Genomic DNA, 55,868 nt, shown 5'->3' on the forward strand with positions numbered 1-55,868 from the left:
GCTCATCCACGGTTGTAGCCGCAGGGGTGTCGGGCGACTTCGCCAAGCCTCGAATCGGATGGCCGTCCGGTTCGAGGCTCAGTCGCTTCCATCGCACAAAGTCTCCTCCGTGCAGATACAAGGGGTGTTCCAGGGAACGCCAACGCCTCACTCCGCTGGAACCCCCCTCATCCGTCTCGGCGCTATCGCGCCGATCCACCTTCTCCCGCAGGGGGAGAAGGAAGAAAGGCACCCCAATCATTTGGAGTATCGTCACGATTGCTGCACTATATCAGTGCATAACGGGGAAAGGTGTTTGGGAGAGACGGGCGTTTGAAGGAATCCAGGATGCAGAAACCGGAACGGCAGCAGCGCCTGTTCGGCCTGTCGACGCCGCTGCGGTCGGCTGTCATTCCGCCGCTGTCGGCGGCCCGCTGGCTGCTGGTGCTGATCGTCGCCGCCGGCGTCTATTTCTTCCATGGTTTCCTGTTCCCGGTGCTGGCCGCGCTCGTCATCGCCTTCGCCAGCTGGCCGCTTTACCAGCGGCTGCTGACCGGCGTCGGTGGCAACCGCACCATCGCCGCCACTCTGGCCATCCTGTTCATCCTCGCCTTCCTGGTGATACCGATCGGGCTTGCCGGCACCTACGCCATCAACGAGGTGCGCGAGTGGGTCGGCTGGGCGATCGAGACCAATCGGCATGGTGCCGTGACGCCGCACTGGATCGCGACGATGCCTGTCATAGGCGACTGGCTGAACGAGCAATGGACCACCAATTTTGGTCATCCCGGCGGCATTGGTGAACTGATCCAGCTGATCAGCGGCGCAAACATAGGCAGCATCTATCGCGGCGCGCTCGCCGCAGGCGGCAGTGCCTTTGGGTTGCTTCTGACACTGCTGTTCATGATGATCGCCCTGTTCTTCGCCTATCGTGACGGCGAGCATTTTGCCGGTCAGGTCGATCGCCTGGGAGAACGCATCCTGCCGACGCGATGGGAGCGGATTTCGCGCGTCGTCCCGGCGACCATTTCCTCGACTGTGACCGGCATGACCGTCATCGCCATAGGCGAGGGGTTGGTGCTGGGCATCGCCTACTGGCTGGCCGGCGTGCCGTCGCCGGTGACGCTTGGCGCCCTGACCGGCGTCATGGCGCTCATCCCCGGCGGGGCGCCTTTGTCCTTCACCCTTGTCTCGATCTATCTCGCCGCCAGCGGCTCGCCCATGGCCGGTCTGGCGCTGTTCCTGTGGGGCGCGGTCGAACTGTTCATCGTCGACAAGACACTGCGCCCGAAGCTCGTCGGCGGGCCGATAAAGCTGCCCTTCCTGCCGACCTTTTTCGGTCTGATCGGCGGCGTCAAGACGATGGGGTTCCTCGGCCTGTTCATCGGCCCGGTGCTGATGGCGCTGCTGGTCGCCATCTGGCGCGAGTGGCTGCGAGAGGTGGAACTGGTCGACGAGTTGACCGCCGACTCGGCGGCCGAGATCGAAGGCGGGCCGCCGCAAATCGAAATCCTGCCGGAACCCGGCGTGGCGAAGAAGGCCAGCGCTTGATCCCGAAACGCAACTTGCGCTGGGCCCATCAATTACAGGTTAGACCGGATGGTGCACCGCAAGGTCACCCCGCTGCCTACGGCCGTCATGCAGTTGCCAGAGCGAATGGGCGACCAGCGTGACGATAAGGATCGCGCCACCGATCAGACTGTTGCGGGTCGGTGTCTCGGCAAAGATCATCCACACCCAGACCGGCGCCAGCACGGTTTCGAGCAGATAGAACATCGCCACTTCCGGCCCCGAAATGTATTTCGGCCCGGCGGCGAGGCAGAAGAACGAGATCGGCATGATGACGGCGCCGTTGAAGATGATCCACCAGGGCGCGTTCACGTGAAAGCCTTCGCCTGACACCATGAGGGCGGCGAGCGCCATCGGCAGAAGCACGCCGACGAGTGAGGTGAAGCCCATGTCCTTGCCGCTGGCGCGCGAGATGGTGATGGCGACCGCGATGAAGAAGGCCGAGCACAGCGCCATGAAATCACCGAACAGCTTGCCGGTGCCGACCGAGCCGCCGACGATGACCAGCACGCCCAGGATCATGATCAGCATCGCCGCGATGGTCACCAGCCGAGGTCTTTCCCGCAGGAATATCCAGGACAATAGCCCTGCGAATACAGTGTTGAAGGCCAGGATGAACACCAGGTCGGCGGTCGAGGTGTGATAGACGGCGGTGACGAAGCTGATCCCTGTCAGCCCATACAAGGTCGCCACGATCATGCCGGCCCAGCCGGGGATGAGCGGCGGGGCATTTCGGCTGAGTGCCCGCCAGACCGACCAGATGATCATCGCCGCGACGAATGTGGTGCTGGTGCGCAGCAGCATGATGGTCCATGCGCCGCCATCGGCGAGGCGGATCAGTGGTATGTCGACGGTCAGCGTCAGCCCGCCGATGGCGGTTATCAAGAGACCCTTCTGGTGATCGCGGTGCGGGGACATGCAGCAACTTTCGCAATGAGATGCAGGCCGAGGGCTGACCGTTGCAATGGCGCACTCTCCCCAGCCGACCGGCTGAAAGACCAGCATCCCTGCCTTGAAGTTGTTTAAGCGTGGATCGTGGAAAAACTCAGCGTGAAACCGCTTCGTTGGTGTAGCGTTCCCAGCCCTTGGGGCCGAGATGCTCCTGCGGCATGAAGCGCATCTTATAATTCATCTTGCGCGAGCCGTTGACCCAGTAGCCGAGGTAGACATGGGGCAGGCCCATCGCCCTGGCGCGGGCGATGTGATCGAGGATCATGAACGTGCCGAGCGAACGCTCCTCGAAATCGGGATTGAAGTAGGAATAGACCATCGATAGGCCGTCGGCCATTTTGTCGGTGAGCGCCACCGCGATGAGTTCACCCTGACCCTTGCCGGTGATGAAGGTGTCGGGCCCACGTCGCCGGTATTCGATCACCTTGGTGTCGACATGGGTATCCTCGACCATCATGGCATAGTCGAGCACCGTCATGTCGGACATGCCGCCGCGACGGTGGCGGGCATCGAGATAGCTGCGGAACAGCGAATATTGTTCGGTCGACGGCTCGGCATTGTGCATGGCGCCGACGAGGTCGGAATTGTGCTGCAGCACGCGCTTCATGTTGCGGCTGGCGGTGAATTCCTGGGCGAGGATGCGCACCGAAACGCAGGCGCGGCAGGTCTCGCAGGCCGGCCGGTAGGCGATGTTCTGCGAGCGCCGGAAGCCGCCTTGCGTCAAGAGGTCGTTCATCTCCGACGCCTTGTCGCCAACCAGATGGGTGAACACCTTGCGCTCGAACTGGCCGTCGAGATAGGGGCACGGCGACGGCGCTGTCAGGAAGAACTGCGGCGACTGGGTCGGATGCTGCGTCATTTAAGTCTTGGAAACACTCCTTCGAGTCGCTCTACCTTTGGCGCGGAAAGCGAAAAATTCAACAGGATTGTGAAGATGCGGGCATGCGAACGCCTTCACATTTGCGCCGACAAGGCGGAAGCGCTCCCGAAAACGCCTTCAGCGGCCGGTGCGGCTGACCACCGTGCCGAGCAAAAGGTCGTGCAGCGTGCGCTTGCGGTCGGAGAACAAGGTCACCAGCAGAACCAGCGGCGACAGGATGACGTTGCCCGCCCAGAACAGCACGGAATGGACGACCGCGGTCAGCCCGTCGATCGGCCGCCCGTCAAGACGATCGAGGCGGATACCCATCATCTTCATGCCGGTGGTCGCCTGGTCGGCGCTGCCCAGCGTGTTCCAGATGTAGAGAATGGCGACGGCCGGCACGAGGACGCCGAACAGCATCCAGCCGAGACCGAGGGTCAAAAGCCCGAGGAAGAACACCAGTATGGCAAAAGGAATGGTGAGCAGGGCGACGATGATGTAGTCGACCACGAAGGCCAGCATGCGCCTTGTGCGCACGCCTTCATAGGCCCTGACATCGTCAAGCCGGGTGTTGATGATTTCGCCGTCGAGAACGCGCGCGTTCATGTCATTTCCTCGTAACAGGGCCCGACATAGGGTGCGGGCCGCTCGTAAATGAAATGGTAAAGGCCTGTGTCGGAATCAAGGTCGGGGTTCTCGCCCGGGCGCAAGGCAAGAGCGACGCGAGACACAATCCGAATCGGTTGAATTTGCCGTGCGGATAGCATTAGCTTGCTGCGGCGCAACAAAAGCGCTCAAGGGCAGAGGGACGGGGCACTATGGACTATGACATGCTGGTCATCGGCAGCGGCCCCTCCGGCCGCCGCGCCGCGGTGCAGTCGGCCAAGCTCGGCAAATCGGTGCTGGTGGTCGACCGCGGCCGGCGTCTTGGCGGCGTCTCCGTGCACACCGGCACGATTCCCTCGAAGACGCTGCGCGAAACCGTGCTCAATCTCTCAGGCTGGCGCGAGCGCGGTTTTTATGGACGCGGCTATCGGGTCAAGCAGGACATTTCCGTCGGCGACCTCATCGAGCGCCTGCACAAGACGCTCGACCACGAGGTTGAGGTGCTACAGCACCAGTTCATGCGCAATACCGTCAAGAGCGCACGCGCCTCGGTAAAATTTCTCGGCCCCAACAAGGTCAGCCTGACATCGGACAATGGCGACTACAGCGAAGTCGGATTCGCCAATGCGCTGATCGCGGTCGGCACCAGGCCGCACCGGCCGCGCGATGTGCCTTTCGACAAGACCCGCATCTTCGACAGCGACGAGATGCTGGAACTCGACCACTTGCCGCGCACGCTGACGGTTATCGGAGGCGGTGTCATCGGCGTCGAATACGCCACGATCTTTTCCGCGCTCGACGTGCCGGTGACGCTGGTCGAGCCGCGCAATTCCATCCTCGATTTCGTCGACCGCGAGATCGTCGACGATTTCATCCACCAGATGCGCGATCGCGGCATGACGATAAGGCTTGGCAGCGCGGTGAAGGAAATCCGCTCCAAGCCCGAGGCGGCCGAGGTGGAACTGGCCGATGGCCGCACCATCCGCTCGGAGGTCGTGCTCTACGCTGCTGGCCGCACCGGCAATGTCGGCAGCCTGGGTCTCGACGTGGTCGGCATCGAGGCTGACTCCCGAGGCCGCATCAAGGTCGATCCGCAGACCTTCCAGACCAGCGTCCCCAACATCTACGCCGCCGGCGACGTCATCGGCTTTCCGAGCCTCGCCTCGACCTCGATGGAGCAGGGCCGGGTGGCCGCCTGCCACGCTTTCGGCGTGACCCTGCCGCCGCCGCCGGAAACGTTCCCCTATGGCATCTATGCGGTGCCGGAGATCTCGACCGTCGGTCAGTCCGAGGAACAGGTGCGTGAAAGTGGGGCCGCCTATGAGGTCGGCGTCGCGCGTTTCCGCGAGACCTCGCGCGGCCACATCATGGGCGTCAACACCGGCTTCCTCAAGCTGTTGTTCTCGATCGAAACACGCCGCCTGCTCGGCGCGCACATTGTCGGCGAGGGCGCCACCGAGCTCATCCATATCGGCCAGGCCGTCATCAATCTCGGCGGCACCGTCGACTTCTTCGTCAACAACACCTTCAACTATCCGACGCTGGCGGAAGCCTACAAGATCGCCGGGCTTGATGCCTGGAACAGGATGGGGCGGTAGGGCTCTGGCGCTCCTGACGATTGCCGGAGCGCGGGCACGGGTCGCGGCCTGTGATTGGGCCTACGCCACGGCAGCCGGCCCCACCATCCATTGCCTGACGATGGCGGCGTCCGGATCGCCGATTTCATGGCCCGAGGGAATGATCCGGGCGTCGATCTCGGCGCCGTGCCGGCTGAGCAGCGTCACCAGCGCCGGCGCGAAGGGCCCGTAGGTTTCGTCGGTGGCACCGGCGATGATCAGCGTCCTTGTTCCCGCCAGGTCCGTCGCGGGCACATGGTCGAGCACGGGCATAGGCCGCAACAGCGCCGCTCGGCGGACGATGCCTGGATGTAGCAGCATCAGGCTGGAAACCAGATTGGCGCCGTTCGAATAGCCGAGAAAAGTTGCGTGATCGAGATTAAGCCCATGGCGGCTGGTGGCCTCGCTCGCGAATGTCGCGAAAGCCGCCGTTTCGGCAAGGATGCTCTTCTGTTCGAAGCGCGTCGGGTCTATCCGCTCGAACCAGCGGAAACCGTCTTCCTGGGGGATGCGGCCTCGCGCCGCGACCAGCGTGGCGGTGGGCGCGATCCGTCTTGCCAGCGGCACCGAAGTGGTCTCGTCGACACCCGACCCATGCAGCAGGAACAGGCACTGACGGCTGTCTCTGCCAGCGCCCAGGAGGCGGTAGGCAAAGGCCATATCCGTGACCAGGGGGGCGTTTTCGATGCCGTCGCCGATCATCCCGCATCCTCTTGATTATATGAGGTTCCGCTCAATTTGCCGGCTTCAAAACGCAATATTTTCATGCTCCGCGAAAGTTGATTGAACCGGGCGCATTCCGGCCCGTTTATGCGCCGATATACTCCGCGTGGGAGGAATCGAAGCGGTGCGCCGGGGGTCGCATTGCTGGACATGAACAACCAGCTTTGAGGCCTTTTGTCGATGACTACTCCTGTTTTGTCGGATCGCAATTTGCGTATCCCTGAACGCGATACGCGTATCTCGGATCGCGATACGCGTATCGATGTGCTGCGCGCGCTGGCCCTGATCATCATTTTCATCGACCATGTGCCCGGCACGGCTTTCGAAACCCTGACCTACAAGAATTTCGGTTTCTCGGACGCGGCGGAGGCTTTCGTGCTGATTTCCGGCATCTCTGTCGCGCTTGCCTACGGCACGAAGTTCCGGCCGGGTGACCGGCTTCTGGCCACGTTGAAGATGTGGCGGCGCGCAGGCGTGCTCTACGTCGCCCACATCGTCACCACGATGGTGGTGATCGGTTTGTTCTGCGCCGTGGCGGTGTTCACCAGGCGCCCGGAGCTGCTGAAGCTGATCAACATCGAACCATTGATGAAAAACACGCCGGAAGTGCTGGTCGGCATCGTCACGCTCGGCCATCAGCTTGGCTACAACAACATCCTGCCGGTCTATGCCGCGCTGCTTTTGATGGCTCCGGCCTTCGTCCTGCTCATCAGCTACCGGCCTGCCGCGGCACTTGCCGCGTCCGGTGCGCTGTGGCTGATTGCCGGCATCTGGCAGATCGCTCCGCCCAACTATCCCGAACCCGGCTTCTGGTTCCTGAACCCGCTGTCCTGGCAGTTCCTGTTCAATATCGGCCTTGCCGCCATGCTGCATGTCAGGCGCGGCGGCGTCATTCCGGTCAACCGTTGGCTGGTCGGCGCGGCCGCGGCCTATGTGGCGACGGCGCTGGTCTGGGTGCACAGCCCACTTTGGGGGCAGATAACGTGGTTCAAGCTTCCCGTGGTGATCGGTGGCTTCGACAAGACCTTCCTGTCGCTGCCGCGGCTGTTGCATATACTGGCGGTCAGCTACCTCATCGTCGCCTTGCCGGCACTGTCGAACCTGTTCCGCACCAGCCACGACCACCCACTGGCGATACTGGGAAAACGGTCGCTGCCGGTCTTCATCGCCGGCACGGTGATCGCCATGGTCGCGCAGGTGATGAAACTGATCAATCCGGGCGGGCTTGCCTATGACACCCTGCTGCTTTCGGCCGGCATCGCCATGCAGTTCGCGCTCGCCTTCTATCTCGAATGGCTGTCGACCATCGGCGGCTCGGGCAAGGTCCGCACGTCGCAAAAAGATGTCACGCCGGTGCGTGCGTCTTTCGGCATCTCGGCGGTGGCGAGGGCCAATCGTTGAGTGGCGGGTGGGTCAGCCGCGTGGAGGAGCCGACGAGGCCCTCACGATCAGCTCGACCGGCAGTTGCCTGCGATTTGTCGTGCCGTCGTTTTCCAGGATCGCCTTGACGGCGAGACGGCCGATTTCGGCAATCGGTTGGGCGACGGTGGTCAATGGCGGCTCGGACACCGCAGCTTCCGGAACGCCATCGAACCCGACGATCGAAATATCGTCGGGGACCTTCAGTTTGCGCGCGCTCAGCCATTCGAGCGCCACCAAAGCCATCCTGTCCGACATTGCCAGGATCGCCGTGGGCGGTTCGGCGACGCCGAAGATCGCCTCGAGTGCCGCGATCGTGCTGGTCGCATCGTTGGCGGTCTCGTAGACGGGCACTTTGGATGTGTCGACGCCAACCCGCGACAGCTCCTGGAAATAGCCGGTGAGCCGGTCTCGCGTCCCCGCATAAACCGCGGTCTGCACCTGCTCGGGGGAAACGGGGCCTGTCCTGCCGTCGACAAACTGTAGCGCCAGCACGGCAAAGCGGCGGTGCCCGAGGCCGGTGAGATGGCGCGCCGCCATGGCCGCGCCGGCGACATTGTCGATGCCGATTGTCGCGACCGACCCATCCTCGGAAGCGAGGTCGAGCGCCACGAAAGGCAATTTGCGCTCGCGTGCCAACTGCACCAGGCGTGAGCCGCCTTCGATACAAAAGACGATGAAGCCGTCGACCAGGGCGCTCTGGATGTTCCAGGCAAGCTGCTCGTTGTTGGCGGCCGAGACCAGCGAGATGCCGGCGCCTGTCGCGTCGCAAGCCTGCGAGATGCCCGCCATCATGACGCGTGCGAAGGGATCGTCGAAGAAGTAGGAGAGGGGTTCGGCCGTGGCGACGCCAATGGCGTTGACCTTGCCCGCGCGCAACAGGCGGCCCTTGGGGTCCGGTCCGCCATAGCCCATCGCCTCGGCCGCCGCCTTGACCCGTTCGCGGACTTCCTCGCGCACGATCTCGGGGCGGCTGAAGACATTGGATGCGGTGCCGTGCGAAACACCGGCGGCCTTGGCGATGTCGGCCAGCCGGACGGGTCTTCGATTGCCTACGGTGAGTGACGCCATTGTGCGTGCCTCCTGACATGCATTTAGCACGTTCCCGATCTGCATCTAGCACTTTCGTTGGATCGATTCAAATTTGCTTGACCGAAGATGCATGAAGACTTATGTTTGAATCGGTCCAAGTCGCAGATTTGTGCTGCTGAATGTCAAGGGGAGGTGCGCTATGCATCCCGTCAATTATCTGTTCGAGGACATCTATCGCAACCACTGGAGCATCGGGCCGGGCGCCAACGGCTCCAGGCTCCGGGGCAGGGCCGGACCATGGATTCGCGACCTTCGCTTCCTTGTAGAGCGCAGGCGAAAATGATCGGCGTTTCTTTGCTTACCGATTGGATCGATTCAATTCCGTGGAGAAAGACCATGCACCCCATCAAACATCTGTTCGAGGACATCTATCGCAACTACTGGGGCATCACGCCGGCCGCGGAGCGGCCGAAGATGCGGCGCCTGACGAAGCCGGCCGCGCGCAATCGCGATCTTTGGCTTCGTACCGAACGTCTCAGGGATTGATGCCTGCGTAGTTGGCCTAGGAACGCGGGCGTACGAGGGCGGAAATCGCTATCCCCAGCCAGCCGGCGATGAGCAGTGTGCCTCCGATCGGCGCCGACATCGGAAACAGTCTCGATCCGAGGAAATCGCGGGCGAGGAGATCGCCCGCGAAAAGCAGGAGCCCGACAAGCAGGACGAGGCTTGCGACGCGCAGGCAGCGATTCGCGCCCATGAGGCCGACGGCGACGAAGACCGGCGCGTGCATCAAGAGGAACGACGCGGCCGTGCCGGTGAAGGCGCCGCCGCGGTGCGCGGCCGCTGCCGACAGCGCCACGCCTGCCGCTCCGACGAGACCGCCGGCAAACACGAGGAGACGGCTGGCGGTTGGTTCGGCGGCATTCATGTCGGCCAGCTCCCTCTAACGCTCTCAGGACTCACTTGCTTCCAGCGCCATATGCCGTGTGCGCCGCGACTGGACAATCCAGTTGTAGACGGCGCCGCCGGCCATCAGTGCCGATGTCCCGAGGAACACCGCCCGCATGCCGAAATGACCGCCGACGAAGCCGCCGGTCAATGGTCCCGCAACCTGCCCGACATACTGCGCCGAGATCGCCAGGCCAAGCACATTGCCGCCGACGCCGTCTGGGATGTTGTGTCGGATGACGCTGGTGATGCAAGGCAGCAAGCCGCCGAGCGCCAGACCCATCAGGAAGCGCAACCCGATCAGTTGCCAGCCATCGGTGACGAAGGCTTGCGGAATGAGCAGCAGGGCTGAGACGGCCAGCGCTCCGACGACGACGTTCCAGTGGCCGACGCGGTCAGCGAGCTTGCCGAGCCAGGACGCCGACAGGATGGTGCCCAGCGCCGCCGCCGACATCACCACGCCGGCGACCATCGTCACCCGGCTCGGATCCTCGATGAGCTGCTGCACATAGACGGTGATGATCGGCTCGATCGACATGTTGGCGAAGGCCAGCAGCATGCCGGTTATCAGCATGGCCACGACCGGGCGCTTGTCCAGAATCCGTGACCAGCCGCTTTTCGACCTGGCTGCCGATCCCGCCTTTACCGGCTTCAGGCGCGGTGTCTCCTTGATGAGGAAGGTCGTTGCCAGGAAGGCAAGGAAGATGACGCCTCCGGACAGAAGGAAGGTGGCGCGAATACCGATCACTGGCGGCAGCGTACCGCCAAGCAGGGGGCCGACCAGCGAGCCCGCCGTTATTCCTGCCGACAGCACGCCCAGCGCCCAGCCGGAACGGTCCTTGGGCGTCTGCATGGCCACCAGTATGGTCGACCCCGAGGAATAGCCGCCGGCAAAGCCGATCAGCAGGCGCAGCAGCACCAATTGCCAGACCGTCTCGACCATGCCGGTCAGCGACATGCAGATCGCCATGCCGAAGCTGGCGCGCACCAGCATCACCTTGCGGCCATAGCGATCGCCCAGCCGCCCCCACAATGGCGCGACCAAGGCCGCGGCGAAGAAGGTGGCGCCATAGGCGACGCCGGACCATTGCACGATGGCGGCATGACCCTGCGCGCCGAGCTGTTCCACATAAAGCGGCAGGAAGGGCAACAACAGGGTCATGGCGATGAGCGTGCTGAACGAGCCAGCGAAACAGACGGCGAGATTGCGCCGCCAGTGGATGTTGTAACCGCTCTGTTGCGTGTCTTCCTGTGTCATGTCCTGCCTGCTCGATATCAGCGCTTGTTGCGGATACCATTTTGGGATACCAAACTGGTATCCGTCATGAACTCCAACCCAGCTGCTGTCAATGCGGCTTCGGAACAAGGAAGCGCTATGTCGCAGATGCAGAATGTCGAACGGCAGTTGCGCGAGATGATCCTGGGGCTCGAGATCGGTCCAGGCGAGAAATTGACCGAGCGTTGGATCGAAGGCCGCTTCGGCGCCTCGCGCACGCCGGTCAGGGCAGCACTTCTGCGGCTGGAAACCGAGGGGCTGGTGGGCAGGGATGGCCGCGGCTGGACGGTATCGCCTATCAACCTTGCCGAGCTCGAGCAGATCGCGGTCTATCGCGAAGCAGTCGAGGTCGCGGCTGTCCGACTGACATGCATGCATGCCGAAAGCAGCGCCATCGACGTCATCGAGGCGATGCTCGATTCCTGCGACGACAATACGCCGCGCGAGGAGTGGCATCGTGTCGGCATGGATTTTCACATCGAGCTGGCGCGCCTGTCGGGCAACGAATTTCTGTTCAGGGCCGTGCGCGATGCCATGACGCGCCTGTCGCGCGCTCGCTGGCTGGAAGTGCGTGACGAAGCGGCCCTTGGTCGCGCCTGGGCCGAACACCGAGCCATTCTGGCCGCGGCACGCCTTGGCGATGCCGATCAGGCAGCCCGCCTGCTTTCTGCCCACATCGTCGGCAGCCGCGACCGGCTTGTGACGTCGCTCGCCAACGACCGACGCGGCCTTCGCGCCAGGGGATTTGCCGTCGTGGCTGCTTAGCACCGCTATAGGGCAGGGCGCTCGCCGGCAAAAACAGGCGACGCCTCACGCCAAGCCCACTTTCGGTCTCGCTTCACGGACGCCGATGGCGTAAGAGCGGCGATGGAAAACAACCGATTTGAAACACCCGTGACCGTCAAGTCCGTCACGGCGGGAAGCACTCAGCTCTTGCGAACGGCCCGCGAGGCATCCGAATACCTCCTCAACAGCTGGCCCGGCAAGCGCAGTCCCAAGCATCGCGCGGCGCTGCAGGCATGCCACGATGCGCTGGCCGGCGACAAGCCGGCCATGAACGCGCGGCGTGCCTTTATCGCCGCGGCGCGCGAAGTGGACGTTTTTGTCAGCGACAAGGCTCCTGCCTGACGCAGAGCCATTGGCTGGATTGAGGCAAGGCCCGCATATGCGGGCCTTTTGCCGTCATTCCGCCGTTTCGTTTTCGATCTCTGCCTCGGGCTTGGAACGTTCGCGCGCGGCAACCTTGGCCGCCAGCTTTTCGGCCTTCTTCGCCGCCTTCTGCCGGTCGCGTTCCTTGCGTTCCTGATCGTAGTTTGGTGCTCGCGCCATATCGGCTCCTTTTGACCTGCCTTGCGGCTCTGATCCTGCCTAGGAGCATTAGCCGTCAAACACAACAGCTGAAACGACAGTGCGCGTGCACGGCCCCGGAGATCCGTGGGGGCTTGCCAGATCGGCGCCATAATGATGTAGGAAACGCGGGGCGCCAGCGTATTTGAGAGCTGCCCGTTTGTTTTGACCAAGTGAATCATGGCCACAATTGCGCGGACGTCGGCACGGGTTTTCTACTATGCGCGAAACGTCGTGCGCGATGTCATTCCACAAGCCCTGTTCCGCCTCAGGCTGGCTGCTCGCCTCGAACAGGCCATGCTTTCCGACGAGGCGGCGCGGCGGCGGCTGAATGACTACAACAAGCTGCAGGATGGTTTCGCGCCAAGCGCCAATGCGGTGCACATCAGCAAACTGCCCTTCACGCCGACCATGTACTATTACGACCTGAAGGAATTCGCCCGCTATTTCGATCCCGGATTGCTCATCGACGTCGAATTCGGCGACGTCAGGGACGTACCGAAGGTGCCGACGATCGTCAAGGATCGGCCGATCCGTGATGACGACCAGAACGCGGTCATCATGAAGCTCGACAAGTTCCGCCACTTCCAGATGCCGGCTGACGCCACCTCGTTCGCCGACAAGTTGCCTATGGTGGTCTGGCGTGGTGATCTCAACAATCCGATCAGGACACGGTTTCTGCAAGCGGTGCGCGACCTGCCGTTCTGCGATGCCGGCTCGCATAAGCCGAACGCACCGGCCGAATACGCCAAGCCCTTTCTCAGCATCAGCCAGCACCAGCGCTACCGCTACATCGTCTCGCTCGAGGGCAATGACGTGGCGACCAACCTCAAATGGATCTTGAACTCGAAGTCGCTTTGCCTGATGCCGCCACCGACATACGAGACATGGTTCGCGGAGCGGCAACTCGAGGCCAATGTCCACTATGTGCCGCTCGATCCGGATTTTGCCGATCTCGGCGAAAAGGTGCGCTATTTCGAACGGCATCCGGCGCAGGCCGAGCGCATCATCGCCGCAGCCAACGCCTATTGCCGGAAATTCTCCAATGAGCGGGACGAGCAGGCGATCTCCCTGCTCGTGCTCTACAAATATTTCGTGCTCAGCGGCCAGATCGAACCCGGTCCCGAACTGTGGCGCTTCATCCAGGGCTAGCGCCTCCGCCTGGTGGTTAGATCACGCTACGGTCGAGAACCATGTCGGCGGGGCCGAAGCGATCCTTTGCCGTCAGTTGCTGGTGCCAATAGGGGTAGAGCACGGGCGGCCGGCTGACCGCGTCGAGGCGCTGGCGTTCCTCAGGGCTGAGCGCCAGGCTTGCGGCAGCGAGATTGTCCTTGAGCTGGGCATCGTTGCGGGCGCCGATCACCAGCGAGGAGACGGCGGGGCGGCCGAGCAGCCAGGCCAGCGCCACCTGAGCGGCCGATACGCCGCGAGCCTTGCCGATCTCGACCAGCACATCGACGATCCGCCAGAGCCGGTCCTCGTCGCGGATCGGCGGCTCGGACCAGCCAGCGAGTTGCCGTGCGGTCGGGCTGTCGCGGTGGTATTTGCCGGACAGCAGGCCGCCGGCGAGCGGGCTCCAGACCAGCACGCCCAGTCCCTGGTCGACCGAGATCGGCAGCAGTTCATATTCCGCCTCTCGCGCCTCCAGCGTGTAGTGGATTTGCTGGGTGACGAAGCGCTGCTGGTGGCGGCTGTCGCTGATCGAGAGCGCCTTCATCACCTGCCAGCCGGACCAGTTGGAGCAGCCGATATAGCGCACCTTGCCCTGGTTGACCAAAGTGTCGAGCGCCGCGACCGTTTCCTCGACCGGGGTAAGCCCGTCCCACTGGTGGACGAAATAGATGTCGATGACGTCGGTCCTCAGCCGCTTCAGGCTCTTCTCGCATTCGCGGATCAGATGGTGGCGCGACAGGCCTTCGTCGTTCGGTCCGCTGCCGATCCGCATGCGCGCCTTGGAGGCGATGAGCACGTCGTTCCTGCGCTTGCCGCCGAGCGCTTCGCCGATGATCTCCTCCGACAGGCCGTTCGAATAGACATTGGCGGTGTCGATGAGGTTGATGCCGGCGTCGATGCACATGTCGATCATGCGCCTGGCTTCGGCAAGATCGCTGTTGCCGACCGCGGCGAAAGGCCCGGTGCCGCCGAAGGTCATGGTGCCCAAAGTCAGTGTCGAAACCTTAAGGCCCGAACGGCCAAGGGTGCGGTATTCCATGTCAGTCCTCGCGATTGTGTTGAATGGCGGCGGGGCCAAGGGGGAGCCCGGAATGCGACCGTGGATTTGTAGGACAATTCGGGCGGCTTGTCGCCATGGCATGGTGATGGATCGATTGGACAGAGCAGACGCTCCGGCGGCATATATCGCGCCCGAGCTGCAATAAAACCGTCACTGCCGGTCTATATTGAAGTCGGCTCAGGTGTTTCCCTTTCCAGGCTGCTGGCCAGCAATTTGGGCGCCGTACGGGAACCGACAGGGCTTGCAAGCGGAGCAGTGCAAATGACTGAGCTAAGACAGAATTCTCCCGCCAAGGACTGGCTCGAAGCCGAGCTCGCCGACACGCTCGACGAAGACTATGAGCTCGAAATGTCGGAGCCGGCGCTGTCGATGGAGATCGCCAAGATCTACAAGAACGCGCATCCGCCTTCGATCGACCGCATGCAATATTTTCGCGACCTGATCACGCTGCAGTCCGAATTGATCAAGCTGCAGTCCTGGGTCGCCTACCACAAGAAGAAGCTGGTGGTGATTTTCGAGGGCCGCGACTCCGCCGGCAAGGGCGGCGTCATCAAGCGCATAACACAGCGGCTCAACCCGCGCATCTGCCGCGTCGTTGCGCTGCCGGCGCCGACCGAACGCGAGAAGTCGCAATGGTACTTCCAGCGCTATGTTCCGCATCTGCCGGCAGGCGGCGAGATCGTGCTGTTCGACCGCTCCTGGTACAACCGCTCCGGAGTCGAGCGGGTGATGGGCTTTGCCGATGCGGGCCAGGTCGAGGAATTTTTCCGCGACGTCCCCGAGTTCGAGCGGATGCTGGTGCGCTCGGGCATCACAGTGGTCAAATACTGGTTCTCGATCACCGACGAGGAGCAGCAGATGCGCTTCCTGATGCGCATCCATGACCCGATGAAGCAGTGGAAACTGTCGCCGATGGATCTGCAATCGCGCGTGCGCTGGGAGCAGTACACCAAGGCCAAGGAAGAGACCTTCGCCCGCACCAATATTCCCGAGGCGCCCTGGTTCATCGTCGAGGGCAATGACAAGAAGCGGGCGCGGCTGAACTGCATCGATCATCTGCTCAAGCAGATGCCGTATGAAGAGGTCCCGCACGAGGAGATCACGCTGCCGGAACGCGTCTTCAATCCCGAATACGAGCGCCAGACGCTGCCGCGCGAGCTTTACGTGCCGGAGAAGTATTGAGCGCCTTTTCATTCTCCCCGTGTCACGGGAAGGTGAGGAGTGGTCTGCGCAGCAGACGAAAAGCCAACTGCTTGGCTTTTCGAACAACGAACGCCGAAGGGCGGCGCTGGCGTTGATGAATTTATTGCCATCGGACGCTCTAACCTCCAAACGTCGGCGCCGCCACTCATTGCCCTGCCGGGCATTTATCGCCGTGGAACGGGGAGAAAGTGGCTAACCCCGCTTGATCACCACATGCGTGGCAAGCGCCGTCGCCACCTGCTCGGTGCATTGATAGCCGAGCTTCAACATATCCAGGCCGGCGAAGAGGTGCTCGCCCTTGCCAAGCAGCACCGGCGAGATTGCCAGATGCATCTCGTCGATCAAGCTCTCCTGCAGATATTGCCGGATTGTGGCGACGCCGCCACCGATCCGCACATCCTTGCCGCCAGCCGCCGCCTTCGCCTGCTCGAGCGCCGAATGGATGCCGTCGGTCACAAAATAAAAGGTCGTCCCGCCTTCCATCGTGATGGGTGCCCGCGCGTGGTGCGTCAGCACGAAAGTCGGCACGTGGTAGGGAGGGTTGTCGCCCCACCAGCCTTTCCAGTTGTCGTCAGGCCATTCGCCGCGGATCGGCCCGAACATGTTGCGGCCGAGAATCCAAGCGCCGACATTTTCGAAACTGCGCTCCGCGAACCCATCGTTTACATCGGCGGTGCCGCCATCTTTTCCGAGCACCATCTTGCGGAAGGTGCGGGTGTCGACAAACCACTTGTGCAAGGATTCCCCGCCGATGCCGAGCGGATTTTGCAGATCTTGATCGGGACCGGCGCCATAGCCGTCGAGCGATAGGGTGAATGCGTTGACACGCAGCTTGGACATGAAAGCCTCCTCGATAACCAGTTGTATTTTGCAATCGGTTGTTGTTTAGCAAACCGGTTGCGAATTGCAAGCGCTATTTTCTAAGGCGAAAAGACACATACCCGGATCTCGCCGCCAAGCGGTGTCCCCTATTGTTTCGTGATGATCGGTTCGGATGACAACCGGCCGCTGGGACGGCCGCCGATCGCCCAACCATGAAATGGATCAGAAGCATCCTCTGGAGGCGTCCGCCATACCTTCGGGCGAGGTGCGGCTGCCGGCCGCCTCCGGCCGTGCGGCTATCATAGCCGCGGCTGCCGGTTTTTGTCTGCTGGAATTCGAAAGAACCGCCGACCGGTCGACAGACTGGTGACGTCTACTGAAAGGCTTTGCCGGGGAGGCCGGTCTACCCCTTCAGCATTTCGGCCACTTCGGGCGCGAAATAGGTCAGGATGCCGTCACAGCCGGCGCGCTTGAAGGCGAGCAGCGATTCCAGCATCGCCTTCTCGCCGTCGATCCAGCCATTGGCGCCCGCCGCCTTGATCATCGAATATTCGCCCGACACCTGGTAGGCGAAGGTCGGCATCTGGAACTCGTCCTTCAGCCGGCGGATGATGTCGAGATAGGGCAGGCCGGGCTTGACCATCAGCATGTCGGCGCCCTCGGCAATGTCCTGTTCGGCCTCGCGCACCGCCTCGTCCGAATTGGCGTGGTCGATATAATAGGTCTTCTTGTCGCCCTTGAGCAGGCCGGCGGTGCCGACCGCCTCGCGATAGGGGCCGTAGAAGGCCGAGGCGAACTTCGTCGCATAGGACATGATCGCGACGTCCTGAAAGCCGTTGGCATCGAGCGCGTCGCGGATGGCGCCGATGCGGCCGTCCATCATGTCGGATGGCGCGATGATGTCGGCGCCGGCCGCTGCCTGGATGACGGCCGCCGCCGCGACCTGTTCGACCGTTTCGTCGTTGACGATGATGCCGTCGCGCAGGATGCCGTCATGGCCGTGACTAGTGAACGGGTCGAGCGCGGCGTCGGTGATGATGCCGATCCCGGGCACCGCGTCCTTGATCGCACGGGTGGCGCGGTTGATGATGTTTTCCGGATCGAGAATGTGCGAGCCGGTCTGGTCGCGCAGGGCCAGTTCGACATTGGGGAAGGTGGCGAGTGCCGGAATGCCGAGCTTGGCCGCGCGTTCGGCCTCCTTGACGGCAAGATCGACCGACAGGCGGAAGACACCCGGCATGGCGGCGATCGGCTCGCGTACGTTCCTGCCCTCGACAACGAAGATCGGCCAGATCAGGTCGTCGACCGAAAGCCGGTTCTCCTGTACCAGGCGGCGCGACCAGTCGGCCTTGCGCATGCGGCGCAGACGGCGGCTGCCGGTCACGTCGTCGACGCTGCGCGCGCCGGCTGGCTTTGTCGGGGTGAATTTGTTCATGGCCAATACTCCGGATCAGCGGGTTTTACCACGAGCCCTTGCCGCTGACCAATGCGACACGATTGTGCCAGGCCGAAGTCGCCAATCTCCGCCTTGTAGGCCGATGCTCGGCAAAGCAGAGATGGGCGCGTCCCGCCATATCTATCCGGTCAGGGCTGGCCATTACCCGAAAGAATCTGCGCAGCGCCTCCGATTGCCACGCGGAACGCCTCGTCGAAGCTGACGCCACGCACCTGCCAGCGATAGGTCTTGCCGTGATCGGCGAGGCGCCAATCGGCGATCCAGCCGAGATCCTTGTCGCTCCAGACGATGCTGCCGGCGAGCGCTTGCGCGCCACCGGCCTGTTTGGCCAGCAGATCCAGCCTTGCCATGTCGTCGGTGCGCAGCCCTTTTTCGTCCAGCTCGGCCAGCTGTACCGCCTTCGGAAATACGACATGCATCAACAGCGGATCGGTGGCATTGACGAAAGACTCGCGCATCGTCTTGCCACGCTCTTCCTCGGCGCTGAGCGCGAAATGCCTCGCGCCCTGTTCGACGGTGAGAAAGACGGCGAGCGTTGGCCGCTCGCCAAGCCAGGGCTTGCTGCCCAGCTGCGCGAGCAGCTTGTCGACCGTGGTGGGCTTGTAGAGACAGGTCAGATCATGCGGCCGGTCATGCGTGCCTTGCTCGTCATGGATCGGAATGCCCTCCAGCCGGTCGTGGTAGCGGAAGGCGTCGACAAAATCGCCGGCCTTGTCGCGCAGAGCCGCCATTTCGGGTTTCTCCAGCAGGCGTTGATCGCCTGAAACCCTGACCAGGACCCGGTCCAGGCAATCCTTGAAGCCTATCCGGCGGTTCACCTCGCCCTGGCCGGTGACGATGGTCCGAGACTGGTAGAGATCGTCGGTCGTGATGGCGAATGCAGCACGCGGTGCAAAGCCGGTTGTCACAAATACGACCGTCAAAAGCACGGCACGAAGAAATCCGGGCATGGCCAACTGTTCTCCGACGCCGTCTGCGCGCGATATCGGCGCGTCGCTTGCAACGGCGGCGATCTTCGTAGCATCGGCCGGCGCCGGTCGCCAAGACCACGGTGCACAGGCTGCTGCCATTGACGCACCCATGCGGCGCCTTTAGCACTTCAGTCCCGCAGGCGCGGGGGAGGGATTCTCTGGCGATGGATTTTGATGGAGGCGACGAAATTCGCTTCGAGCGCTCGGGCAGGGCCGGTGTCGTCACGCTGACGCGGCCGCAGGCGCTCAATGCCGTCACCCATCGCATGGTCAGGGCGCTGGGCAAGGCCCTGCATGCCTGGGAGTGCGACGATGGCGTGGACGTCGTCCTGGTCAAGGCCGAGGGCAGGGCGTTTTCGGCCGGAGGCGACATCCTGCACATTTATGAAGCCGGCCGGGCTGGAAAGCCGCCGGTCGAGTTCTTCGCCGACGAGTATAGGCTCAACGCCCACATCAACAGCTTCAAGAAACCCTATGTGGCGCTCATCGACGGCATCGTCATGGGCGGCGGCGTCGGCATTTCCTTTCACGGCTCGCACCGGGTGATGACCGAGAATGCCCAGTTCGCCATGCCGGAGGTCGGCATCGGCTTTTTCCCGGATGTCGGCGCCAGTCATTTGCTGCCCGACCTTGGTGGCTCCTTCGGCATATACCTGGCCCTGACCGGCAACCGCATCCGCTATGGCGATGCGCTGTGGTCGGGGCTGGCCACCCACACCATCAAGGCCGAGGACCAGGCCAGCTTTCTTGATCGGCTGGTGCTGACCGGCGATCCGGAATCGGTGCTGCGCGGTTTCTTCGTCCCGGCAAAGCGGGAGACCGACAGGGCGGCGCTGGAAGCGATCTCTCGCCATTTCGCTCAGCCGTCGCTGCAGGATGTCATCGACAGTCTTGACCGCGCGGCGGGCACCGACGAATTCGCGGCAAAGACGCTGGCGACGATGCGCACGCGCTCGCCCACCAGCCTTCGCGTCGCCTGGCGGCAGATCAGCGCCGGGCAGACCTTGTCGATGGACGAGTGCATGAAGATGGAGTTCCGCATCCTCAACCGCATGGTTGCAGGCCACGATTTCTACGAAGGCATCCGCGCCGCCATTATCGACAAGGGGTCGAAGCCGCAATGGCGGCCGGCAACGCTCGACGCGGTCGGCGAGGCGGATGTCGAGGCCTATTTCGCCCCGCTCGGCGAACGGGAACTCCTGCTATGAGCGAGGTGACGTCGAGACGCGTCGTGCTGCAGCCCTCGACGGTCGAGGTGATCTTCGCCTGGTTCCAGCGCGTCATCGCCGGCTACTGCCTGCTGTTCGGCATCCTATACTGGATCAAGCTGATCGGCTTCTATCCCGGACCGCTGTGGCGCTTCGACCTGATGCCGGTGCATTGGCAGGTGGCGGCGGTGATGCTCGCCGTTTTTTTCCCCTTTGCCGCGGCGGGGTTGTGGATGCTGGCCTCGTGGGGCCCGGTGATCTGGTTCATCTGCGCGGTCACCGAGACCGTCATGTATGCCGGTTTTCCCGAGCTTTTTGGCCATCGGCCGCTGATCGTCGTCTCGCATGCGGCGGTGGCGCTGCTCTACATCGTCTTTCGCGTCGTCATCTGGCTGCAGAAACGCCCCGTCCGGCACTAAGCCATTGAGGCCGTTGACGACTTGGCAAACGACCGGATTGAGCCCTGCGATAAGTGCCTAAGCCTTTAGGTTAATTATCCTTACTCGGGTGACCGTTCGTTAAGCCTCTTCCGAAACCTCTTACCGGTAAGCTCTTGTTAGCCCTAGCGTTTAAGTCGAATTTTATGAGTATTCGATAGTGTCGCGATCAAGGTGAAAAACAAAAAATCACCAGGGCGACAAACGAGAGGCAAAGACAATGATCAATTCGCGTCCGGCGGCGAAGACCGCCAACGTTTCCGACGATCGCCGCGAGGCTATCCGTTCGCTGTACATGGAATCGCTGCAGCTGGTCGAGCGGCTGCACCGCCGTCTGCTTGATGTCATCAAGGACGAATTCGACCGCAACGGCCGTTCCGACATCAATGCCATCCAGGCGCTGCTGCTCTTCAACATCGGCAATTCCGAGCTGACCGCCGGCGAGTTGCGCTCGCGCGGCTACTATCTCGGCTCGAACGTCTCCTACAATCTGAAGAAGCTGGTCGATCTCGGCTTCATCAACCACCAGCGCTCGCGCATCGACCGTCGTTCGGTCCGCGTTTCGCTGACCCCGAAGGGCAATGAGGTGGCCGACGTCGTCGCCGGTCTCTACGAGCGCCATGTCGGCTCGATCGAGCAGGTCGGCGGCATCAACACGGACGAGTTCAAGCAGATGAACCGCGCCTTGCAGCGGCTCGACCGCTTCTGGAACGATACCATCGCCTACCGGATGTAAGCCATCCACGAACGGCAGCCGTGCCGCAGAAGCACGGCCCGAACAGCGACCTTCAGTCAGGGGCCGGTGCCGAAAGCACCGGCCCTTTTTCTGATCATGGACAGCCGGCCAGCAGTTGGCGTGGCCGTCGCTTGACCGATGCAGCACTTGGAGCCGTGAGCGGCGAGTTCCGCCGCGCACTTTGCTTTCGCCTCCACAATGCTAGTGTCGCCGTACAAGGGGGCATGATGGGTCGGAGCAGCTGTTGCAAAATCTGTTCGGTTGCCGCGGTGCTCTTGGCGGCACCGGCGATGGCTTTCGCGCAGGAATGGTGGAAAGATTCCTTCGCCATCGAAGGCAGCAGCCCCTGCGAGAACAATGATTCCAGGGTAACCTTCACCGACAAATCGGTGGACATGTGGGAAGTTGGGTGCACCCTCGACAGGTCCAGAAGCTCAGGGGCCTGGACGCCGTCATCCTGGACATGACCTGCTCGGATGATGAGCAGAGTGTCGAGAAGCGACGCGCGCTGTTGCTCAAGCTCGATGACAACAAGATATTGCGGTATCCCGAGTACCAGGTGCTGCAACGGTGTTCGGAACTGGAAGCCAAGACCAACCCAGGGCCCTAGCCGTCTGCGCGGATGAAACGCCTCGGTTCCTGCGCTTCCCGGCCCTGACGATGCGCGACAGGGCGGCTTCGATACCGAAAAACCACGCCCCTTTCATTTCGCCATGCCGGGCGGCGCAAATTGCGGGCCAAGGCCACGTTGCCGCCATATTCCAATGGGACCGAGGATCCCGGTGAAGCTGCGGTCAAGGCCATGTGTTCACCTGGAACCGGACGGTGCGTCACGCGTTTGTGGCCGAACCGATGCGGACATGGTTGGCTAATTGTTAAGATTGCCAACTTTAGAGTGCGGGCAAAATCGCCCCTGATCGAATGCTACAAGAATGTCTGGAACGTCCATGAGAACCAGCCGCCGCTTTTTCCTTTCCGGAGCCTCGTTGCTCGCCGCCACCATGGTGGCCGGCCGCGCGAGCGCGCAGGACGTGATCGGGGATATCCTGAAATCCTCGGCCCGCGGCAATTGGGACGACCAGTTCGATGCCCGCGCCAGCGAAGGCGGCAAGGTGGCCTCGACACTGCCGATCTTCAGCACGCAGACCGTTGCGTTTACCGAGCAGGCGGTCGCGCAGTATCAGAACATTGTCGGGCAGGGCGGCTGGGTAGAGGTTCCCGCGACCAAGAAACTGGAACTCGGCGTCGATGACCCGGATGTCGTCCCGCTGCGCAAGCGGCTCATCGTCTCTGGCGACCTGTCGCAGAGCGCCGGCATTTCGACGGCCTTCGATTCCTATGTCGACTCGGCCGTCAAGCGCTTCCAACTGCGCCATGGCTTGCCGGCTGACGGTTCCATGGGCAAATACACCTATGCGGCGATGAATGTTTCGGCGCAGGTCCGGCTTGGCCAGCTGCAGACCAATTTGCAGCGGCTGAAGGAGAAGGCCGGCACGCTCGGCAGCCGCTATGTGCTGGTCGACATTCCGGCCGCACAGATCGAAGCCGTCGAGAATGACCGTGTCGTGCTCCGCCACACCGCTATCGTCGGCAAGATCGATCGCCAGACGCCGATCGTCAATTCCAAGATCAACGAGATCATCGTCAACCCATACTGGAACGCGCCGGTCTCGATCGTGCGCAAGGACATCATTCCGCTGATGCGGAAGGATCCCAACTATCTGAAGAACAGCCATATCCGCCTGTTCGCGCCGGATGGCAGCGAAGTCGATCCGATGAATGTCGACTGGTCGACGGATGATGCGGCCAAGTACCGGTTCCGCCAGGATCCCGGTTCGGAAAACGCCATGGCGTCGGTCAAGATCAACTTCCCGAGCCCGGACGGCGTCTACATGCACGACACGCCGCAGCAGAGCCTGTTCGGCAAGATGATGCGCTTCGATTCCTCGGGCTGCGTGCGCGTCCAGAACGTGCGCGATCTCGTCACCTGGATCCTGCGCGACACGCCCGGCTGGGACCGTCAGCATTTCGAGGCGGCGATCAAGACCGGCCAGAACACGCCGATCCAGGTCACCAACCCGGTGCCGGTGCACTTCCTCTATCTCTCGGCCTGGTCGACCGGACCCGGCGTCGTCCAGTTCCGCGACGACGTCTACGCTTTGGACGGCGCCAGCGAACTGCAGATTACCTCTTCGCTCTAAAAGACTGATAATTCTGACGAAAGGCCGCCCGAATGGGCGGCCTTTTGTTTGCGGGATCGTTAGATCAGTTGCTGGTTGACCAGCCGCGCCACCGCCTTTTGATTCCGGCCATACGGTCTGCTGCCCCATCGGTCACTGCCGTCCCGGCGCTGTCTGGACGCGAGACCGGCGATTGCGCATGGTTCGTTAAACAGCCGGAATCGCGCCATGCAAGCCGCCATCTTCGTCCTCGTCGTGTTGGTCTTCGTCGCCGTTTCAGGCGCGCTGGTGCGGGTGCCGCTGCCGGTCCTGCAGATCGCCATAGGTGCTGCCCTTGCCTGGCCGGTGCGCGGCATCCATGTCGAGATCGATCCGGAACTGTTCCTACTGGTGTTCATTCCGCCGCTGCTCTTCAGCGATGCTTTCGGCGCGCCCAAGCGCGAGCTGATGGCACTGCGCGGGCCGATACTCGACCTTGCCATCGGCCTCGTCTTCTTCACCATTGTCGGTTTCGGCTATGCCTTGCACTGGCTCGTGCCGAGCATTCCGCTGGTCGTTGCCTTCGCGCTCGCGGCCGTGCTGTCGCCGACCGATGCGGTGGCCGTCTCCTCGATCGTCGACAGGAACGTCGTCCCGGCGCGGCTGATGCACATTCTGGAAGGCGAGTCCCTGCTCAACGATGCGTCGGGCCTGGTCATGTTCCGCTTTGCCGTCGCGGCGGCATTGACCGGCAGTTTTTCCTTTGCCGCCGCTTCGCTGAGTTTTGTTTACGCTGTGGCGGTCGGTATCCTCGCCGGCGTGGCGGCCTTGTTCGTCGCCGCCAAGGCGCTGCAACTGTTGAACCGCATAGGCGGCGTGCCGGCCGAGGCGCAGGTGCTGATCACCATTCTGCTGCCCTTCGTCGCCTATCTCGGCGCCGAGCATTTCGGGGCCTCGGGCATCCTGGCCGCGGTGACCGCCGGTCTCTTGACCGGGAGCACCGGGATATTCCGCTTTCTCGGCGTCTCGGCGCGCATGCAGACGATCTCGCTCTGGACAACGTTTTCCTTCGTCTTCAACGGCGCGCTGTTCATCGTGCTTGGCCTGCAGCTTCCCGAAATCATTCGCAAGGTGCCGCCCGAACTGTCCAGCCGCCATTGGCTTCTGGAGCCGGTCCTGACGGTTCTGCTGCTGACCCTTTGCCTGATCGCGCTCCGCTTCGTCTGGATCTGGATTGGCGACATCACAGCGGGTTTTGCGGCGCGGCTCGGCAAGCGGCAGGCCGAACCGTTCGGCCTGCGGGTGCGGCTCGCCGGATCGGTTGCGGGCGTGCGCGGCGCCATCACGCTGGCCGGCATATTGTCGCTGCCGCTGGCCCTCCGGGACGGTTCGCCATTCCCCGCGCGCGACCTGGTCATCTTCCTCGCCGCCGGCGTCATCATCTGTTCCTTGGTCATCGCCAGCCTGGCGTTGCCGGTGATCGCGCGCGGCCTGGTCGAGCCCGGCGAAGACGCCGGCGCCGCGGAGGAACGCATGGCGCGTGTCGGCGCGGCGAAGGCGGCGATCGCCCACCTCGAAAGCATCGCGCAGACCGATGAAGAGGAGGGCGATGTGCCAGGCCTCAAGCTCGCTGCCGCCAACGGCATTGTCGCTGCCTACCGGCGCCGCATCGCGGCGTCCGACGAGGCCGATGAGGCGCGCGCCGAGGTGCGCGAGGCGGGAAGGCTGGAGATCGATCTGAGGCTCGCCGGCATCTCCGCCGAGCGTGACGCCTTGCGCGCCATGCTTCGCCGCGGCGAGATCAACGACCACACAGCGCGGGCGCTGTTCACCGAGATCACCCTGACAGAAGCCCTTTTGAACGGCAGGCAGACACGGAAATAGCACCGGCGGTGCTCAGCGGCCGCGGATTTGCAGTCTCTGCCGCAAACCGGCCAGCAAATTTCGCGCCGCAAACGTGGCGGGTCGAAAACAACTGTGTTAATGGCGCGGCAATGCGTGTCGCCCAAAAGTGTGCAGCGGTTTTGGGGCAACGATAAGCATAAGCAAATTGCCCCGAACCGGAGGATTTCAGGCCATGGCAACAGCAGCGGCAGCGTCGAACAAATTCGAATCCTTCTTCGAAACCACGCTGGAAGACGCCGATCCGGAGATTTTCGGCGCCATCCGTAACGAGCTTGGCCGCCAGCGTCATGAGATCGAGCTGATCGCCTCGGAAAACATCGTTTCCCGTGCGGTGCTCGAGGCGCAGGGGTCGATCATGACCAACAAATACGCCGAGGGCTATCCGGGCAAGCGCTACTATGGCGGCTGCCAGTTCGTCGACGTGGCCGAGGAACTGGCCATCGAGCGGGCGAAGAAGCTGTTCGGCTGCAATTTCGCCAACGTCCAGCCGAACTCCGGCAGCCAGATGAACCAGGCGGTGTTCCTGGCGCTGCTGCAGCCCGGCGACACCTTCATGGGCCTCGACCTCAATTCCGGTGGCCATCTCACCCACGGCTCGCCGGTCAACATGAGCGGCAAGTGGTTCAAGGTTGTCTCCTACGGCGTGCGCAAGGAAGACCATCTGCTCGACATGGACGCGATCGAGAAGACCGCGCATGAGACCAAGCCGAAGCTGATCCTGGCCGGCGGCACCGCCTATTCGCGCATCTGGGACTGGAAGCGCTTTCGCGAGATCGCGGATGCGGTCGGCGCGTATCTGATGGTCGACATGGCGCATATTGCGGGCCTGGTCGCCGGCGGCGTGCATCCCTCGCCATTGCCGCACGCCCATGTGGTGACGACCACCACGCACAAGTCGCTGCGCGGCCCGCGCGGCGGCATGATCCTGTGCAACGACGAAGACATCGCCAAGAAGATGAACTCGGCGGTGTTCCCCGGCCTGCAGGGCGGCCCGCTGATGCATGTCATCGCCGCCAAGGCGGTGGCCTTCGGCGAGGCGTTGAAGCCGAGCTTCAAGGTCTATGCCGAGAGTGTGGCCGCCAACGCCAAGGCGCTGGCTTCGAGCCTCAAGGAGACGGGCCTCGACATCGTCTCCGGCGGCACCGACAACCATCTGATGCTGGTCGATTTGCGCCCCAAGAACGCCACCGGCAAGCGCGCCGAGGCAGCGCTTGGCCGCGCCAACATCACATGCAACAAGAACGGCATTCCCTTCGACCCGGAAAAGCCCTTCGTCACCTCGGGCGTGCGTCTCGGCACCCCGGCCGGCACCACGCGCGGCTTCGGCCAGGCCGAATTCCGCGAGATCGGCAAGCTGATCGCCGAAGTGCTGGATGGTCTCAAGGTCGCCAATTCGGACGAGGGCAATGCCGCGGTCGAGGCGGCGGTCAAGGCCAAGGTCGTGGCGCTGACCGATCGGTTTCCGCTCTATCCCTACCTCGGCTGACATCCTTATCGATTGACCAGGCGCGAAGCGTCATCTTTTATCCGCCGGCGGTGCGCCACCCCTGATCGGGTGGCGCATGGAACTGGAGAAACGATGATGCGCAATTTTCGTATCGCCTTGCTCGGCGCTGTGGGATGGCTGGCCGTCTATGGACCTGCTTCGGCGCAGACACAGCCCGCTCCGGACATGCCTGTCACAAGCACCTTCGGCCGATGGACAACCATGGTCGATACACTCGATACCGGCCAGGATGCGCACAAGACCTGCGCGGCTTCGACGGCGTTCTACGATGCGAGCGGCAATTCGGGTACGCTGACCTTGTCGATCTCGACCGGCGATGCGCTGCCGCCTAATGCCTATCCGGCCATCATGCTCACCGTCGACAACAAGCAACTGCCGACCGGCAAGAAGATCGCGGCGACGTTCGGCGATCCCGGGGTCAAGGTTTCGGCAACGGTCTATTCCAACGATGCCGGCATCGGCCGTCCTAGCTGGACGGTCGACAATCAGGCCAAGACCAGTCTCGCGCTACTGCGAGCCATGCGTCAGGTCGTCTCGCTCGACGTGACTTTCGGCAAGCAGGCCTTCGCCAGCATCCCTATGGACGGCTTCACCAAGGCCTACCGCAACCTCGGGACGTCTTGCGGCTTCCCGACCAAGGACGTCGCGCCGTGACGGCCTGGTCGCGGTAGGGACCGCGGATGGACATCGTCTGGAAGGGTGTGGTCGGCGGGCTGGTGACGGCGCTGATCGTCTGGGCGTCCAAACGGGGCAATGTCCTGCCAGGTATCCTGCCGCTGGCGCCGACCTTTGCCGTCATTGCCTTGCTCGCCGTCGGCGCCAAAGGCGATCCGGGCGGTTTTCGCGATGCCTGCCTTGCCGGAATGAAGACAATTCCCGCCTATCTTGCCTTCCTCGGCGCCTGCTGGTTGTTCATAGACAAGGTCGACTATCGCCTGGCTGTTGCCGGCGGCATCGCCGTCTGGCTGGTTGCCGCGCTGGCAATCTTCCTCGCGCCTCGCTATCTCTGATGCTGCAGTCCGTTGAAGAGACGCAACGGCTTCAATCCCGGTCGGAAAAGCTCTAAGCCTTTCGCCTCACCAGATTCGCGAACCCAAGGCTCTCCATGCGCTGTCCCTATTGCCAGTCCGAAGATACGCAGGTGAAGGACTCGCGCCCCGCCGAAGATGGCGCGGCGATCCGCAGGCGGCGTATCTGCCCCGATTGCGGTGGCCGGTTCACCACCTTCGAGCGCGTCCAGTTGCGCGATCTGGTCGTGGTCAAGAAGTCGGGCCGGAAAGTGCCGTTCGACCGCGACAAGCTGCTGCGCTCGGTCGAGATCGCGGTGCGCAAGCGCAATGTCGATCCCGAACGCATCGACCGCGCGGTGACCGGCATCGTGCGCCAGCTCGAAAGCTCCGGCGAGACGGAAGTGGCCTCCGGCGAGGTCGGCCGGCTGGTCATGGAGGCGCTGAAGTCGCTCGACGACGTTGCCTATGTGCGTTTTGCCTCGGTCTACCGCAATTTCCGCGAGGCCAAGGATTTCCATGAACTCCTGGGCGAGCTGAAGGGCGACGAAGACAAGAGTGAAGAGGACGCCGGCTGAGCATGGCAGCATCGCAACTGAGCGAGGCCGAACAAGCGGCCCTTGATCGTCGTTTCATGGCCGCCGCCTTGCGGCTTTCGCGGAGGAATGCCGGCCGCACCTCCACCAACCCTTCTGTCGGCACGCTGATCGTGCGCGATGACGGCGAGGGGCCGATGATCGTCGGTACCGGTGTCACCGCCATTGGCGGCCGGCCGCATGCTGAGACCGAGGCGTTGGCCGAGGCCGGCGAGCTCGTGCGTGGTGCCACCGCCTATGTCACGCTAGAACCTTGCGCCCATCACGGCCGCACGCCGCCTTGCGCCAATGCCCTGGTCAATGCCGGCATTGCGCGCGTCGTAGGGGCTGCCAGCGATCCGGATCCGCGTGTCTCCGGCAAGGGCTATGCCATCCTGCGCGCCGCCGGCATCGAGGTGGTGGAGAAGGTGCTGGCCACGGAAGCCGCCGAGCAGATGGCAGGCTATTTGATTCGATCTCTGCGAAAACGCCCGGAAGTGACGCTGAAGCTTGCGCTTTCGAGCGACGGCAAGATCGGCAGGAAAGGCGCCGGCCAGGTTGCGATCACCGGCGAGATCGCGCGTCGCGATGTCTATCTGATGCGCGCGGAGTCCGACGCCATCCTGATTGGCATAGGCACGGCGCTGGAAGACGATCCGGCGCTGACTGTGCGACTGCCGGGGCTGGAAAACCGTTCGCCGGCGCGCATCATCCTCGATCGCCAGATCCGGCTGCCGGAAGCCTCGAAGCTGGTTTCCGGTGTCGACCGCGTGCCGCTCTATGTCGCTGCGTGTCTTGAGGCCGATCCGCACCGTCGGGCTGCACTCGAACGCGCCGGCGTACGCTTCATCGGCACCGAAACCCATGACGGCGTCGTCGCCTTGCCGGAACTGCTCGAAGACTTGGCGGCGCTCGGCATGGCAAGCGTGCTGGTCGAGGGCGGCGCCCAGGTCGCCAAGGCATTCCTCGACGAAGATCTGGTCGACCGCATCGTGTTGTTCCAGGGGCCGGAGGCGATCGGCGAGGATGGCATTGCATCGCCGGTTGATGCAGACCATATCCCGGCAGGCTTCCGCAAACTGCGCGAGATGCGTTTTGGCGAGGACAGCTACGCCGAGTGGGTAAGGGACCTCTAGGGATCAGCATCGATGTTTACCGGAATTGTCACCGATATCGGCACCGTCGCGGCTATCAAGCCGCTCACCGAAGGCGTCGGCTTGCGTATCGATACCGCCTATGACCCCGAAACCATCGCCATCGGCGCCTCGATTTCCTGCGGCGGCGTCTGCCTGACGGTCACGGCGCTGCCCGAACATGGCTCGAACGCGCGCTGGTTCGAGGTCGAGGCCTGGGAAGAGGCCTTGCGGCTGACCACGGCTTCGAGCTGGAAATCCGGCAGCAAGGTCAATCTCGAACGGGCGCTGAAGATCGGCGATGAGCTCGGCGGCCATATCGTGTCGGGCCATGTCGACGGCACCGCCGAGATCGTCGAGCGCAAGGACGAGGGCGACGCGGTGCGCTTCACGCTGGAGGCGCCGCGCCATCTGGCGAAGTTCATCGCGCCAAAGGGCTCCGTCGCGCTCGACGGCACGTCGCTCACCGTCAACAAGGTCGAGGGCACCCGCTTCGACGTGCTGTTGATCCACCACTCGCTGACCGTGACCACCTGGGGCGAGCGCAAGCTCGGCGACCGCGTCAATCTCGAGATAGACACCATGGCCCGCTACGCCGCGCGGCTGATCGAGGCGGCGAAAGAGGGGCTCTAGCAAGTCTGCCGAACCGGCCGGTCCAACGCGTCTGGCACCCTCCAGCAATCTTCTGCTTGCGATCAATCTGGCTTCGGCCTAAGTCACCGGCAACCCCCCGGAGACTTTTATGGCTGGTACATCCCAACACGGCAAAGCCTTCATTCGTCCGAAGGCGAAGGCGCATCTGCTGATTGTCGAAGCGCGCTTTCACGACGACCTTGCCGACGCGCTGCTCGACGGCGCGACGAGCGCGCTCGAGGAAGCGGGCGCGACTTACGACGTCGTCACCGTTCCAGGTTCGCTCGAAATTCCCGCAGTGATTACCTTCGCGCTGGATGGCGCGGCGGAAGGCGGCACAAATTACGATGGTTTTGTCGCGCTCGGCACGATCATCCGGGGCGACACCTATCACTTCGATATCGTCGCCAATGAATCCAGCCGCGCGCTGATGGACCTGTCCGTGCAGGACTCGGTCTGCGTCGGCAACGGCATCCTGACCACCGAGAGCGATGCGCAGGCATGGACGCGGGCCAAGCGCTCGGAAGGCGACAAGGGCGGCTTTGCCGCGCGTGCGGCGCTGACCATGATCGCGCTCAAGGAACAATTGGGAGCGCGATCGTGAGCGAACCCGCTTCGCCCGGACAGCCCGCTGTGCGCCATGCCAACAAGCGTGGCGCGGCCCGTCTGGCCGCCGTGCAGGCGCTCTATCAGATGGATGTCGCCGGCAGCGGCGTCTTCGAGATCACCGCCGAATATGAGGCGTTCCGGCTTGGCAAGGAAGTCGACGGCGCGCTTTATCGCGAGGCGGACGCCCAATGGTTCCGCGCCATCCTGACCGGCGTCGTCGAGAACCAGAAAACCATCGATCCAGTCATCCGCCAGGCGCTGACCGATGATTGGCCGCTGTCGAGGCTCGATTCGACGCTGCGCGCCATTATGCGCGCCGGCGTCTATGAATTGATGAAGCGCGAAGACGTGCCGGTGGCGGTCATCGTTTCGGAATATGTCGACATAGCCAAGGCCTTCTACGAGGAAGACGAGCCGAAGCTGGTCAATGCCGTGCTCGACCGCGTGTCACGCCGGGTGCGCGGCGAGGGGCGCGGCAAGGACGCATCGTGACGGCTATCGCCATTGAGACGGGCAGGGAGGCGCGGCGCACCGCGCTGATTCTCGCCGCCTCACAGGCGATCATCGGCTCGGCGGCGCCCATCGCCATTTCGATGGGCGCGCTGGCCGGCCAATACCTGCTTGGTGCCGACAAATCGCTGGCGACGGCGCCGATCACCGGCTTCAATGTCGGTGTCGCTCTCGGCGCCTTACCCGCCGCGGCCATTATCCGCCAACTGGGCCAGCGGGGCGGCTTCATGACCGGGACTGTCGTCACCGCGCTTGGCGGTCTGATTGCCACGCTGGCGCTTTTCCACGGTAGTTTCTGGTTGTTCGCGTTCGCGTTGCTGGTGATCGGCATCGGTGGAGCCTTCGTCCAGCAATTCCGCTTCGCTGCCGCCGACAATGCGCCGCCGCAGTTCAAGGCGCGCGCCATCTCCTTTGTGCTGGCCGGCGGCATTATCACCGCCATCCTCGGGCCACAGATCGTCATCTTCACCCGGGAACTGTTCGCACCGGTGATGTTTGCCGGATCGTTCGCCTCCATCCTGCCGCTGGCAGCCGTGGGCGCGATTATCCTGTCGTTTCTGCGCCTGCCGGCGAAGGCGGCGAGCAAGGTTGACGTTTCCGGCGGCGATGCCAGGCCCCTGTCCGAAATCGTCACCAAGCCGCGCTTCGTCGCCGCACTGTTCTGCGCCGTCGGCAGTTATGCGCTGATGAGCTTCGTGATGACCGGCGCGCCGCTGGCCATGGTCGGCTGCGGCCTGTCGGAGGACGATGCGACGCTTGGCATTTCCTGGCACGTCATGGCGATGTTCGCGCCGAGCTTCTTCACCGGCTCGCTGATCCATCGCTTCGGCGCCGAGCGCATCGTCGCCATCGGCCTGATCCTGCTCATCGGCTGTGCTGCCGTTGCCTTGTCGGGCCTGGCGCTGTGGCAATTCTGGACGTCGCTGATCCTGCTCGGCCTTGGCTGGAATTTCGGCTTCATCGGCGCCACCGCCATGGTCGCGGCCAGCTACCGGCCGTCGGAAAAGGGCAAGGTGCAGGGGTTCCACGACTTCGTCCTGTTCGGCTCCGTCGCCTGCGCGTCGCTGCTGTCGGGCATGGTCTACAACGCCTGGGGTTGGGAGATGCTGAACTGGATGATCTTTCCGGTCACAGTTCTGTGCTTCGTGGCCCTCGGCGCGCTCAAGGTGACGGCCCCGCGCAACGCGCGCACCTGATCCCTGAACTGCTGTCGAGCTGACATGATGCTGTCAGGATTGCTTCGGTTGAATTTGCCGATCTGAAACAAAATTATTGCGTCTGTGCCTATTGTTATGAAACCGTGTGCCCCGACTGGCCGTTGAAGCCATGCTCATATGCGGCCGCCGCATTCCGGTTCACAGCAAAGGGTTTTCACAATGTTTTCAGTCAAGGGTTTCGCCGGCGCGGCATTGGCGCTGGCCATCACGGCAACTTCCGCCAGTGCTCAGGTGGTCGTCTCTTCGAAGATCGATACCGAGGGTGGCGTGCTCGGCAACATCATCCAGCTCGTTCTCAACGCCAACAACATCAAGACATCGGACCGCATTCAGCTCGGCGGCACGCCGGTGGTGCGCAAGGCGATCACCGCCGGCGAGATCGACATCTATCCCGAATACACCGGCAACGCCGCCTTCTTCTTCGAGAAGGCCGATGACCCGGTCTGGAAGGACGCCGCCAAGGCCTATGAGACGGCCAAGAAGCTCGACTACGACGCCAACAAAATCGTCTGGCTGTCGCCGGCGCCGGCCAACAACACCTGGGCGATCGCCCTGCGCAAGGAAGTGACGGACCAGAACAAGCTCGTCACGCTTTCGGACTTCGGCAAATACGTCGCCGGCGGCGGCAAGGTGGTGCTCGCGGCTTCCGCCGAGTTCGTCAATTCGGCGGCCGCCCTTCCGGCCTTCCAGACCACCTACGGCTTCACGCTGAAGCCGGACCAGCTGATCACGCTTTCGGGCGGTGACACGGCGGCGACAATCGCCGCGGCCGCCAACCAGACCAGTGGCGCCAACGCCGCCATGGTCTACGGCACCGATGGCGGCATCGCGCCATCCGGCCTTGTCGTGCTTGAGGACGACAAGGGCGTTCAGCCTGTCTACCAGCCGGCGCCGATCATCCGTGAATCCGTACTCAAGCAACATCCCGAGATCGAGACGCTGCTGAAGCCGGTCTTCGCCAAGCTCGACCTGGTCACGCTACAGGAGCTAAACGGCCGCGTGCAGGTTGGCGGCGAACCGGTCAGGGGCGTCGCCGAGGACTTCCTGAAGAAAAACGGCTTTCTGAAGTAGGACGATTCCGGCGCGCCGCTCGCGTGGCGCGCCGGAACGACCGACGGGGAAGGGCGTGAAGATCCGTTTCGACAAGCTCGGCGTGGTCATTGCCGCGATCGCGGCCTATGCGGCGTTCCTCGCTCCCTTCGCCACGTTCCGCGCCAATCGGATCGTTCCGGGCCAGGCGCGCTCGATTCTCGAGGCGCTGCCAGCAACCGCCGGGCCATTGCTGATGGCTATCGTGATCGTCGCGGCGCTCATGGCGCTCTTCAGGACACCGCTTATGCTGCGCCTTGCGGCCAGTGTCGTGGCGCTTGCCGCGCTCGCGCTGCTCGTCGGAGTTGCCGGCACATTCTTGACGCCGGCCGGCAACACCCTTGCCAGGGTATCGCCGGCCTCCGGGTTCTGGGTACTCATCTTCGCCTTCACGCTTTTGCTGGCGGACGTGCTGACGCGCCTGAACTTGTCGCCTTGGGCCCGCGTCGCTGTACTGGTCGCCGCCGCCGTGGCCATCGGGCTGCTGCTAGTGTCGGGAGCCTGGAACGACCTTTCCATCCTGAAGGAATACGCCAACCGCGCCGACAGTTTCTGGGCCGAAGGTTCCAAGCATGTGACGCTGGCGCTTGGCTCGCTGCTTGCGGCGGTCGTCGTCGGCCTACCGCTCGGCATACTCTGTCATCGTGTCGAAAGGCTGCGGGCCGGTGTGCTCAACGTGCTCAACATCATCCAGACCATTCCTTCGATCGCGCTGTTTGGCCTGCTGATCGCGCCGCTCGGCTGGATCGCCACGCATGTGCCTGGAGCGGCCGCGCTCGGCATTCGTGGCATCGGCACCGCGCCGGCCTTCGTCGCCCTGTTCCTCTATTCGCTGCTGCCGGTTGTGGCCAACACCGTGGTCGGCCTCGCTGGCGTGCCGCGCGCCGCCAACGACGCGGCGCGCGGCATGGGCATGACCGACCGCCAGCGCCTGTTCGGCGTCGAATTCCCGCTGGCCTTTCCGGTGATCCTCACCGGCATCCGCATCGTGCTGGTGCAGAACATCGGCCTCGCCACCATCGCAGCGCTGATCGGTGGCGGCGGCTTTGGCGTCTTCGTCTTCCAGGGCGTTGGCCAGACCGCGATGGACCTGGTGCTGCTCGGCGCGGTGCCGACCGTGGCGCTCGCCTTCGCCGCCGCCATCATCCTCGACGCAGTGATCGAAATGACCGCCACCAAGCGCAGGGTTGAAACGGCATGATCGAGATCGAAGGCATCACCAAGCGCTATGACACGACCACCGTCGTCGACGACGTCTCGATGGTCATCGAACCACGTACCATCGCCGTCATTGTCGGCACCTCAGGCTCGGGCAAGACGACGCTGCTGCGCATGATCAACCGGCTGGTCGAACCGACCGCTGGCATTATCAAGCTCGACGGCGCCGACAATCGTTCGGTGCCGGGCTACGAACTGCGCCGAAGCATCGGCTATGCAATCCAAGGCCACGGCCTGTTTCCACATCGCACCGTGGCGCAGAATATAGCCACCGTGCCGGTCCTGCTTGGCTGGGAAAAGAATCGCATCAGGGCGCGTGTCGATGAGCTGATGACACTCTATCAGCTCGACCCCCAGGAATTCGGACCGCGCTACCCGCACGAACTGTCCGGTGGCCAGCAGCAGCGGGTCGGCGTGGCCCGCGCGCTCGCCGCCGAACCCAACGTGCTGTTGATGGACGAGCCGTTCGGCGCGCTCGATCCGATCATCCGCACCAAGGCGCAGGAGGATCTGTTGGCGATCCAGAAGCGCTTCGGCACCACCATCATCCTCGTCACCCACGACATGGAAGAGGCCGTGCATATGGGCGACAAGATCGCCGTCATGGATGCCGGCAAGCTCGTGCAATACGCCAAACCCGCCGAGATCCTGGCAAACCCGGCCAGCAGCTTCGTCGAGACCCTGGTCGGCGCCAGCGAAAGGCCATTCAGGCTGCTGTCGCTCGGACGGGTGCGTGACGCGGTGGAAAACGGCGCCGCCGAGGGCGAAGCCATCCCCGGCGATGCCAGCCAGCGCGATGCGCTGGCTGAACTCCTATGGACAGGCCGGCCGGCGCTGCCGGTCAAAGGCGCCGACGGCAAGCCGCTCGGCCGCGTTACGGTGGATGGGCTGGTCAAGCGGGCGGCGAGGCCGGCATGAAAGCCTGGCTGCCTTTGCTGCTCAGGCTTGCGCTGGTGGTGTTGCTTGTGGCGTTCGTCACCAGTCCGGGCTGGTTTGAGCCGATGCTCAAGCCGCTGACCGAGAACAACGCGCCGGTGATCTACAATCAGGGCAGCCTGCTGACGCTGACGCTGCTGCATTTGCGCACGGTGCTGATCGCCACCGTCGCCGCGACCATCGTTGCGGTGGCTCTGGCCATCCTTGTCACCAGGCCGGCGGGCGCCGAATTCCTGCCGCTGTCGCGCAGCCTGGTCAATATCGGCCAGACTTTCCCACCGGTGGCGGTCCTGGCGCTCGCCGTGCCGGCTGTCGGCTTCGGCGAGAAGCCGACTTTGATCGCGCTGTTTCTCTATGGCCTGCTGCCGATCTTCGAGAATGCTCTGACCGGGCTGACGACGCTGCCGGCCAATGTCGTCGAGGCGGCGCGCGGCGCGGGCATGACCGGCTGGCAAAGGCTTACCAAGGTCGAGCTGCCGCTCAGCGCGCCGATCATCCTGGGCGGCATCAGGCTCTCGGTGGTGATCAGCCTGGCCACCGCCACCATAGGCTCGACGGTTGCCGCCAAGACGCTGGGCGAGGTGATCATCGCTGGCCTTCTGTCCAACAATCTTGCTTTCATCCTGCAGGGCGGCCTGATCGTGGCGGCCCTTGCCGTGCTGATCTATGACGGATTGTCGGCGATCGAGCGCTATGCGGCGCGGCGCATGGGACGTGAGGCGGAGTAGTCCTTCGGGATGCTGACGGCCTGTCGGCACGATCCTTTGGGTCATTTCAATCGATCTAAATGAGGACCGCGCCAGGCAGGGTCGTCGCGACTTTTGTCTTTTGGGCGAAAGCCGGGCAAAAACTGAACAATATCTTGACGTTCGCGGCACTGTTTCGCATACACCGATGCGAAGAGGCGGATTCCGTGCGCGGGATTCCATCTTTGTCTCATCGGCCCAGGGAGGGGTTCATTTGGGCCAACAATCGAGGAAAAATCGGCAATGACCATTATTTCCGCCGTCATCGCCTGCGGCTTGCTTTCTGTCCTATACGCTATCTGGGCGACACGTTCGGTCCTTGCGTCCGACCAGGGCAACGCACGCATGCAGGAAATCTCCGCCGCCATCCGCGAAGGCGCGCAAGCCTATCTGGCGCGCCAGTACACCACCATCGCCATCGTTGGCGTGGTCGTGCTCTTGCTCGCCTGGTGGCTGCTTTCGATCACCGCCGCGATCGGCTTCCTGATCGGCGCCGTCCTGTCGGGCGCTGCCGGCTTCATCGGCATGCATGTTTCGGTGCGTGCCAACGTGCGCACCGCACAGGCGGCCTCCAACAGTCTGGCCGCCGGTCTCGACATCGCCTTCAAGTCGGGGGCCATCACCGGCATGCTGGTGGCGGGCCTGGCGCTGCTCGGCGTCTCGATCTACTACCTCATCCTGACTCATTTCATGGGCCTGCAGCCCAATGACCGTATCGTCATTGACTCGCTTGTCTCGCTCGGCTTCGGCGCCTCGCTGATCTCCATCTTCGCCCGTCTCGGCGGCGGCATCTTCACTAAGGGCGCCGATGTCGGCGGCGATCTCGTCGGCAAGGTCGAAGCCGGCATTCCCGAGGACGATCCGCGCAATCCGGCCACCATCGCCGACAATGTCGGCGACAATGTCGGCGACTGCGCCGGCATGGCCGCCGACCTGTTCGAGACCTATGCGGTGACGGTCGTTGCCACCATGGTTCTCGGCGCCATCTTCTTCGGTGGCACCGCCATTCTCGGCGCCGCGATGCTCTATCCGCTCGCCATATGCGGCGCCTGCATCCTGACCTCGATCGTCGGCACCTTCTTCGTCAAGCTCGGGGCCAACGGTTCGATCATGGGCGCGCTCTACAAGGGCCTGATCGTGACCGGCCTGTTGTCGATCGTCGGCCTCGGCGTCGCCACCTCGGTATGCCTTGGCTGGGGCGAGATCGGCACGGTCGCCGGCATGGTCATCACCGGCAAGAACCTTTTCATCTGCGGCCTGATCGGGCTTGCGGTGACGGGTTTGATCGTGGTGATCACTGAATACTACACCGGCACCAACAAGCGCCCGGTCAACTCGATTGCCCAGGCGTCGGTCACCGGCCACGGCACCAACGTCATCCAGGGCCTCGCGGTCTCGCTGGAATCGACGGCGCTGCCGGCCATCGTCATCGTCGGCGGCATCATCTCGACCTACCAGCTCGCCGGCCTCTACGGCACGGCGATTGCCGTCACCACCATGCTCGGCCTCGCCGGCATGATCGTTGCGCTCGACGCTTTCGGCCCGGTCACCGACAATGCCGGCGGCATTGCCGAAATGGCCGGTCTGCCCAAGGAAGTGCGCCACTCCACCGACGCTCTCGACGCTGTCGGCAACACCACGAAGGCCGTGACCAAGGGCTATGCCATCGGCTCGGCCGGCCTCGGCGCATTGGTGCTGTTCGCCGCCTACTCGAACGACCTGAAGTTCTTTGCCGCCAACGGCGACAAATATCCCTACTTCCAGGGCATGGGCGAGATTTCCTTCGATCTCTCCAACCCTTACGTTGTCGCCGGCCTAATCTTCGGCGGCCTGATCCCCTATCTGTTCGGCGGCATCGCCATGACGGCCGTTGGCCGCGCGGCGGGCGCCATCGTCGAGGAGGTGCGCAAGCAGTTCCGCGAGGATCCCGGCATCATGGCCGGCACCTCCAAGCCGAACTACGCACGAGCCGTCGACCTTCTGACCAAGGCGGCGATCCGGGAAATGATCATCCCGTCGCTGCTCCCGGTGCTGGCGCCGCTCGTCGTCTATTTCGGCGTGCTCTTGATCTCGGGGTCGAAGGCCTCGGCCTTTGCCGCCCTCGGCGCCTCGCTGCTCGGCGTCATCGTCAACGGCCTGTTCGTCGCCATCTCGATGACTTCGGGCGGTGGCGCCTGGGACAACGCGAAAAAGTCGTTCGAGGACGGCTTTGTCGACAAGGACGGCGTCAAGCATCTCAAGGGTTCCGAAGCGCACAAGGCTTCGGTGACCGGCGATACGGTCGGTGACCCCTACAAGGACACCGCCGGCCCCGCGGTCAACCCGGCGATCAAGATCACCAACATCGTCGCGCTCCTGCTTCTGGCCGTGCTCGCGCACGGCTGAACGGAGCCTGGCCGTTAGATAAAACCCGCGGGGAGCGATCCCCGCGGGTTTTTTGTTTGGCCCGGATCAGGCCCATTGCTCACTTCAAACCCCAAGACCCGCTGGTTTTTGACGCCGGCTTGCCCCGTGCTGGCCGTCCTGGCTCACCTTGGCCAAACAAAAACCCGTGAGATCGCTCCCACGGGCTTTTGGTCGCCTGAGATGTTGCTGCCTTCCCGAGGGAAGCAGGATCTGATGATCAGGGAGTGCCGCCGCCGGGGATGCCGGGCGCCAGCTTGCTGGCGCCGTTGATGATCTGGCTGAGGAAGTTCTGGTCCTTGCCGCCAGTCGGCGTGGTGCGCGAGATGAAGTCGAAGATCTTGCCATCCTTCATGCCGTAATTGGCGATCTGGGTGACGCGGCCATCGGCGCCGAAATAGACCGCCAGAACTTTCTGGTCGACGAGCCTGGGCTTATCGAAGGCGACATAGCGCTTGCGCGTCTGCGAAATGTAATAAAAGGCCTCGTTGTCGAAAGTCGCCGTGGTCGACGGCGTGCCAAGCGCCAGAAGCACCTGCTCACGGCTGGAACCGACGGGCACCGAATCGACGGCCTGCTGATCGTAGACGTAACCTTGCGTGAACGTCTCGCTCGGATTGAGGTCGCCGATCATCTTGTTGGTGTGACACGCCGAAAGCGCCGAAACGACGAGCAGCAGCGAGATTGCGCCGGCAGGCCTGGACGAGAAGGTCGACTTGAAATTCAGCGCGCGCAACAACAATTCTCCATTATATCGCCGCAACTTGCGCTGGGCCGCAAAACCGGTAAACCAGCTTGCCTGCCGATGCAACAAGGCCAATTCAACAAACGGTCCCCGGGAGACCATCCCCATGTTCCAGCGCCTTTTTGGTCGCGAACGCCACGCCAACCGCGCCATAACGGACGCGCTTTACGCACAAATCGTGGCGGCGGCGCGGCAGACTGTATTTTATTCCCACTGGAATGTGCCGGACACACCGCTCGGCCGTTTCGAGATGCTTTCGCTGCATATGTTCCTGTTCCAGCATCGCTTGCGTGGCGAGGGCGGCGTGGCGCAGGAGATCGCCCAGGTGCTGATCGACGAGTTCTTTCTCGACGTCGATCATTCGCTGCGGGAACTCGGCATTGGCGATGTCGGCGTGCCCAAGCGCATGAAGAAACTGGCGAAGATGTTCTATGGCCGCACCGCCGCCTATGATGATGCGCTGGAAAGAAGCGATCGTGACGGGCTGACCGCGGCGCTTGCCCGCAATGTCCGGCCCGATACCGGTCCATGGCCGGAGGCGTCGCAACTGGCCGACTATGTCGCCGACGCCTGCCGGCAACTGGCCGCGCAGCCGTCGCAATCGATCGTTTCCGGCACGGCGGTGTTTCCGCTCGCCAAGGGAGGTGCTTGATGAAACATGCTGATCCGCCTAGCCCGGTTTCCTTTTTCGCGAATGTCGCCCGGCTGCCGCAGAAGGGCCTGCCGGTGGTGATCGAGGCCGATGCCGCCCAGCGCGCCGCGCTTGCCGAGGAGCACGGGCTGCTGTCGGTCGAAGCCTATCGCGCCGAACTCCTCGTCGCTTCCTGGAAACGCAATGGCGTCAAGGTCAGCGGCCGTGTCGAGGCCGATATCACCCAAGCCTGCATCGTCACGCTCGATCCCGTTGAAGCGCATATCGACGAGCCAGTCGAGGCGCTGCTGCTGCCCGAGGATTCCAAGCTTGGGCGGCAGGGGTTCGAGGGCGGTGGCGAGATCCTGCTCGATGCGGATGGTCCCGACAGCCCCGAAACATTCTCCGGCGACACGATCGATGTCGGCGCTCTCGCCGAGCAGTTCTTCGGACTGGCGATCAACCCCTATCCGCGCAAGTCGGGCGCGTCGCTGGATGCCGGCGGCGAGACCGAAGCGGTGGAGAATGAATTTCAGCAAAAACTGCGATCCTTGCTGGGAAAATCCTGAAAACCTCGCCCGCGATGGAAAAGTCGGTTGTGTGAAAACCCAAAACCGCTATTTTCGCCGAACCTTCGCGATCACTAAAGCGACCTGCCGCATAACCGTGAGATAAATACCGCGTGATCAGGATTTCCATCGATGCCATGGGCGGCGATCACGGACCAGCCGTGGTCATTCCGGCGCTCATGACGGTCGCGACTCGCCGTCCCGACATCCGCTTCGTCATCTACGGACGTGAGGAACTTGTGCGCCCCGAACTGGCCAAGTTCCCCAAATTGGCCGAGGTGAGCGAATTCTTCCATTGCGAGATCGCGGTCAGGATGGACGACAAGCCCAGCCAGGCGTTGCGCCATGGGCGCTGGAAGTCGTCGATGTGGAAGGCGGTCGAAGCGGTCAAGTCGGGCGCCGCTGACGCCTGTATCTCCGCCGGCAACACCGGCGCGCTGATGGCGATGTCGAAATTCTGCCTGCGCACCATGGCCACCATCGATCGCCCGGCGATCGCGGCATTGTGGCCGACATTGCGCGGCGAAAGCGTGGTTCTGGACGTCGGCGCCACCATTGGCGCCGATGCGCAACAGCTCATTGATTTTGCCATTCTCGGCACCGGCATGGCGCGCGCCGTATTCGGCATTGCTAGGCCCACCGTCGGCCTGCTCAACGTCGGCGTCGAAGAGATCAAGGGCCAGGAAGAGGTCAAGGAGGCAGGGCGCATGCTGCGCGAGGCCAACATGGCCTCGATGAACTATCATGGCTTTGTCGAAGGCGACGATATCGGCAAGGGTACGGTCGATGTTGTGGTGACGGAGGGCTTCGCCGGCAACATCGCGCTGAAGACCGCGGAGGGCACCGCTCGCCAGATCGCAGGCTATCTGCGCGCCGCGATGAGCCGCACCCTGATGGCCAAGATCGGCTATGTCTTCGCCAAGGGCGCCTTCGATCGCCTGCGCGAAAAGATGGATGTCGGCCGCTCCAATGGCGGCGTCTTCCTGGGGCTGAGCGGCATTGTCGTCAAAAGCCATGGCGGTGCCGATTCGGACGGGTTCGCCGCGGCGATCGAGCTCGGCTATGACATGGTGCGCAACAATCTGCTCGACCGCATCGAAGCCGACCTGGACCTGTTTCATGCGCGCAACCCGCGTGCCCTGTCATCCCGGAAATCCGACGTCGTTACCGACGCGAAGGAATAGGAAAGAACTTTGATCAGATCAGTCGTGCGCGGCACGGGCGCCGCGCTGCCCCGCCGCATCATGAAGAATGCCGATTTCGAGGGCATGGTTGAAACCTCGGACGAGTGGATCGCCCAGCGTACCGGCATCCGCCAGCGTCATATCGCGGCCGACGACGAGACGACGGCTTCCCTGGGAGAGGCCGCGGCACGTGCCGCCCTTGCCAATGCCGGGCTGACGCCTGATGACATCGACCTGATCGTGCTGGCAACGTCGACGCCCAACAACACATTCCCGGCCACCGCGGTCGAGATCCAGAACCGGCTCGGCATGCATCACGGCTTCGCTTTCGACATGCAGGCGGTGTGTTCGGGCTTCGTCTATGCGGTGACGACAGCCGACCTCTACATCCGTGGGGGGCTCGCCAAACGTGTGCTGGTGATCGGCTCGGAAACGTTCTCACGCATCCTCGACTGGAGCGACCGCTCGACCTGCGTGCTGTTCGGCGATGGCGCAGGGGCACTTGTCCTGGAGGCGGGCGAGGGAGCTGGCACGATTGCCGACCACGGTGTCCTGGCGGCCAGCCTGCGCTCCGACGGCGTGCACAAGGACAAGCTTTTCGTCGACGGCGGACCGTCGACCACAGGAACGGTCGGTCACCTCAGGATGGAAGGCCGCGAAGTCTTCAAGCATGCGGTCGGCATGATCACCGACGTCATCGAGGCAACCTTCTCGGCCGCCGGCATATCGGCCGACGATCTCGACTGGTTCGTGCCGCACCAGGCCAATAAACGAATTATTGACGCATCTGCCAAGAAGCTCGGGATAGCAGAGCAAAAAGTGGTGGTTACGGTCGATTTGCACGGTAACACCTCGGCGGCTTCCGTGCCGCTGGCGCTGGCGGTGGCCGTTGCCGATGGCCGCATCAAGAAGGGCGACCTCGTCCTCCTGGAAGCGATGGGTGGCGGCTTCACCTGGGGCGCCGTTCTGGTTCGCTGGTAAGTGCCGAACGGCTCGGTTTCGGTCCTTGACCTTGCCGGATCAATTACTTAGGCTCTGCCGTTGTTGTGCCGATTTTACGTTTTGAACTGATGGGACGGTCGCATGGGGGGAAAGACACTTACGCGTGCCGACCTGGCGGAGGCCGTCTACCGAAAGGTCGGCCTGTCGCGCACTGAATCCGCCGAACTGGTCGAAGCCGTGCTGGACGAAATCTGCGAAGCCATTGTGCGTGGCGAGACGGTCAAGCTGTCGTCTTTCGCGACGTTCCATGTCCGCTCCAAGAACGAGCGCATCGGGCGCAATCCCAAGACCGGCGAAGAGGTGCCGATCCTGCCGCGCCGGGTGATGACGTTCAAATCGTCCAACGTGCTGAAGAACCGCATCTTGCGCTCTCACCAGAACAGCAAGGCAAAGGGCGGCAAATAGCCTTCATTGTACGGTTGAAAACCTGCCCCGCGATCACGCCGGGCTTGAATATTGCTTCACAAACCGCTGAAATAAGGCCCGATTCGGCAGCATGGCCGGATTGGTGTTCCGCGTATGATCCATTCCGCGCAAACGGAATGAGCTTCTCTTTGTTGAGCCTGATCTCGCTGAAGACCGTTCCGGATCACGCTCCAGCGTGAGGATTTCGCCCATGGACAAGAGCCCTGACGCCTTCCGTACCATCAGCGAGGTCGCCGAAGATCTCGACCTGCCACAGCATGTGCTGCGCTTCTGGGAGACACGCTTCAACCAGATCAAGCCGATGAAGCGCGGCGGCGGCCGTCGCTATTACCGGCCGCAGGATGTCGAACTGATCAAGGGCATCCGCCACATGCTCTACGACCAAGGCTACACCATCAAGGGCGTGCAGAAGCTGCTGCGCGAGAACGGCAATCATTTCCTGGTTGCAATCGGCAATGGGGACATGGCCGCCGTCGAGGCGATCTCGCAACGAAAGCAGGCCGATCAGGTGCCTCTGACGCCGGCGGCACAGCCGCGCGGCGGCGATGACGAGCTGGTAGGTCAGCCAAGGGTCAAGCCGAGCCGCCGCTTTTTCGGCCTGGGCAAGAGCGATGAGGAAGGCCCGGTTCAGCCGGACTCGTCGAAACTCTCGCGCGACAATCGCGCGCTGCTGCAGGAAGCGCTGTTCGACCTCCTGGAATGCAAGCGCCTGCTTGACCAGGTGCGCTGACATCAGCGCGAAGCGCATTGAAGCCTCGATACCGGAACCCGCCTCGGGGTGAGGCGTTACGTTTCCTTCTGCAAGACGTCGTTCAGCAAGACGACGTCGCATGGCAAGACAAGGAAACGCATGATGGCATCTTTTTCGACCCTTTCGGACATCGACCTCGAAAAGCAGGTCGCGGCCCTCTCGAGGGAACTCGCGGCGTTGCGCAAGGCGGTGTCAAAGCGGGGTGGCGCCTACTATGAAGATGGCCGCGATGCCGCTTTCGACACGTATTCGGATCTCGCGGGACGCCTGCGCGATGCGATGCCGGCAATCCGCAAACAGGGCAGGGTGGTCGAGAAATCGGCTCGTGACCATCCGGCTGCGGCCGCCGCGGTTGGGCTTGTGGTGCTCGGTCTGGTCGCCAGCCTGCTGTTCAGCCGGCGCTAAGGGGCGCTCTCGGTCATAAGACAAGGAATTCAAACAAGAAAATGGCGGCGGGCCTTGGAGGGTGAGCCGCCATTCTCTTCGCTGTCAGTGGTTACTTCGCGAGCTTGATCTTGGCCTGGGGCGAAACCTGCGCGGTCTGGCTGCATTTGCCATAGACCGTGCCATTCTTATCGGTGGCGTCGGTATAGGTGCCCTTGCACTCGATCGAGAGCACCAGACAGTGGCCGGCGCCCTTGCAAACCGCGCCGCCGTCGCCGGTGGGGTGCGTGCCGTTGGCGAAAGCCGGATTCGTCATCGACATCGAGCCGATTGCCGAAATGGCGATGGCGGCAGCGAGCGAGAGGCGCTTGAAGCTCGAGATGTTGGTCATTTCTGCATTTCCTTCCGTTTGATTGGGGATCGCCTTTCCGGCGTCCGTCTGGTTGGGGATCGCCTTGCCGGCGTCCATGCAGGCTTAGTGCCGCCCTCGAAGGAAAGGTTCATGCGGAGATAAAAATGCGCGCCGCCCTCGGCAGGGGCTTTGCGCGCCAGTGATCAGCCGTGCTTTGGCATCCCGTACGGAGCGCGTCGGCATGGACGCGCGGGGGATGTCATCGGCATGGGCGTGCGGGGATGTGATCAGAGCGGCAGCCGCCCCAGCACGCGTCGGCATGGCGGTCTCGGGGCAGGTATCGCGGCTCATGGCGAGCGCACGGACGCGGCCGGATTGGGCAGATAGCTCAGCTTCAGGAAAAATCGCGTCACAAGGGCGGGTTGGCGAAGCGTGAGCTGCAATCGCGCGACCGGCAGAACGATGCTGTCTGTCCAGGAGATATCGGCCTGGCCATCATCGGGATGCCTGGCCCTGTTCGCGAAAGCCCGGTCTCGGGCTTGGCATTGCATGACCAGGAGAAGACCAGCCTTGAACAAGAAACCAAGGCCGGTCTTCTCGTTGGCAGTCTGTATTTAGTAGGCCTTCTTCACATGGTGGCGGTGATGAACGTAGTGGTGAACGCGGTGATGACGAACATGGTGATGATGGACGCGGTGATGACGATGATGCTTTGCCATCGGGGCCGCATCGGCGCTCGTCGCACCGATGACCGGCGCCGTGAAAGCGAGTGCAACTGCAAGCCCGAGGGCCGAGAGGAGGGACTTCTTCATGGATCGTTTCCTTCTTTCGCCGGCAGATCTTAAAATCGGGTCGATGGCCCGATCGCCGCGAATGGAATTACGCTCCTGATTTTTTTCGTCAGTATTTCCCGATTGTAGAATTTTGTTTCCGGCGTGTTTCTGGGGAACCGGCTTCCCGACACTTTATTGTGAGGGCCGAAAAGCCGGCTCTTGCCGCTGATTTCGGCTACATCGGCGGGATCACGCCATTGTTTCCCACCACGACGCGGCTGGAACTCAGCGTCCCGTCAGCCTCGCGCTGGGCGGTGGCGAAGACCGTCGCGCCCGGCTTGAGATCGGCCGGCGTGGCCGGGGCGAAGGTCACGACGGGCGTGTCGTCGGGGATGGAAATCTTCTTGGTCTGCCCGTTATCGTAGGTCAGCGTCACGGCGCGCCCGCTTATGTCGGTGACGTCGGCCACGGTGCCGTTGGTCATGCGGCTGTTCGGCTGCAGATCCCAGGGACGGTCGCCTTCGCCGGTGCCTTTCAGGGCGGCTGGGAAAATCACCACCTCCAGCGCGCCGCTGCCGCCATCCGCCTTCGAGACGGAGGCGATGCCGAGGAAGTCGCCCTGCTTGATGTCCTTTTGCGAGGCGCTGGCGACGCCGGAGATCTTCCACCCGGTATTGAGCTTGATCGCGGAGGTGTCGCCCTGGCGGGTTTTGACGGTCAGCAGCGACGGCTCGAAACTGACCACCGTGCCGCGCACGCGTAGCGTGTCAGCCGCCTGGGCGGTCGCCGCTCCGGCGATGAAAAGGCTGGAAATCGTGCCGAGCACGAGGAGGGACGTCTTGAAGTTCATAGTGGGGATCCTTCTGGGAACGGGCCGGCTGGAACCGGATGGTTTCACGCCGGCGCATCAGAACAACGAACAGGTGGGTCTAAACCTCCGGGCAAAAAGGTGCCGGGCCGTTCAAAAGAACTTGATGGGCGTCGATGTGCGTGGACCGCCTTGCGGGGTCCGGTTCACGATAGCGTGACGGCCTGTTTGGCTCTTGGCAAATCGCTGGCGAGCGGGCATGTTCCTGCTCGTCTCAGGCAACGCTCCATTTTGATCAAACTCTTTCAGCCAGCGGAGTTGCCAATGCCCAACAATGCAAAAAGCCACGCCCTCTCCGAACCGTTAGCCAGTGAGATCGGGCCGAATTACACCACCCTCAGAGCCATGCGGGAAACCCGCGGATACAGTGTGGAAGAGCTTTCCCTGACCTGCGGCCTGTCGGTCGGCGAGATCGAGGACATCGAGAACGGCCGGGCGGCCGATCCGTCGAAGCTGCGTCGTATTGCGTCCGCGCTTCGCCTGCCTCAGGACGCCCTCATCGCTGCCGCCGTGCCGATGCCGGCCGCGCAAGGCCGACCCCTGGCATAGGCCTGGACCAGCCATGCAAAAGAACCCGCCAAGGCCCGCCTGGCGGGTTTCTTGTTGATGTGACGGCGTTCTCCACCAGGTCGGGCTTGCCGATTTACAGATCGCGCGTGTTTATACCTGCGGCATCCAAATCCGCGCCAATCGCGCCTGCCGTGTATCGAGGTTGAACCGTGGTTTTTTCGATATGAGCCTGGACTCCGTTCGTGCCTTCTTCGCCGCTCATGCAGCTGACATCGAGGTCATTGTCACGCAAGCAAGCTCGGCGACGGTGACGCTGGCGGCGCAGGCGCATGGCGTCCTGCCGGCGCAGATTGCCAAGACGATCTGCCTGCGCGTCGGCGAGCGCACCATGCTGGTGGTGACCAGCGGCATCGCCAGGTTGGACAACCGCAAGTTCAAGGACCAGTTCGGCGGCAAGCCGCGCATGCTGGACGCGGACGAAGTGGTTGCCGCCACGAGCCATCCTGTCGGCGGTGTCTGCCCGTTCGGCCTGCCGGCACCACTGCCTGTCTATTGCGATGTCTCGCTGCGCGAATTCGAAGAAGTGGTGCCTGCCGCCGGAGCCACCAATGCGGCCGTGCGGCTCAGCCCGCAGCGCATGGTCGACCTCACCGGCGCCGAATGGATCGATGTCTGTCAATAGCGATCGAGCGATGCTCCGCATGGCCGAAAAGCTGACGACCCCACCCCATAGACGTAGATTGTTTGCCTCAGCGGGCAGGAGTATGCTGTTTGGTCGCCGAAAACGGCGAGATTTCCAGGAGAAACCGATGGCACGCAAATACATTGACTGCCGAGAATTCCCGAGCGAAATGAAATGCACCGTTGCTATCTCCGCGGATCGGGAGGATGAACTGATCGAGGCTGCGGTACAACACGCTGTGTCTGTTCATGGGGAACACGATACGCCTGAGTTCCGTTCCGAGGTCAGGAAATCTATTCACGAAGGCGCACCTGCTCCCTGAGCCCAGGCGGCTCTGGGTAAAGCTCCGCTCGGCTCTGGCCGCGCGTCCGACGCGACCTTGGTGAAACTTGCGATCGGTCGGCCCCGACGCGCAGGCAACCTCTCGAAGGGGGGCGGGCAATGACCGACAAAGGGCCCGCATACCGGTGAGGTTTTCTTCTATGGAGCGGCCAGCGGCTTGGTCGTAGCGGGGACTAGCAGCAGTGGCCGCTGGGCCTGACCAGTCTGGCTCGAGGAAGCGCTGTGCTGGCTGACCCGAAGCGTCTGCTCACTCCGATGTAGAGCCAGAGCGCATCCGCATGAAAGGGCTATCGCCGAAAGGTGTAGTGTCTCAAGCGCAAGGTGCCTGACGAATTTCAGTGTCACTTCCGCAGCCTCATTCCGCGCCAGCATCCGCTGCCTCACGGTGGCGGGCTTTTAACGGGCACAACGGGAACAAGAGGCTGACGATTCGGTTTCCTTCTTGCAGCGCCGCGGCTACTCCCGCGGCCGGCAGGGGCTGGAAACTTGATATGCAAAACAGAAACAAAGATCCTCCTCCGAAGGAGCCCGACCAGAAGAAGACACCAGTCCCTCATCGCGGCAATCAAGCGCCCTCGGAGCTTGAACATGTCGATCCACCACCGCGAGATGTCCGAGAGGCACCGGTGCCAAATCCAAACGGGGATAAGAAGTCCTGACCGACCGCCAGACGCGAGCGATGCGCCGCCAGCTCGCTGGACGCCACCGAAAGGGAGAGTGTTACCCCCCTGAGTTACCCTAGAGATGGAAAATGAAGGTGGACTTTTGGGGGCAAGTCCTTGTCTTAAAATGGTCGGAGTGGCCGGATTCGAACCGACGACCCCTTGACCCCCAGTCAAGTGCGCTACCGGGCTGCGCTACACTCCGGACCGAGCGCGATGTATCGTGATAACCCTGCCCGGGTCAACCGAAATTCGGCGTTTATTACGCGGGTGTGGATGCGATCGCCGGCGCGCCTCGAAATGCCGGCCGCGACAGCCGCTGATGGCGGTATTCGAGCGCGATGGCGCCCCACACCAGCCCGAGCAGCAGATACATATGGCGCCAGTGGTCGATGTCGATGAAGGTGCCGAGGCCGATATTGCCGATGAAGGCGACATAGGCGCACAACAGATAGGGCTGCCACGGCCGGTCGCGCAGCAGGATGCGGAACCCGGCCACCATGGTCCAGACGACGAGCGTCAGGAACGACACGAAGCCGAGCCAGCCATAGTCCATCAGCATTTTCAGCCAGATGTCGTGCGTGTCCTCGCCGAACATCTTGCCGAAGACCAGCGGCCCGATGCCGAACGGATGCTCCATCGCCATCTGGAAGCCGATTCCGTAGCGGGCGAAGCGGCCGAGGCGGGCGGTGTCATAGCTCTGTTCAAGATGCGCGCGGCTGGAGAACATCTCCGACACACCGGGCAATTGCAGGATGACGATGATGGCGACCGTCAGCAGTGCCAGCGCGGCGATGGTCATGATCACCACGCGCAGCCGGAACTTGCCGCTAGCGCTCTGCAGGAACAGGCAGCCGGTGAGCAGCACGGCAGAGACGGCGAACATGCCCCAGGCGCCGCGCGAGAAGGAGAAGAAGATGCCCAATGCGATGATCAGCAGCGGCACCGCCAGCAGCGGCATGCGCGCGATCGATCCTGTCAGGATCAGATAGAGCAGATAGATGCCGGGCAGCACCAGGAACGGCCCAAAGACGTTGGGATCCTGGAAGGCGCCGGCGGCGCGGTCGTATTTGGTGAACATTTCGGCGCCGGGGAAGGCATGGAAATAGCCTGCTATGCCAAGCAGCGAGGTGGCCACTGCCGAGACGACATAGGCATTGAAGATCGGCCGGTAGAGGCCTGGCTGCGTGGCGGTGACCGAGGCGAAGAACACCGCGCTGAAGGCGAGAAACAATGACACGGAGAGATAGAGCGGCGTGAAGGCGAGGTCCGCCATCTGCGTCATGGAGATCATCCCGCCGATGTTCATCGTCACCAGCAGCACCAGAAGCGGCATGGCCGCGCGCGAAATCCGCAGGCCGAAGAGCGCCCAGATGGCGATCAGCCCGGCCATGTAGATTTCGTAGGGCGCCGGTTCGCTGATGACGAAGCCGGACAGAAGGATGCCGACCACCACCGCACTGGAGGAAATCAGGGCGATCAGCTTGGCGTTGACCGCGGCCTGCGGCACCTCATGGGAAATCGCGCTCAATAGGCGTTTTCCGTGTTGAGCAGCCGGATCGGCGTCAGGAACAGGATTCTGAGATCGAACAGCAGCGACCAGTTCTCGATGTAGTAGAGGTCGTATTCCGTCCGCATGCGGATCTTCTCGTTGGTGTCCATCTCGCCGCGCCAGCCGTTGATCTGCGCCCAGCCGGTGACGCCGGGCTTGACCTTGTGGCGAGCGAAATAGCCGTCGACCACCTCGTTGTAGAGAAGGTTGTGCGACTGCGCGGCGATCGCATGCGGGCGCGGGCCGATCAGCGACAGCGAGCCCAGCAGCGAATTGACGAACTGCGGCAGTTCGTCGATCGAGGTCTTGCGAATGAAGCGGCCGACGCGGGTGACGCGCGGATCGTTCTTGGTCACGGTCTGCTTGGCGGTCGGATCCGACCGGTCCGTGTACATCGAGCGGAACTTGTAGACCTCGATGATCTCATTGTTGAAGCCGTGCCGCTTTTGCTTGAACAGCACCGGCCCCTTGCTGTCGAGCTTGATGGCGATCGCGGTCGCCAGCATCACCGGCGAGAAGACGATGATGCCGATCAGCGAGAAAACGATGTCGAAGGCGCGCTTGGCGACCGAATCCCAATCGTTGATCGGCTTGTCGAAAATATCGAGCATCGGCACCGAGCCGATGAAGGAATAGGCGCGCGGACGGAACTGCAGCGCGTTGGAATGCGCCGAAAGCCGGATGTCGACCGGCAGCACCCACAGCTTCTTCAACAGCTGCAGCACGCGCGTCTCGGCGGTCAGCGGCAGCGATACGATCAGCATGTCGATGCGGGCGATGCGGGCGAACTCGATCAATTCCGAAATTGTGCCGAGCTTGGGATAACCGGCAACGATCGGCGGCGAGCGCTTGTCGGAGCGGTCATCGAAGATGCCGCAGATGCGGATGTCGTTGTAGGGCTGCTTTTCGACAGAGCGAATCAGGATTTCCGCCGCCTTGCCGCCGCCGACGATGACGGCGCGCCGCTCCATGCGGCCGTCGCGCGCCCAGCGCCGGATCAGCCTCGACATCACCAGCCTGAGGCCGAACAAGAGAACGAAGCCGACGACGAACCAGGTGCCGAACAAAAGCCGTGAATAGTCTTCTGACATCTTCGTGGCGAAGGCCGTCAATGCCATCAGGGCGAAGGCGCCGGCCCAGACCAGCAGGATGCGGCCGAAATTGGCGATCGGCCGCATCAGCGAGACCACCTGGTAGCAGTCGGTAACGTCGAGCAGCACCACGGCGAGGAACGACGCGGTGGCGATGGTCACCGGATATTGCCAGGCGAGATAGTTGAAGAAACCGACAAAGTAGAAATAGACGCAGAGCCCCGAAAGGAACAGCAGCCCGAATTCGACCATGCGCAGGACGCCGCTGACCATGATCGGCGACATCGTATCGCGCCGGTATTGCGACGCGACCTGCCGGGCGACATCGTTCATGCCGCCGGGCGCATCGCCATCGGTCGGGCCGTCGAATTTACGCACCGCTTCGGGTGAAAAGCGGCGCGCGGGATCGATCTCATTCATGGAACAGTCCGCAAGCTTCCCCAGGGTGAATAGCAAAAGAGAGCTAAGAAACCCTTGAAACAACGCGTGGCTTTGGAAACGCTCAGGCGTTACCTGCCGAGCGCGGCGAAATAGGCCTTCTCGATTTCTGCGGCCATCACGTCGGCACCGAAGCGCGCCCTGAGGCCAGGGCCATCGGGCATCAGGGCGCCATAGGCGGCAAGGTCGGCCAGCGCCTCGCTCATCTTGCCGGCCAGTTCGGCCGGATCGGGGCGGATCAGGGCAGGGGAGCCGGAACCGAAGATCTCCGGTATGCCGCCGACGGAGGTGGCGATCATCGGTCTTGCCGCGGCAAGTGTTTCCAGCACGATATAGGGCATGGCTTCCGCACGGGATGGAACGACGACGAGCTCGGCAAGTGCGAAGGCTTCCCTGGCCGGCATCGGCGACAGGAAGCGGACATGGCCTTGAAGTCCCAGGCGCTTTACCTGCGCGTGGTAGCGCGGCAGGTCGTCGCCGTCGCCGACCATCACCGCGCTCAGTGCGCGGCCAAGCCGCGGGCCGGCGGCGGCCAAAGCGTCGATGAAGATGTCGGGTCCCTTCAGGTCGCGCATCATGCCGATATAGAGCAGATCCGCCGCATCGGGTCCGATGAGTACCGGCTCGAATTCGGCGGCGCGCAGTCCGTTGTAGACCAGTGTGTTGGGGATCGGCGGCTCGCCCACCTTCCTGCGATAGGTTCGCCGCTCGTAGTCCGAGACGAACAGCAGGCAATCGGTGAAATGCGCCATGGAGCGCTCCAGCGCGAAGAACAGCTTCCCCGTGGCTGTCGTTTCGTCATAGTGGAGGGAGCCGCCATGCGGCGAATAAAGGCGGGCTACGCGAGACCTTGATACCCGCAACAAGGAGCCGAACAGACGGGCATAGGCGCCACCCTTGGCGCCGTGCCCATGCAACACGTCCGGCCGCAATTCCTTGATGATCCTGTAGGTGCGCCGGGCCGAGGCGAGATCACCCGGGCCGACATGGCGCTGCATTGGCGTGCGATGGATGCCGAGCGCCAGCATGTCCTTCATCTGCTCGAACAGGCGCTCTTCGAATTCCCCGCCTGTGGTCGAATCGCAGACGATGCCGACCACATGGCCAGCGGCGACCTGTGCTTCGGTCAGGTCGCGCACATGCCGGAAAATTCCTCCGACCGGTGAACGAAAGCAGTGGACGATCCTGAGCTTGTCCGCCACGTGGTGTCTGTCAGAACAGGCGTTCGCGGACGTAGACGGTATCTCCGGGCAGCAGCGGATCGGATGTCACCACGCGGCCGGTCATCACCTTGCCGTTGATGTCGCGGGTGATGTCGACGCTTTCCTGGTTGGCGCGCGGCGAGAAGCCACCGGCAATGGCGATGGCCTTCTGCACGGTCAGGCCGGGCACGTAGGAATACTGGCCGGCGGCACCCACTTCGCCCATGACGAAGATCGGCCGGTAGCGATCGATCTCGACCGAGACGTCGGGGTCGCGCAGATAGCCTTGCCGCAATTTGTCGGCGATCTCCTTTTCCATCTGCTGCGCGGTGTGGCCACGCGCCGGAATGGCGCCGACAAGCGGGAAGGAGAGGTAGCCGGATTGGTCGACGCTGTAGGTGTTGGTCAGGCCCTCCTGCTCGAACACGGTGACGCGGACACGGTCGCCGGCACCGAGACGGTAAGGCTGGTCGAGGACCTCGTGGAAGGCTGCCGGCGTCGGGCGGTAGCTGGAGCAGCCGGCAAGCATCGATACGGCAAGCAGAGCGTGAAAGAGGGAAGCAGTGCTTTTCATGATCGGATACGTACCTTCGACTGGCCGCTGCGGCGTCGCAGCAAACATCTGGGATCGGGTCCGTTATCATCCTGTTAGGGTTAATGGCCGGTAAAGGAGCCGGCCGATAGCGCTGCACGAAGCAGGGGTCTTGCCATTTTTATCGTTTTTCTTGGGGCACCCGCAGTAATCCCAATGGAGGATTACCGTGATCTTAACGGCTGAGTTACCATAGTTGTTTACGGTACGTCCTGACCCAGTTTCGGAGTAGGAATGCATGTCCGTTCAGTCCGCGGCCGCAGATGTCGACGTTGACCTCAGGCAGCTCTTCGCCAGCCTGGCGAGGAACTGGCTGCGCATATTGCTCTTCGTTCTGGTGGTGACCGGTCTGGCGTTTGCGTTCGCTTCATTCGCGACCAAGCATTACAAGGCCCAGACGCAGGTGGAAATCGCCCCGCGCGAATCCATCTATACCCGTCCGGCCGGCAGCAACAATGATGGCGACAAGCCGATCCTGGATGAACAAGGCGTCGCCACCCAGGTCCAGATCATTTCGTCCAACGAAATCCTCAAGCAGGTGGCGCAGAAACTCGGCCTGGCGCGGCTGCGTGAGTTCGACGAAACGATCAACATGTCGGCGCTCAGCCGCGTGCTGATCCTGCTTGGGCTGAAGAACGATCCGATGGATGTTCCGGCCGACGAACGCGTGTTGAAGAAGATGCGCGAGAAGCTCAACGTCTTCGGCGTTGAAAAGACCCGCATCATCGCCATCGAGTTCTCCTCCGAGGATCCCAAGCTCGCCGCCGCCATCCCCGACGCGATTGCCGCTGCCTATATTGCGGGGCAGGGCGCGGCCAAGAGCGAATCGAACACCGCCGCCGCGGACTTTCTGGCGCCCGAGATCGCCGACCTGTCGAAGCAGGTCAGGGATGCCGAGGCCAAGGTCGCGGCCTACCGCGCGCAGTCCGACCTGCTGATGGGCGGCAACAATGCCACCTTGGCCACCCAGCAGTTGGCCGAGCTGTCGACGGAATTGTCGCGGGTGCGGGCCAATCGCGCCGCGGCCGAAGGCACCGCCGACAGCGTGCGCAAGGCGCTGCAGAATGGCGGCTCGCTGGATTCGCTGCCCGAAGTGCTGTCGTCCGACCTGATCCAGCGTTTGCGGGAACGGCAGGCCGAGCTGCGCGCCACCATCGCCGATCTGTCGACGACGATGCTCGACAATCATCCGCGCGTTCGCGCCGCCAAATCACAGCTCGCCGATCTCGACGCGCAGATACGCAACGAAGCCCAGAAGATCATGAAGGGCCTGGTGATGCAGGCCGATGCCGCCAAGGCGCGCGAAAGCCAGCTCGTCTCCGACGTCAACCAACTGAAGGCGGCTTCGGCGCAAGCCGGTGAGCAGCAGGTCGATCTCGACGCGCTGCAGCGCGACGCCGCCGCCAAGCGCCAGCAGCTCGAGCTCTATTTGACCAATTACCGCGAGGCAGCTTCGCGTCAGGACCGCAATTATGTGCCGGTCGACGCCCGCGTCGCCTCACCGGCTTCGGTGCCCTCCGAGCCATACTTCCCCAAGGTTGGGCCGATCGTTGGCGCGGCTGCTGCGGCTTCGCTTCTGCTGGCAGCCATATTCACGTTGCTCAGGGAACTCTTCTCGGGCCGCGCCATGCGCCCGGCCCCAGGCGCCCGTTTTGCGCCGATCGACGAAGTGGCTATGCCGGCAACTGCGCGCCAGCAGCCGGACGCCCCGGAGCCATCTGCCCGCCTGGAGCCGGCTGTCGCCAGCGCGTTCGCCGATCGTGGCGCCGAGGCGCAATGGCCCGAAGCGGTCACGGAACCGCAGATGGCGGAGCAGTCGCGGCCCGTTGCCGAGCCCGAGCCTGCCGTCAAGGCAGAGCCTGTCGCCGAAGTCGAATCGGTTGCCGAGCCGGAGCCGGTTGTCGAGGTCCAGAGGCCGCGCTCGGTGCTCGGTGAGATCGACATCGAGAAGGCCGCGGAAAAGCTGATCGCCAGCGGGGCCGCCCGCGCCATATTCGTTTCGCCCGAAGGCGACGAGGCAGCCGCGTCGGCGATCCTGGTGGCGCGCGAAGTGTCCGACGCCGGCCTGCGC

General features: G+C 63.0%; 59 protein-coding genes and 1 tRNA gene (1 of these 60 running past the window's edge). 40 read left to right on the plus strand and 20 right to left on the minus strand.

The features are described from left to right. Positions 1–327: 327 nt before the first annotated feature. The gene (locus D3242_RS22135) at positions 328–1,530 is read left to right on the plus strand and encodes an AI-2E family transporter (RefSeq protein ID WP_167470449.1); all 1,203 of its coding nucleotides are present in this window, start codon (positions 328–330) and stop codon (positions 1,528–1,530) included. Between the two features lie 39 nt (positions 1,531–1,569). On the opposite strand, the gene D3242_RS22140 is transcribed toward D3242_RS22135, so the two are convergent. The 3 genes from D3242_RS22140 to D3242_RS22150 form a co-directional block, all read right to left on the minus strand. Beyond that, positions 1,570–2,466 carry a DMT family transporter gene (locus D3242_RS22140; RefSeq protein ID WP_019857586.1) on the minus strand — a complete coding sequence of 299 codons (897 nt, stop codon included), beginning with the start codon at positions 2,464–2,466 and terminating at the stop codon, positions 1,570–1,572. 127 nt (positions 2,467–2,593) lie between these two features. Further along, a complete protein-coding gene (locus tag D3242_RS22145; protein ID WP_019857587.1) occupies positions 2,594–3,358 on the minus strand; it encodes an arginyltransferase in 765 nt (254 codons plus the stop codon). Positions 3,359–3,496: 138 nt separating this feature from the next. Beyond that, positions 3,497–3,967 (minus strand): RDD family protein, encoded by a 471-nt coding sequence (locus tag D3242_RS22150; protein WP_019857588.1) that lies wholly within the window; start codon positions 3,965–3,967, stop codon positions 3,497–3,499. A gap of 212 nt (positions 3,968–4,179) precedes the next feature. On the opposite strand from D3242_RS22150, the gene sthA reads away from it, so the two are divergent. Then, entirely contained in the window at positions 4,180–5,565 is a 1,386-nt protein-coding gene (gene sthA / locus D3242_RS22155) for a Si-specific NAD(P)(+) transhydrogenase (protein WP_027046731.1), read from the plus strand. Between the two features lie 60 nt (positions 5,566–5,625). Here the strand turns inward: sthA and D3242_RS22160 are convergent, their stop codons facing one another. Beyond that, the gene (locus D3242_RS22160) at positions 5,626–6,285 is read right to left on the minus strand and encodes an alpha/beta hydrolase (protein WP_064982513.1); all 660 of its coding nucleotides are present in this window, start codon (positions 6,283–6,285) and stop codon (positions 5,626–5,628) included. A gap of 201 nt (positions 6,286–6,486) precedes the next feature. On the opposite strand from D3242_RS22160, the gene D3242_RS22165 reads away from it, so the two are divergent. Then, complete coding sequence (locus D3242_RS22165; RefSeq protein WP_027046732.1) at positions 6,487–7,707, plus strand: OpgC family protein; 1,221 nt, start codon at positions 6,487–6,489, stop codon at positions 7,705–7,707. A gap of 12 nt (positions 7,708–7,719) precedes the next feature. On the opposite strand, the gene D3242_RS22170 is transcribed toward D3242_RS22165, so the two are convergent. Next, positions 7,720–8,796, minus strand: coding sequence for a LacI family DNA-binding transcriptional regulator (locus D3242_RS22170; protein WP_064982515.1), 1,077 nt, complete (start codon positions 8,794–8,796; stop codon positions 7,720–7,722). 357 nt (positions 8,797–9,153) lie between these two features. Here D3242_RS22170 and D3242_RS33610 point away from each other — a divergent pair, with 357 nt between their 5' ends. Next, on the plus strand, positions 9,154–9,303 hold the full coding sequence (locus D3242_RS33610; protein WP_019857594.1) for a hypothetical protein: 150 nt from the start codon (positions 9,154–9,156) through the stop codon (positions 9,301–9,303). Between the two features lie 16 nt (positions 9,304–9,319). Here D3242_RS33610 and D3242_RS22180 read toward each other — a convergent pair whose 3' ends face one another. Further along, positions 9,320–9,685, minus strand: coding sequence for a DUF423 domain-containing protein (locus D3242_RS22180; protein WP_064982519.1), 366 nt, complete (start codon positions 9,683–9,685; stop codon positions 9,320–9,322). A gap of 24 nt (positions 9,686–9,709) precedes the next feature. Next, positions 9,710–10,963, minus strand: a complete 1,254-nt coding sequence (locus D3242_RS22185; protein ID WP_081295991.1) for a multidrug efflux MFS transporter — start codon at positions 10,961–10,963, stop codon at positions 9,710–9,712. A 117-nt stretch (positions 10,964–11,080) separates the two neighbouring features. Between D3242_RS22185 and D3242_RS22190 the strand changes: the two genes are divergently transcribed. Next, positions 11,081–11,746 carry a GntR family transcriptional regulator gene (locus tag D3242_RS22190; RefSeq protein WP_019857597.1) on the plus strand — a complete coding sequence of 222 codons (666 nt, stop codon included), beginning with the start codon at positions 11,081–11,083 and terminating at the stop codon, positions 11,744–11,746. Between the two features lie 102 nt (positions 11,747–11,848). Further along, complete coding sequence (locus D3242_RS22195; RefSeq protein ID WP_010915577.1) at positions 11,849–12,109, plus strand: DUF982 domain-containing protein; 261 nt, start codon at positions 11,849–11,851, stop codon at positions 12,107–12,109. Between the two features lie 54 nt (positions 12,110–12,163). Here D3242_RS22195 and D3242_RS22200 read toward each other — a convergent pair whose 3' ends face one another. Next, a complete protein-coding gene (locus D3242_RS22200; RefSeq protein ID WP_019857598.1) occupies positions 12,164–12,310 on the minus strand; it encodes a hypothetical protein in 147 nt (48 codons plus the stop codon). 198 nt (positions 12,311–12,508) lie between these two features. Here D3242_RS22200 and D3242_RS22205 point away from each other — a divergent pair, with 198 nt between their 5' ends. After that, on the plus strand, positions 12,509–13,480 hold the full coding sequence (locus tag D3242_RS22205) for a glycosyl transferase family 90 (protein WP_064982521.1): 972 nt from the start codon (positions 12,509–12,511) through the stop codon (positions 13,478–13,480). 16 nt (positions 13,481–13,496) lie between these two features. Here D3242_RS22205 and D3242_RS22210 read toward each other — a convergent pair whose 3' ends face one another. Beyond that, on the minus strand, positions 13,497–14,540 hold the full coding sequence (locus D3242_RS22210; protein WP_064982523.1) for an aldo/keto reductase: 1,044 nt from the start codon (positions 14,538–14,540) through the stop codon (positions 13,497–13,499). Between the two features lie 282 nt (positions 14,541–14,822). Here D3242_RS22210 and ppk2 point away from each other — a divergent pair, with 282 nt between their 5' ends. Beyond that, on the plus strand, positions 14,823–15,743 hold the full coding sequence (gene ppk2, locus D3242_RS22215) for a polyphosphate kinase 2 (RefSeq protein ID WP_044550210.1): 921 nt from the start codon (positions 14,823–14,825) through the stop codon (positions 15,741–15,743). A gap of 213 nt (positions 15,744–15,956) precedes the next feature. Here the strand turns inward: ppk2 and D3242_RS22220 are convergent, their stop codons facing one another. The 3 genes from D3242_RS22220 to D3242_RS22235 form a co-directional block, all read right to left on the minus strand. Further along, positions 15,957–16,604 carry a dihydrofolate reductase family protein gene (locus tag D3242_RS22220; RefSeq protein ID WP_064982525.1) on the minus strand — a complete coding sequence of 216 codons (648 nt, stop codon included), beginning with the start codon at positions 16,602–16,604 and terminating at the stop codon, positions 15,957–15,959. A 385-nt stretch (positions 16,605–16,989) separates the two neighbouring features. Continuing rightward, a complete protein-coding gene (hemB, locus tag D3242_RS22230) occupies positions 16,990–18,021 on the minus strand; it encodes a porphobilinogen synthase (RefSeq protein WP_019857603.1) in 1,032 nt (343 codons plus the stop codon). A 149-nt stretch (positions 18,022–18,170) separates the two neighbouring features. Further along, a complete protein-coding gene (locus tag D3242_RS22235; protein ID WP_064982529.1) occupies positions 18,171–18,992 on the minus strand; it encodes a DUF2066 domain-containing protein in 822 nt (273 codons plus the stop codon). A 185-nt stretch (positions 18,993–19,177) separates the two neighbouring features. On the opposite strand from D3242_RS22235, the gene D3242_RS22240 reads away from it, so the two are divergent. The 20 genes from D3242_RS22240 (at position 19,178) to D3242_RS22335 (ending at position 39,023) form a co-directional block, all read left to right on the plus strand. Beyond that, positions 19,178–20,221, plus strand: a complete 1,044-nt coding sequence (locus tag D3242_RS22240; RefSeq protein WP_064982531.1) for an enoyl-CoA hydratase/isomerase family protein — start codon at positions 19,178–19,180, stop codon at positions 20,219–20,221. Next, positions 20,218–20,640, plus strand: coding sequence for a DUF6163 family protein (locus D3242_RS22245; RefSeq protein WP_019857605.1), 423 nt, complete (start codon positions 20,218–20,220; stop codon positions 20,638–20,640). Before D3242_RS22240 ends, D3242_RS22245 begins: the two co-directional genes overlap by 4 nt. 238 nt (positions 20,641–20,878) lie before the next feature. After that, positions 20,879–21,394, plus strand: coding sequence for a transcriptional regulator LdtR (gene ldtR, locus D3242_RS22250; RefSeq protein WP_013896002.1), 516 nt, complete (start codon positions 20,879–20,881; stop codon positions 21,392–21,394). Positions 21,395–21,803: 409 nt separating this feature from the next. Beyond that, complete coding sequence (locus D3242_RS33995) at positions 21,804–22,004, plus strand: hypothetical protein (protein WP_064982533.1); 201 nt, start codon at positions 21,804–21,806, stop codon at positions 22,002–22,004. A 337-nt stretch (positions 22,005–22,341) separates the two neighbouring features. Beyond that, on the plus strand, positions 22,342–23,595 hold the full coding sequence (locus tag D3242_RS22260; protein WP_027046735.1) for a L,D-transpeptidase family protein: 1,254 nt from the start codon (positions 22,342–22,344) through the stop codon (positions 23,593–23,595). Positions 23,596–23,802: 207 nt separating this feature from the next. Beyond that, positions 23,803–25,437 carry a Na+/H+ antiporter gene (locus tag D3242_RS22265; protein ID WP_064982535.1) on the plus strand — a complete coding sequence of 545 codons (1,635 nt, stop codon included), beginning with the start codon at positions 23,803–23,805 and terminating at the stop codon, positions 25,435–25,437. A 193-nt stretch (positions 25,438–25,630) separates the two neighbouring features. Continuing rightward, positions 25,631–26,944, plus strand: coding sequence for a serine hydroxymethyltransferase (gene glyA / locus D3242_RS22270; RefSeq protein WP_019857608.1), 1,314 nt, complete (start codon positions 25,631–25,633; stop codon positions 26,942–26,944). A 96-nt stretch (positions 26,945–27,040) separates the two neighbouring features. Beyond that, positions 27,041–27,619 (plus strand): hypothetical protein, encoded by a 579-nt coding sequence (locus D3242_RS22275; RefSeq protein WP_171880420.1) that lies wholly within the window; start codon positions 27,041–27,043, stop codon positions 27,617–27,619. 26 nt (positions 27,620–27,645) lie between these two features. Continuing rightward, positions 27,646–27,975, plus strand: coding sequence for a GlpM family protein (locus D3242_RS22280; RefSeq protein WP_019857610.1), 330 nt, complete (start codon positions 27,646–27,648; stop codon positions 27,973–27,975). 95 nt (positions 27,976–28,070) lie between these two features. Beyond that, positions 28,071–28,550 carry a transcriptional regulator NrdR gene (gene nrdR / locus D3242_RS22285; protein ID WP_019857611.1) on the plus strand — a complete coding sequence of 160 codons (480 nt, stop codon included), beginning with the start codon at positions 28,071–28,073 and terminating at the stop codon, positions 28,548–28,550. 2 nt (positions 28,551–28,552) lie between these two features. Continuing rightward, positions 28,553–29,683: a bifunctional diaminohydroxyphosphoribosylaminopyrimidine deaminase/5-amino-6-(5-phosphoribosylamino)uracil reductase RibD gene (ribD, locus tag D3242_RS22290; protein ID WP_064982539.1), complete on the plus strand. Its 1,131-nt coding sequence runs from the start codon at positions 28,553–28,555 to the stop codon at positions 29,681–29,683. A gap of 12 nt (positions 29,684–29,695) precedes the next feature. Continuing rightward, the gene (locus tag D3242_RS22295; protein WP_064982541.1) at positions 29,696–30,313 is read left to right on the plus strand and encodes a riboflavin synthase; all 618 of its coding nucleotides are present in this window, start codon (positions 29,696–29,698) and stop codon (positions 30,311–30,313) included. A gap of 109 nt (positions 30,314–30,422) precedes the next feature. Continuing rightward, the gene (ribH, locus tag D3242_RS22300; protein ID WP_064982543.1) at positions 30,423–30,917 is read left to right on the plus strand and encodes a 6,7-dimethyl-8-ribityllumazine synthase; all 495 of its coding nucleotides are present in this window, start codon (positions 30,423–30,425) and stop codon (positions 30,915–30,917) included. Continuing rightward, on the plus strand, positions 30,914–31,414 hold the full coding sequence (gene nusB, locus D3242_RS22305) for a transcription antitermination factor NusB (protein ID WP_019857616.1): 501 nt from the start codon (positions 30,914–30,916) through the stop codon (positions 31,412–31,414). Before ribH ends, nusB begins: the two co-directional genes overlap by 4 nt. Further along, complete coding sequence (locus tag D3242_RS22310) at positions 31,411–32,628, plus strand: MFS transporter (protein WP_064982545.1); 1,218 nt, start codon at positions 31,411–31,413, stop codon at positions 32,626–32,628. The genes nusB and D3242_RS22310 overlap by 4 nt, the downstream gene beginning before the upstream one ends. A gap of 180 nt (positions 32,629–32,808) precedes the next feature. After that, positions 32,809–33,720 (plus strand): glycine betaine ABC transporter substrate-binding protein OsmF, encoded by a 912-nt coding sequence (gene osmF, locus D3242_RS22315; RefSeq protein WP_064982546.1) that lies wholly within the window; start codon positions 32,809–32,811, stop codon positions 33,718–33,720. A gap of 55 nt (positions 33,721–33,775) precedes the next feature. Continuing rightward, positions 33,776–34,939 (plus strand): ABC transporter permease, encoded by a 1,164-nt coding sequence (locus D3242_RS22320; protein WP_064982548.1) that lies wholly within the window; start codon positions 33,776–33,778, stop codon positions 34,937–34,939. Further along, positions 34,936–35,874, plus strand: coding sequence for an ABC transporter ATP-binding protein (locus tag D3242_RS22325; protein WP_064982550.1), 939 nt, complete (start codon positions 34,936–34,938; stop codon positions 35,872–35,874). Before D3242_RS22320 ends, D3242_RS22325 begins: the two co-directional genes overlap by 4 nt. After that, the gene (locus tag D3242_RS22330) at positions 35,871–36,620 is read left to right on the plus strand and encodes an ABC transporter permease (RefSeq protein WP_064982552.1); all 750 of its coding nucleotides are present in this window, start codon (positions 35,871–35,873) and stop codon (positions 36,618–36,620) included. The genes D3242_RS22325 and D3242_RS22330 overlap by 4 nt, the downstream gene beginning before the upstream one ends. A 261-nt stretch (positions 36,621–36,881) precedes the next feature. Continuing rightward, the gene (locus tag D3242_RS22335) at positions 36,882–39,023 is read left to right on the plus strand and encodes a sodium-translocating pyrophosphatase (protein ID WP_038646275.1); all 2,142 of its coding nucleotides are present in this window, start codon (positions 36,882–36,884) and stop codon (positions 39,021–39,023) included. Positions 39,024–39,261: 238 nt separating this feature from the next. On the opposite strand, the gene D3242_RS22340 is transcribed toward D3242_RS22335, so the two are convergent. Beyond that, positions 39,262–39,777: an outer membrane protein assembly factor BamE gene (locus tag D3242_RS22340; RefSeq protein ID WP_027046739.1), complete on the minus strand. Its 516-nt coding sequence runs from the start codon at positions 39,775–39,777 to the stop codon at positions 39,262–39,264. A 115-nt stretch (positions 39,778–39,892) separates the two neighbouring features. Between D3242_RS22340 and D3242_RS22345 the strand changes: the two genes are divergently transcribed. The 7 genes from D3242_RS22345 (at position 39,893) to D3242_RS22375 (ending at position 44,754) form a co-directional block, all read left to right on the plus strand. Beyond that, the gene (locus D3242_RS22345) at positions 39,893–40,438 is read left to right on the plus strand and encodes a ubiquinol-cytochrome C chaperone family protein (protein WP_027046740.1); all 546 of its coding nucleotides are present in this window, start codon (positions 39,893–39,895) and stop codon (positions 40,436–40,438) included. Next, positions 40,438–40,986: a YceD family protein gene (locus tag D3242_RS22350; protein ID WP_038646281.1), complete on the plus strand. Its 549-nt coding sequence runs from the start codon at positions 40,438–40,440 to the stop codon at positions 40,984–40,986. Before D3242_RS22345 ends, D3242_RS22350 begins: the two co-directional genes overlap by 1 nt. Before the next feature lie 113 nt (positions 40,987–41,099). Continuing rightward, positions 41,100–42,170 (plus strand): phosphate acyltransferase PlsX, encoded by a 1,071-nt coding sequence (plsX, locus tag D3242_RS22355; protein WP_019857626.1) that lies wholly within the window; start codon positions 41,100–41,102, stop codon positions 42,168–42,170. A gap of 9 nt (positions 42,171–42,179) precedes the next feature. Next, complete coding sequence (locus tag D3242_RS22360) at positions 42,180–43,151, plus strand: beta-ketoacyl-ACP synthase III (RefSeq protein ID WP_019857627.1); 972 nt, start codon at positions 42,180–42,182, stop codon at positions 43,149–43,151. A 102-nt stretch (positions 43,152–43,253) separates the two neighbouring features. Next, positions 43,254–43,577, plus strand: a complete 324-nt coding sequence (locus D3242_RS22365) for an integration host factor subunit alpha (protein WP_010915609.1) — start codon at positions 43,254–43,256, stop codon at positions 43,575–43,577. 211 nt (positions 43,578–43,788) lie between these two features. Then, positions 43,789–44,328, plus strand: coding sequence for a MerR family transcriptional regulator (locus tag D3242_RS22370; RefSeq protein WP_027046741.1), 540 nt, complete (start codon positions 43,789–43,791; stop codon positions 44,326–44,328). Between the two features lie 123 nt (positions 44,329–44,451). Then, entirely contained in the window at positions 44,452–44,754 is a 303-nt protein-coding gene (locus tag D3242_RS22375; protein ID WP_027046742.1) for an MDR/zinc-dependent alcohol dehydrogenase-like family protein, read from the plus strand. A gap of 91 nt (positions 44,755–44,845) precedes the next feature. On the opposite strand, the gene D3242_RS22380 is transcribed toward D3242_RS22375, so the two are convergent. Then, positions 44,846–45,124, minus strand: coding sequence for a hypothetical protein (locus D3242_RS22380; protein WP_064983509.1), 279 nt, complete (start codon positions 45,122–45,124; stop codon positions 44,846–44,848). Between the two features lie 383 nt (positions 45,125–45,507). Here D3242_RS22380 and D3242_RS22390 point away from each other — a divergent pair, with 383 nt between their 5' ends. After that, positions 45,508–45,930 carry a hypothetical protein gene (locus tag D3242_RS22390; RefSeq protein WP_027046743.1) on the plus strand — a complete coding sequence of 141 codons (423 nt, stop codon included), beginning with the start codon at positions 45,508–45,510 and terminating at the stop codon, positions 45,928–45,930. Between the two features lie 163 nt (positions 45,931–46,093). Here the strand turns inward: D3242_RS22390 and D3242_RS22395 are convergent, their stop codons facing one another. After that, the gene (locus tag D3242_RS22395) at positions 46,094–46,708 is read right to left on the minus strand and encodes a hypothetical protein (RefSeq protein WP_019857634.1); all 615 of its coding nucleotides are present in this window, start codon (positions 46,706–46,708) and stop codon (positions 46,094–46,096) included. A gap of 282 nt (positions 46,709–46,990) precedes the next feature. Here D3242_RS22395 and D3242_RS22400 point away from each other — a divergent pair, with 282 nt between their 5' ends. The 3 genes from D3242_RS22400 (at position 46,991) to D3242_RS22410 (ending at position 48,240) form a co-directional block, all read left to right on the plus strand. After that, positions 46,991–47,275, plus strand: a complete 285-nt coding sequence (locus tag D3242_RS22400) for a helix-turn-helix domain-containing protein (RefSeq protein ID WP_038646288.1) — start codon at positions 46,991–46,993, stop codon at positions 47,273–47,275. Between the two features lie 184 nt (positions 47,276–47,459). After that, positions 47,460–47,918, plus strand: a complete 459-nt coding sequence (locus tag D3242_RS22405) for a YbaK/EbsC family protein (protein ID WP_064982554.1) — start codon at positions 47,460–47,462, stop codon at positions 47,916–47,918. A 127-nt stretch (positions 47,919–48,045) separates the two neighbouring features. After that, positions 48,046–48,240: a DUF1059 domain-containing protein gene (locus tag D3242_RS22410; RefSeq protein WP_080643723.1), complete on the plus strand. Its 195-nt coding sequence runs from the start codon at positions 48,046–48,048 to the stop codon at positions 48,238–48,240. Positions 48,241–49,050: 810 nt separating this feature from the next. Here the strand turns inward: D3242_RS22410 and D3242_RS22415 are convergent. The 5 genes from D3242_RS22415 to D3242_RS22435 form a co-directional block, all read right to left on the minus strand. Then, positions 49,051–49,127 (minus strand) — tRNA-Pro (locus D3242_RS22415). Between the two features lie 57 nt (positions 49,128–49,184). Further along, positions 49,185–50,453, minus strand: a complete 1,269-nt coding sequence (locus tag D3242_RS22420) for an O-antigen ligase family protein (protein ID WP_064982556.1) — start codon at positions 50,451–50,453, stop codon at positions 49,185–49,187. Next, on the minus strand, positions 50,450–51,985 hold the full coding sequence (locus D3242_RS22425) for an undecaprenyl-phosphate glucose phosphotransferase (protein WP_038646303.1): 1,536 nt from the start codon (positions 51,983–51,985) through the stop codon (positions 50,450–50,452). Before D3242_RS22425 ends, D3242_RS22420 begins: the two co-directional genes overlap by 4 nt. Before the next feature lie 89 nt (positions 51,986–52,074). Beyond that, positions 52,075–53,205, minus strand: a complete 1,131-nt coding sequence (locus D3242_RS22430) for a glycosyltransferase family 4 protein (RefSeq protein ID WP_038646304.1) — start codon at positions 53,203–53,205, stop codon at positions 52,075–52,077. Positions 53,206–53,215: 10 nt separating this feature from the next. After that, a complete protein-coding gene (locus tag D3242_RS22435) occupies positions 53,216–53,779 on the minus strand; it encodes a polysaccharide biosynthesis/export family protein (RefSeq protein WP_032933354.1) in 564 nt (187 codons plus the stop codon). Positions 53,780–54,035: 256 nt separating this feature from the next. Between D3242_RS22435 and D3242_RS22440 the strand changes: the two genes are divergently transcribed. Further along, a protein-coding gene (locus D3242_RS22440; RefSeq protein ID WP_064982558.1) for a GumC family protein crosses the window boundary here: on the plus strand, positions 54,036–55,868 show its 5' portion. It continues 450 nt past the right edge of the window; only the first 1,833 of its 2,283 coding nucleotides appear in the window; its start codon is at positions 54,036–54,038; the stop codon falls past the right edge of the window.

Source organism: Mesorhizobium jarvisii, assembly GCF_003601985.1.
In the GTDB taxonomy this organism is placed as follows: domain Bacteria; phylum Pseudomonadota; class Alphaproteobacteria; order Rhizobiales; family Rhizobiaceae; genus Mesorhizobium; species Mesorhizobium jarvisii.

Bases quoted from the DNA above. Each gene is read 5' to 3' on its own strand.
- D3242_RS22135 (WP_167470449.1), top strand. From the start codon at position 328: ATGCAGAAACCGGAACGGCAGCAGCGCCTGTTCGGCCTGTCGACGCCG.
- D3242_RS22140 (WP_019857586.1), bottom strand. From the start codon at position 2,466: ATGTCCCCGCACCGCGATCACCAGAAGGGTCTCTTGATAACCGCCATC.
- D3242_RS22145 (WP_019857587.1), bottom strand. From the start codon at position 3,358: ATGACGCAGCATCCGACCCAGTCGCCGCAGTTCTTCCTGACAGCGCCG.
- D3242_RS22150 (WP_019857588.1), bottom strand. From the start codon at position 3,967: ATGAACGCGCGCGTTCTCGACGGCGAAATCATCAACACCCGGCTTGAC.
- sthA (WP_027046731.1), top strand. From the start codon at position 4,180: ATGGACTATGACATGCTGGTCATCGGCAGCGGCCCCTCCGGCCGCCGC.
- D3242_RS22160 (WP_064982513.1), bottom strand. From the start codon at position 6,285: ATGATCGGCGACGGCATCGAAAACGCCCCCCTGGTCACGGATATGGCC.
- D3242_RS22165 (WP_027046732.1), top strand. From the start codon at position 6,487: ATGACTACTCCTGTTTTGTCGGATCGCAATTTGCGTATCCCTGAACGC.
- D3242_RS22170 (WP_064982515.1), bottom strand. From the start codon at position 8,796: ATGGCGTCACTCACCGTAGGCAATCGAAGACCCGTCCGGCTGGCCGAC.
- D3242_RS33610 (WP_019857594.1), top strand. From the start codon at position 9,154: ATGCACCCCATCAAACATCTGTTCGAGGACATCTATCGCAACTACTGG.
- D3242_RS22180 (WP_064982519.1), bottom strand. From the start codon at position 9,685: ATGAATGCCGCCGAACCAACCGCCAGCCGTCTCCTCGTGTTTGCCGGC.
- D3242_RS22185 (WP_081295991.1), bottom strand. From the start codon at position 10,963: ATGACACAGGAAGACACGCAACAGAGCGGTTACAACATCCACTGGCGG.
- D3242_RS22190 (WP_019857597.1), top strand. From the start codon at position 11,081: ATGTCGCAGATGCAGAATGTCGAACGGCAGTTGCGCGAGATGATCCTG.
- D3242_RS22195 (WP_010915577.1), top strand. From the start codon at position 11,849: ATGGAAAACAACCGATTTGAAACACCCGTGACCGTCAAGTCCGTCACG.
- D3242_RS22200 (WP_019857598.1), bottom strand. From the start codon at position 12,310: ATGGCGCGAGCACCAAACTACGATCAGGAACGCAAGGAACGCGACCGG.
- D3242_RS22205 (WP_064982521.1), top strand. From the start codon at position 12,509: ATGGCCACAATTGCGCGGACGTCGGCACGGGTTTTCTACTATGCGCGA.
- D3242_RS22210 (WP_064982523.1), bottom strand. From the start codon at position 14,540: ATGGAATACCGCACCCTTGGCCGTTCGGGCCTTAAGGTTTCGACACTG.
- ppk2 (WP_044550210.1), top strand. From the start codon at position 14,823: ATGACTGAGCTAAGACAGAATTCTCCCGCCAAGGACTGGCTCGAAGCC.
- D3242_RS22220 (WP_064982525.1), bottom strand. From the start codon at position 16,604: ATGTCCAAGCTGCGTGTCAACGCATTCACCCTATCGCTCGACGGCTAT.
- hemB (WP_019857603.1), bottom strand. From the start codon at position 18,021: ATGAACAAATTCACCCCGACAAAGCCAGCCGGCGCGCGCAGCGTCGAC.
- D3242_RS22235 (WP_064982529.1), bottom strand. From the start codon at position 18,992: ATGCCCGGATTTCTTCGTGCCGTGCTTTTGACGGTCGTATTTGTGACA.
- D3242_RS22240 (WP_064982531.1), top strand. From the start codon at position 19,178: ATGGATTTTGATGGAGGCGACGAAATTCGCTTCGAGCGCTCGGGCAGG.
- D3242_RS22245 (WP_019857605.1), top strand. From the start codon at position 20,218: ATGAGCGAGGTGACGTCGAGACGCGTCGTGCTGCAGCCCTCGACGGTC.
- ldtR (WP_013896002.1), top strand. From the start codon at position 20,879: ATGATCAATTCGCGTCCGGCGGCGAAGACCGCCAACGTTTCCGACGAT.
- D3242_RS22260 (WP_027046735.1), top strand. From the start codon at position 22,342: ATGAGAACCAGCCGCCGCTTTTTCCTTTCCGGAGCCTCGTTGCTCGCC.
- D3242_RS22265 (WP_064982535.1), top strand. From the start codon at position 23,803: ATGCAAGCCGCCATCTTCGTCCTCGTCGTGTTGGTCTTCGTCGCCGTT.
- glyA (WP_019857608.1), top strand. From the start codon at position 25,631: ATGGCAACAGCAGCGGCAGCGTCGAACAAATTCGAATCCTTCTTCGAA.
- D3242_RS22275 (WP_171880420.1), top strand. From the start codon at position 27,041: ATGCGCAATTTTCGTATCGCCTTGCTCGGCGCTGTGGGATGGCTGGCC.
- D3242_RS22280 (WP_019857610.1), top strand. From the start codon at position 27,646: ATGGACATCGTCTGGAAGGGTGTGGTCGGCGGGCTGGTGACGGCGCTG.
- nrdR (WP_019857611.1), top strand. From the start codon at position 28,071: ATGCGCTGTCCCTATTGCCAGTCCGAAGATACGCAGGTGAAGGACTCG.
- ribD (WP_064982539.1), top strand. From the start codon at position 28,553: ATGGCAGCATCGCAACTGAGCGAGGCCGAACAAGCGGCCCTTGATCGT.
- D3242_RS22295 (WP_064982541.1), top strand. From the start codon at position 29,696: ATGTTTACCGGAATTGTCACCGATATCGGCACCGTCGCGGCTATCAAG.
- ribH (WP_064982543.1), top strand. From the start codon at position 30,423: ATGGCTGGTACATCCCAACACGGCAAAGCCTTCATTCGTCCGAAGGCG.
- osmF (WP_064982546.1), top strand. From the start codon at position 32,809: ATGTTTTCAGTCAAGGGTTTCGCCGGCGCGGCATTGGCGCTGGCCATC.
- D3242_RS22325 (WP_064982550.1), top strand. From the start codon at position 34,936: ATGATCGAGATCGAAGGCATCACCAAGCGCTATGACACGACCACCGTC.
- D3242_RS22330 (WP_064982552.1), top strand. From the start codon at position 35,871: ATGAAAGCCTGGCTGCCTTTGCTGCTCAGGCTTGCGCTGGTGGTGTTG.
- D3242_RS22335 (WP_038646275.1), top strand. From the start codon at position 36,882: ATGACCATTATTTCCGCCGTCATCGCCTGCGGCTTGCTTTCTGTCCTA.
- D3242_RS22345 (WP_027046740.1), top strand. From the start codon at position 39,893: ATGTTCCAGCGCCTTTTTGGTCGCGAACGCCACGCCAACCGCGCCATA.
- D3242_RS22350 (WP_038646281.1), top strand. From the start codon at position 40,438: ATGAAACATGCTGATCCGCCTAGCCCGGTTTCCTTTTTCGCGAATGTC.
- D3242_RS22365 (WP_010915609.1), top strand. From the start codon at position 43,254: ATGGGGGGAAAGACACTTACGCGTGCCGACCTGGCGGAGGCCGTCTAC.
- D3242_RS22370 (WP_027046741.1), top strand. From the start codon at position 43,789: ATGGACAAGAGCCCTGACGCCTTCCGTACCATCAGCGAGGTCGCCGAA.
- D3242_RS22375 (WP_027046742.1), top strand. From the start codon at position 44,452: ATGGCATCTTTTTCGACCCTTTCGGACATCGACCTCGAAAAGCAGGTC.
- D3242_RS22380 (WP_064983509.1), bottom strand. From the start codon at position 45,124: ATGACCAACATCTCGAGCTTCAAGCGCCTCTCGCTCGCTGCCGCCATC.
- D3242_RS22395 (WP_019857634.1), bottom strand. From the start codon at position 46,708: ATGAACTTCAAGACGTCCCTCCTCGTGCTCGGCACGATTTCCAGCCTT.
- D3242_RS22400 (WP_038646288.1), top strand. From the start codon at position 46,991: ATGCCCAACAATGCAAAAAGCCACGCCCTCTCCGAACCGTTAGCCAGT.
- D3242_RS22405 (WP_064982554.1), top strand. From the start codon at position 47,460: ATGAGCCTGGACTCCGTTCGTGCCTTCTTCGCCGCTCATGCAGCTGAC.
- D3242_RS22410 (WP_080643723.1), top strand. From the start codon at position 48,046: ATGGCACGCAAATACATTGACTGCCGAGAATTCCCGAGCGAAATGAAA.
- D3242_RS22425 (WP_038646303.1), bottom strand. From the start codon at position 51,985: ATGAATGAGATCGATCCCGCGCGCCGCTTTTCACCCGAAGCGGTGCGT.
- D3242_RS22435 (WP_032933354.1), bottom strand. From the start codon at position 53,779: ATGAAAAGCACTGCTTCCCTCTTTCACGCTCTGCTTGCCGTATCGATG.